The organism is Nocardia sp. FBN12 (assembly GCF_050320175.1).
In the GTDB taxonomy this organism is placed as follows: domain Bacteria; phylum Actinomycetota; class Actinomycetes; order Mycobacteriales; family Mycobacteriaceae; genus Nocardia.
In genome coordinates this window covers 3,751,292-3,807,852 of the sequence record NZ_CP190048.1, presented here as the reverse complement: position 1 = coordinate 3,807,852, position 56,561 = coordinate 3,751,292, and the positions used below count along the sequence as shown (strand labels likewise).

At 68.8% G+C, this 56,561-nt stretch carries 55 protein-coding genes (2 of these 55 running past the window's edge); 29 read left to right on the top strand and 26 right to left on the bottom strand.

The genetic code is table 11. The annotated features are described in order from the left end of the window. From ACQHI0_RS18305 to ACQHI0_RS18280, 6 genes are all read left to right on the top strand, one after another. Nucleotides 1-509: the 3' portion of a biotin transporter BioY gene (locus ACQHI0_RS18305; RefSeq protein ID WP_427903089.1), read on the top strand. The gene continues 94 nt to the left of window position 1, outside the view; only the last 509 of its 603 coding nucleotides appear in the window; its start codon lies off the left edge, out of view; its stop codon occupies nucleotides 507-509. Further along, entirely contained in the window at nucleotides 506-1,186 is a 681-nt protein-coding gene (locus ACQHI0_RS18300) for an energy-coupling factor ABC transporter ATP-binding protein (protein ID WP_427903088.1), read from the top strand. Before ACQHI0_RS18305 ends, ACQHI0_RS18300 begins: the two co-directional genes overlap by 4 nt. Then, a complete protein-coding gene (locus ACQHI0_RS18295) occupies nucleotides 1,183-1,785 on the top strand; it encodes an energy-coupling factor transporter transmembrane component T family protein (protein WP_427903087.1) in 603 nt (200 codons plus the stop codon). Before ACQHI0_RS18300 ends, ACQHI0_RS18295 begins: the two co-directional genes overlap by 4 nt. 54 nt (nucleotides 1,786-1,839) lie before the next feature. Next, nucleotides 1,840-2,430, top strand: a complete 591-nt coding sequence (locus ACQHI0_RS18290; RefSeq protein WP_427903086.1) for a TetR family transcriptional regulator C-terminal domain-containing protein — start codon at nucleotides 1,840-1,842, stop codon at nucleotides 2,428-2,430. Between the two features lie 113 nt (nucleotides 2,431-2,543). Next, entirely contained in the window at nucleotides 2,544-3,284 is a 741-nt protein-coding gene (locus ACQHI0_RS18285; protein ID WP_427903085.1) for an SDR family NAD(P)-dependent oxidoreductase, read from the top strand. A 95-nt stretch (nucleotides 3,285-3,379) separates the two neighbouring features. After that, nucleotides 3,380-3,592, top strand: coding sequence for a tautomerase family protein (locus ACQHI0_RS18280; RefSeq protein ID WP_427903084.1), 213 nt, complete (start codon nucleotides 3,380-3,382; stop codon nucleotides 3,590-3,592). 40 nt (nucleotides 3,593-3,632) lie between these two features. On the opposite strand, the gene ACQHI0_RS18275 is transcribed toward ACQHI0_RS18280, so the two are convergent. The 5 genes from ACQHI0_RS18275 to ACQHI0_RS18255 all read right to left on the bottom strand — a co-directional run bounded on the left by ACQHI0_RS18275 (nucleotide 3,633) and on the right by ACQHI0_RS18255 (nucleotide 10,216). Continuing rightward, a complete protein-coding gene (locus tag ACQHI0_RS18275; RefSeq protein ID WP_427903083.1) occupies nucleotides 3,633-4,190 on the bottom strand; it encodes a hypothetical protein in 558 nt (185 codons plus the stop codon). 136 nt (nucleotides 4,191-4,326) lie between these two features. Next, on the bottom strand, nucleotides 4,327-5,532 hold the full coding sequence (gene speD, locus ACQHI0_RS18270) for an adenosylmethionine decarboxylase (RefSeq protein WP_427903082.1): 1,206 nt from the start codon (nucleotides 5,530-5,532) through the stop codon (nucleotides 4,327-4,329). Nucleotides 5,533-5,539: 7 nt separating this feature from the next. After that, nucleotides 5,540-6,643 (bottom strand): type III PLP-dependent enzyme, encoded by a 1,104-nt coding sequence (locus ACQHI0_RS18265; RefSeq protein WP_427903081.1) that lies wholly within the window; start codon nucleotides 6,641-6,643, stop codon nucleotides 5,540-5,542. A 102-nt stretch (nucleotides 6,644-6,745) separates the two neighbouring features. Then, nucleotides 6,746-9,244, bottom strand: coding sequence for a DEAD/DEAH box helicase (locus ACQHI0_RS18260; RefSeq protein ID WP_427903080.1), 2,499 nt, complete (start codon nucleotides 9,242-9,244; stop codon nucleotides 6,746-6,748). A gap of 27 nt (nucleotides 9,245-9,271) precedes the next feature. Further along, nucleotides 9,272-10,216 (bottom strand): PAC2 family protein, encoded by a 945-nt coding sequence (locus ACQHI0_RS18255; protein WP_427903079.1) that lies wholly within the window; start codon nucleotides 10,214-10,216, stop codon nucleotides 9,272-9,274. 252 nt (nucleotides 10,217-10,468) lie between these two features. On the opposite strand from ACQHI0_RS18255, the gene ACQHI0_RS18250 reads away from it, so the two are divergent. Next, a complete protein-coding gene (locus ACQHI0_RS18250) occupies nucleotides 10,469-11,191 on the top strand; it encodes a sensor domain-containing protein (RefSeq protein ID WP_427903078.1) in 723 nt (240 codons plus the stop codon). Between the two features lie 146 nt (nucleotides 11,192-11,337). After that, on the top strand, nucleotides 11,338-12,504 hold the full coding sequence (locus ACQHI0_RS18245; protein ID WP_427903077.1) for a DUF4192 domain-containing protein: 1,167 nt from the start codon (nucleotides 11,338-11,340) through the stop codon (nucleotides 12,502-12,504). 72 nt (nucleotides 12,505-12,576) lie between these two features. Here the strand turns inward: ACQHI0_RS18245 and galE are convergent, their stop codons facing one another. Together galE and ACQHI0_RS18235 are read right to left on the bottom strand one after the other, a co-directional pair. Then, on the bottom strand, nucleotides 12,577-13,557 hold the full coding sequence (galE, locus tag ACQHI0_RS18240) for a UDP-glucose 4-epimerase GalE (RefSeq protein ID WP_427903076.1): 981 nt from the start codon (nucleotides 13,555-13,557) through the stop codon (nucleotides 12,577-12,579). 3 nt (nucleotides 13,558-13,560) lie between these two features. Then, on the bottom strand, nucleotides 13,561-14,247 hold the full coding sequence (locus tag ACQHI0_RS18235) for an iron dependent repressor, metal binding and dimerization domain protein (protein WP_427909205.1): 687 nt from the start codon (nucleotides 14,245-14,247) through the stop codon (nucleotides 13,561-13,563). 129 nt (nucleotides 14,248-14,376) lie between these two features. Here ACQHI0_RS18235 and ACQHI0_RS18230 point away from each other — a divergent pair, with 129 nt between their 5' ends. Together ACQHI0_RS18230 and ACQHI0_RS18225 are read left to right on the top strand one after the other, a co-directional pair. Beyond that, nucleotides 14,377-15,618 (top strand): acetoin utilization protein AcuC, encoded by a 1,242-nt coding sequence (locus ACQHI0_RS18230; RefSeq protein WP_427903075.1) that lies wholly within the window; start codon nucleotides 14,377-14,379, stop codon nucleotides 15,616-15,618. Further along, nucleotides 15,611-18,613 carry a GNAT family N-acetyltransferase gene (locus ACQHI0_RS18225; protein WP_427903074.1) on the top strand — a complete coding sequence of 1,001 codons (3,003 nt, stop codon included), beginning with the start codon at nucleotides 15,611-15,613 and terminating at the stop codon, nucleotides 18,611-18,613. Before ACQHI0_RS18230 ends, ACQHI0_RS18225 begins: the two co-directional genes overlap by 8 nt. A 225-nt stretch (nucleotides 18,614-18,838) precedes the next feature. Here ACQHI0_RS18225 and ACQHI0_RS18220 read toward each other — a convergent pair whose 3' ends face one another. The 3 genes from ACQHI0_RS18220 to ACQHI0_RS18210 all read right to left on the bottom strand — a co-directional run bounded on the left by ACQHI0_RS18220 (nucleotide 18,839) and on the right by ACQHI0_RS18210 (nucleotide 22,329). After that, entirely contained in the window at nucleotides 18,839-19,807 is a 969-nt protein-coding gene (locus ACQHI0_RS18220; protein ID WP_266291027.1) for a sigma-70 family RNA polymerase sigma factor, read from the bottom strand. A 169-nt stretch (nucleotides 19,808-19,976) separates the two neighbouring features. Beyond that, nucleotides 19,977-21,476, bottom strand: a complete 1,500-nt coding sequence (locus ACQHI0_RS18215; protein WP_427903073.1) for a DUF7059 domain-containing protein — start codon at nucleotides 21,474-21,476, stop codon at nucleotides 19,977-19,979. A 115-nt stretch (nucleotides 21,477-21,591) separates the two neighbouring features. Then, a complete protein-coding gene (locus tag ACQHI0_RS18210; RefSeq protein WP_427903072.1) occupies nucleotides 21,592-22,329 on the bottom strand; it encodes a VOC family protein in 738 nt (245 codons plus the stop codon). A 324-nt stretch (nucleotides 22,330-22,653) separates the two neighbouring features. On the opposite strand from ACQHI0_RS18210, the gene ACQHI0_RS18205 reads away from it, so the two are divergent. Beyond that, the gene (locus tag ACQHI0_RS18205; protein ID WP_427903071.1) at nucleotides 22,654-23,985 is read left to right on the top strand and encodes an MFS transporter; all 1,332 of its coding nucleotides are present in this window, start codon (nucleotides 22,654-22,656) and stop codon (nucleotides 23,983-23,985) included. Nucleotides 23,986-24,060: 75 nt separating this feature from the next. On the opposite strand, the gene ACQHI0_RS18200 is transcribed toward ACQHI0_RS18205, so the two are convergent. Beyond that, nucleotides 24,061-24,417, bottom strand: coding sequence for a DUF3099 domain-containing protein (locus tag ACQHI0_RS18200; protein ID WP_427909204.1), 357 nt, complete (start codon nucleotides 24,415-24,417; stop codon nucleotides 24,061-24,063). 143 nt (nucleotides 24,418-24,560) lie between these two features. Here ACQHI0_RS18200 and ACQHI0_RS18195 point away from each other — a divergent pair, with 143 nt between their 5' ends. Then, nucleotides 24,561-24,800, top strand: coding sequence for a DUF3039 domain-containing protein (locus ACQHI0_RS18195; RefSeq protein ID WP_056815556.1), 240 nt, complete (start codon nucleotides 24,561-24,563; stop codon nucleotides 24,798-24,800). Here ACQHI0_RS18195 and ACQHI0_RS18190 read toward each other — a convergent pair. Further along, on the bottom strand, nucleotides 24,770-25,924 hold the full coding sequence (locus ACQHI0_RS18190; protein WP_427903070.1) for a YihY/virulence factor BrkB family protein: 1,155 nt from the start codon (nucleotides 25,922-25,924) through the stop codon (nucleotides 24,770-24,772). The two genes, ACQHI0_RS18195 and ACQHI0_RS18190, sit on opposite strands and share 31 nt — an antisense overlap. A gap of 236 nt (nucleotides 25,925-26,160) precedes the next feature. On the opposite strand from ACQHI0_RS18190, the gene ACQHI0_RS18185 reads away from it, so the two are divergent. After that, nucleotides 26,161-27,840, top strand: coding sequence for a DEAD/DEAH box helicase (locus ACQHI0_RS18185; RefSeq protein WP_427909203.1), 1,680 nt, complete (start codon nucleotides 26,161-26,163; stop codon nucleotides 27,838-27,840). Nucleotides 27,841-27,864: 24 nt separating this feature from the next. Here the strand turns inward: ACQHI0_RS18185 and ACQHI0_RS18180 are convergent, their stop codons facing one another. Beyond that, nucleotides 27,865-28,467, bottom strand: coding sequence for a TetR/AcrR family transcriptional regulator (locus tag ACQHI0_RS18180; protein WP_427903069.1), 603 nt, complete (start codon nucleotides 28,465-28,467; stop codon nucleotides 27,865-27,867). A gap of 161 nt (nucleotides 28,468-28,628) precedes the next feature. Between ACQHI0_RS18180 and ACQHI0_RS18175 the strand changes: the two genes are divergently transcribed. Then, nucleotides 28,629-29,366, top strand: coding sequence for an SDR family NAD(P)-dependent oxidoreductase (locus ACQHI0_RS18175; RefSeq protein WP_427903068.1), 738 nt, complete (start codon nucleotides 28,629-28,631; stop codon nucleotides 29,364-29,366). Nucleotides 29,367-29,461: 95 nt separating this feature from the next. Here the strand turns inward: ACQHI0_RS18175 and ACQHI0_RS18170 are convergent, their stop codons facing one another. Beyond that, nucleotides 29,462-30,010, bottom strand: a complete 549-nt coding sequence (locus tag ACQHI0_RS18170) for a hypothetical protein (RefSeq protein ID WP_427903067.1) — start codon at nucleotides 30,008-30,010, stop codon at nucleotides 29,462-29,464. After that, entirely contained in the window at nucleotides 30,010-31,812 is a 1,803-nt protein-coding gene (locus tag ACQHI0_RS18165) for a DEAD/DEAH box helicase (RefSeq protein ID WP_427909202.1), read from the bottom strand. The genes ACQHI0_RS18170 and ACQHI0_RS18165 overlap by 1 nt, the downstream gene beginning before the upstream one ends. A gap of 132 nt (nucleotides 31,813-31,944) precedes the next feature. Here ACQHI0_RS18165 and ACQHI0_RS18160 point away from each other — a divergent pair, with 132 nt between their 5' ends. Further along, nucleotides 31,945-32,688, top strand: a complete 744-nt coding sequence (locus ACQHI0_RS18160) for a TetR/AcrR family transcriptional regulator (protein WP_427903066.1) — start codon at nucleotides 31,945-31,947, stop codon at nucleotides 32,686-32,688. Nucleotides 32,689-32,789: 101 nt separating this feature from the next. On the opposite strand, the gene ACQHI0_RS18155 is transcribed toward ACQHI0_RS18160, so the two are convergent. Further along, nucleotides 32,790-32,984 carry a DUF7455 domain-containing protein gene (locus ACQHI0_RS18155; protein WP_266291007.1) on the bottom strand — a complete coding sequence of 65 codons (195 nt, stop codon included), beginning with the start codon at nucleotides 32,982-32,984 and terminating at the stop codon, nucleotides 32,790-32,792. A 404-nt stretch (nucleotides 32,985-33,388) separates the two neighbouring features. On the opposite strand from ACQHI0_RS18155, the gene ACQHI0_RS18150 reads away from it, so the two are divergent. From ACQHI0_RS18150 to ACQHI0_RS18140, 3 genes are read left to right on the top strand one after another with little or no spacing between them, the layout of a single operon-like run. Beyond that, nucleotides 33,389-33,760: a DUF952 domain-containing protein gene (locus ACQHI0_RS18150; protein ID WP_427903065.1), complete on the top strand. Its 372-nt coding sequence runs from the start codon at nucleotides 33,389-33,391 to the stop codon at nucleotides 33,758-33,760. Between the two features lie 37 nt (nucleotides 33,761-33,797). Further along, the gene (locus ACQHI0_RS18145) at nucleotides 33,798-34,280 is read left to right on the top strand and encodes a TrkA C-terminal domain-containing protein (protein WP_266291003.1); all 483 of its coding nucleotides are present in this window, start codon (nucleotides 33,798-33,800) and stop codon (nucleotides 34,278-34,280) included. 6 nt (nucleotides 34,281-34,286) lie between these two features. Next, nucleotides 34,287-35,465, top strand: a complete 1,179-nt coding sequence (locus ACQHI0_RS18140) for a cation:proton antiporter (protein WP_427903064.1) — start codon at nucleotides 34,287-34,289, stop codon at nucleotides 35,463-35,465. Here the strand turns inward: ACQHI0_RS18140 and ACQHI0_RS18135 are convergent, their stop codons facing one another. The 3 genes from ACQHI0_RS18135 to ppgK all read right to left on the bottom strand — a co-directional run bounded on the left by ACQHI0_RS18135 (nucleotide 35,466) and on the right by ppgK (nucleotide 38,974). After that, on the bottom strand, nucleotides 35,466-36,347 hold the full coding sequence (locus ACQHI0_RS18135) for an MHYT domain-containing protein (protein WP_427903063.1): 882 nt from the start codon (nucleotides 36,345-36,347) through the stop codon (nucleotides 35,466-35,468). It lies immediately after the preceding gene. Nucleotides 36,348-36,595: 248 nt separating this feature from the next. Beyond that, the gene (locus ACQHI0_RS18130; protein ID WP_427903062.1) at nucleotides 36,596-37,969 is read right to left on the bottom strand and encodes an RNA polymerase sigma factor; all 1,374 of its coding nucleotides are present in this window, start codon (nucleotides 37,967-37,969) and stop codon (nucleotides 36,596-36,598) included. A gap of 246 nt (nucleotides 37,970-38,215) precedes the next feature. Further along, nucleotides 38,216-38,974 carry a polyphosphate--glucose phosphotransferase gene (ppgK, locus tag ACQHI0_RS18125; RefSeq protein ID WP_427903061.1) on the bottom strand — a complete coding sequence of 253 codons (759 nt, stop codon included), beginning with the start codon at nucleotides 38,972-38,974 and terminating at the stop codon, nucleotides 38,216-38,218. 108 nt (nucleotides 38,975-39,082) lie between these two features. On the opposite strand from ppgK, the gene ACQHI0_RS18120 reads away from it, so the two are divergent. After that, a complete protein-coding gene (locus ACQHI0_RS18120; RefSeq protein ID WP_427903060.1) occupies nucleotides 39,083-39,982 on the top strand; it encodes an inositol monophosphatase family protein in 900 nt (299 codons plus the stop codon). Between the two features lie 118 nt (nucleotides 39,983-40,100). On the opposite strand, the gene cei is transcribed toward ACQHI0_RS18120, so the two are convergent. Next, entirely contained in the window at nucleotides 40,101-40,784 is a 684-nt protein-coding gene (gene cei, locus ACQHI0_RS18115) for an envelope integrity protein Cei (protein ID WP_427903059.1), read from the bottom strand. 375 nt (nucleotides 40,785-41,159) lie between these two features. Between cei and ACQHI0_RS18110 the strand changes: the two genes are divergently transcribed. Continuing rightward, nucleotides 41,160-41,462, top strand: a complete 303-nt coding sequence (locus ACQHI0_RS18110) for a DUF4193 domain-containing protein (protein WP_056811237.1) — start codon at nucleotides 41,160-41,162, stop codon at nucleotides 41,460-41,462. Between the two features lie 76 nt (nucleotides 41,463-41,538). Here the strand turns inward: ACQHI0_RS18110 and ACQHI0_RS18105 are convergent, their stop codons facing one another. Then, nucleotides 41,539-42,075, bottom strand: a complete 537-nt coding sequence (locus tag ACQHI0_RS18105) for a DUF3093 domain-containing protein (RefSeq protein ID WP_427903058.1) — start codon at nucleotides 42,073-42,075, stop codon at nucleotides 41,539-41,541. 72 nt (nucleotides 42,076-42,147) lie between these two features. On the opposite strand from ACQHI0_RS18105, the gene dut reads away from it, so the two are divergent. Both dut and ACQHI0_RS18095 read left to right on the top strand, forming a co-directional pair. Then, nucleotides 42,148-42,618, top strand: a complete 471-nt coding sequence (gene dut / locus ACQHI0_RS18100) for a dUTP diphosphatase (protein WP_427903057.1) — start codon at nucleotides 42,148-42,150, stop codon at nucleotides 42,616-42,618. Nucleotides 42,619-42,623: 5 nt separating this feature from the next. After that, entirely contained in the window at nucleotides 42,624-43,553 is a 930-nt protein-coding gene (locus ACQHI0_RS18095; protein ID WP_427909201.1) for a DUF3710 domain-containing protein, read from the top strand. Nucleotides 43,554-43,671: 118 nt separating this feature from the next. On the opposite strand, the gene ACQHI0_RS18090 is transcribed toward ACQHI0_RS18095, so the two are convergent. Continuing rightward, nucleotides 43,672-44,436 carry an alpha/beta fold hydrolase gene (locus ACQHI0_RS18090; RefSeq protein WP_427903056.1) on the bottom strand — a complete coding sequence of 255 codons (765 nt, stop codon included), beginning with the start codon at nucleotides 44,434-44,436 and terminating at the stop codon, nucleotides 43,672-43,674. Nucleotides 44,437-44,510: 74 nt separating this feature from the next. Here ACQHI0_RS18090 and ACQHI0_RS18085 point away from each other — a divergent pair, with 74 nt between their 5' ends. From ACQHI0_RS18085 to ACQHI0_RS18075, 3 genes are all read left to right on the top strand, one after another. After that, nucleotides 44,511-44,918, top strand: coding sequence for an OB-fold nucleic acid binding domain-containing protein (locus ACQHI0_RS18085; RefSeq protein ID WP_266290985.1), 408 nt, complete (start codon nucleotides 44,511-44,513; stop codon nucleotides 44,916-44,918). A gap of 3 nt (nucleotides 44,919-44,921) precedes the next feature. After that, nucleotides 44,922-45,668, top strand: a complete 747-nt coding sequence (locus ACQHI0_RS18080; protein ID WP_427903055.1) for a DUF3159 domain-containing protein — start codon at nucleotides 44,922-44,924, stop codon at nucleotides 45,666-45,668. A 126-nt stretch (nucleotides 45,669-45,794) separates the two neighbouring features. Beyond that, nucleotides 45,795-46,439 (top strand): sigma-70 family RNA polymerase sigma factor, encoded by a 645-nt coding sequence (locus ACQHI0_RS18075; protein ID WP_427909200.1) that lies wholly within the window; start codon nucleotides 45,795-45,797, stop codon nucleotides 46,437-46,439. A 4-nt stretch (nucleotides 46,440-46,443) separates the two neighbouring features. Here the strand turns inward: ACQHI0_RS18075 and ACQHI0_RS18070 are convergent, their stop codons facing one another. Both ACQHI0_RS18070 and ACQHI0_RS18065 read right to left on the bottom strand, forming a co-directional pair. Next, on the bottom strand, nucleotides 46,444-47,115 hold the full coding sequence (locus ACQHI0_RS18070) for a potassium channel family protein (protein ID WP_427903054.1): 672 nt from the start codon (nucleotides 47,113-47,115) through the stop codon (nucleotides 46,444-46,446). Nucleotides 47,116-47,119: 4 nt separating this feature from the next. Beyond that, nucleotides 47,120-47,785: a potassium channel family protein gene (locus ACQHI0_RS18065; protein WP_427903053.1), complete on the bottom strand. Its 666-nt coding sequence runs from the start codon at nucleotides 47,783-47,785 to the stop codon at nucleotides 47,120-47,122. A 172-nt stretch (nucleotides 47,786-47,957) separates the two neighbouring features. Here ACQHI0_RS18065 and ACQHI0_RS18060 point away from each other — a divergent pair, with 172 nt between their 5' ends. The 3 genes from ACQHI0_RS18060 (at nucleotide 47,958) to hpnE (ending at nucleotide 52,777) form a co-directional block, all read left to right on the top strand. Then, on the top strand, nucleotides 47,958-49,955 hold the full coding sequence (locus ACQHI0_RS18060) for an APC family permease (RefSeq protein WP_427903052.1): 1,998 nt from the start codon (nucleotides 47,958-47,960) through the stop codon (nucleotides 49,953-49,955). Nucleotides 49,956-49,991: 36 nt separating this feature from the next. Next, on the top strand, nucleotides 49,992-51,350 hold the full coding sequence (locus ACQHI0_RS18055) for a class I SAM-dependent RNA methyltransferase (protein WP_427903051.1): 1,359 nt from the start codon (nucleotides 49,992-49,994) through the stop codon (nucleotides 51,348-51,350). Nucleotides 51,351-51,412: 62 nt separating this feature from the next. Beyond that, nucleotides 51,413-52,777: a hydroxysqualene dehydroxylase HpnE gene (gene hpnE / locus ACQHI0_RS18050; protein ID WP_427903050.1), complete on the top strand. Its 1,365-nt coding sequence runs from the start codon at nucleotides 51,413-51,415 to the stop codon at nucleotides 52,775-52,777. Nucleotides 52,778-52,792: 15 nt separating this feature from the next. Here the strand turns inward: hpnE and ACQHI0_RS18045 are convergent, their stop codons facing one another. Together ACQHI0_RS18045 and glsA are read right to left on the bottom strand one after the other, a co-directional pair. Next, nucleotides 52,793-53,464 (bottom strand): SIMPL domain-containing protein, encoded by a 672-nt coding sequence (locus ACQHI0_RS18045; RefSeq protein WP_427903049.1) that lies wholly within the window; start codon nucleotides 53,462-53,464, stop codon nucleotides 52,793-52,795. 73 nt (nucleotides 53,465-53,537) lie between these two features. Then, nucleotides 53,538-55,346, bottom strand: coding sequence for a glutaminase A (gene glsA, locus ACQHI0_RS18040; protein WP_427909199.1), 1,809 nt, complete (start codon nucleotides 55,344-55,346; stop codon nucleotides 53,538-53,540). Between the two features lie 316 nt (nucleotides 55,347-55,662). On the opposite strand from glsA, the gene dxs reads away from it, so the two are divergent. Then, nucleotides 55,663-56,561 carry the start of a 1-deoxy-D-xylulose-5-phosphate synthase gene (dxs, locus tag ACQHI0_RS18035; protein ID WP_427903048.1) on the top strand. It continues 1,000 nt past the right edge of the window, so the window shows 899 of its 1,899 coding nt (coding positions 1-899); it begins with the start codon at nucleotides 55,663-55,665; its stop codon lies off the right edge, out of view.

Sequence of the window (56,561 nt, the reverse complement as noted above, 5' to 3'; positions counted from 1 at the left end):
TCGCCGCCCTCGGCCTGCCCGGTGCGATCACCGTCGGGTTCAGCGGGGTGCCGATCACGCTGCAGACCCTCGGAGTGATCCTCACCGGCGCCATCCTCGGCGCCCGCAAGGGCACGGCCGCGGTGGCGGTGTTCATCGCGCTGACCATGATCGGGCTGCCACTGCTGTCCGGTGGTCGCACCGGGCTCACCGCGCTGGCTTCGCCGACGGCCGGGTACCTGATCGGCTGGATTCCGGCGACGCTGGTCATCGGGCTGCTGACCGCCATGATCCTGCCGAAGTATCCGCTCGTGTTCGGTCTGCTGATCAACGCCCTCGGCGGCATCGTGATCATCTACCTGTTCGGCACCGCGGGACTGCTGGTGCGCACCGATCTCGGCCCGTGGGCGGCCTTGTCGACCAATTTCGCGTTCATACCCGGCGACCTGGCCAAGGTCGTGATCGCCACGGTCGTCGCGAAGGGTGTACATCGCGCGTATCCCGGGCTGATCGGTCCCCGGTCCGCGTGAGCGAGATCGTCGTCAGCGCGGTCGGGCACCGTTTCGGTGAGCGCACCGTGCTGCGCGATATCGACCTGCGGATCACCGAACGCCGGGTCGGATTCATCGGTGCCAACGGGTCCGGCAAATCGACGCTGGCCCGGATGCTCAACGGACTGCTGAAGCCATCCACCGGCACCGTCACCGTCGACGGACTCGACGTCGCCCGCAAGGGTGCGCAGGTGCGGCGCAAGGTGGGCTTCGTATTCACCGACCCCGACACCCAGATCGTGATGCCGACGGTCGCCGAGGACCTCGCGTTCTCCCTGCGCCGCAGCGGCCTGAGCAAGGACGACATCGCGGTCCGCGTGCGGCGGATGCTCGACCGATTCGGCCTCGCCGCGCACACCGACCATCCGGCGCACCTGCTCTCCGGCGGGCAGAAACAGCTACTGGCCATCGGTTCCGCGCTGATTCGCGAGCCCGAGGTGATCGTCGCCGACGAACCGACCACGCTGCTCGATCTGCGCAACGCGCGGCGGGTATCGCAGGCCTTGAACTCCCTCGATCAGCAGGTGATCGTGGTGACCCATCAGCTCGGGCTGCTCGACGGATTCGATCGAGTCGTGGTGCTGGACAACGGTTCCGTCGTGTTCGACGGTCCGCCGGTGGCGGCGATCGACGCATATCGGCAACTGATCGAATGATCGGTCTGTACTGCCCCGGCGACTCGCTGCCGCACCGGATGCCCGCGGGGGTGAAACTGGCGCTGTTGCTGGTCGCGATCCTCGTGATGACGGTGTTCGTGCGCGGTCCGCTCGGTGTGCTGATCGCGGTGGCGCTGGTGGCGGGCTTGTTCGCGCTCGCGCGCATCTCCTGGCGGGTGGCCTTCGCCCAGGTGCGCCCGGTGCTGTGGATGACGGCGATCATCGGGGCGTTTCAGCTGCTCACCACCTCGCCGGGGCGGGCCCTGGTGGTGTGCGGGGTACTGCTCGTATCGGTGGCGCTCGCCGCGCTGGTCACGGTGACCACGCGGGTAACGGCCATGTTGGACGCCTTGACTCGCGCGCTGGGCCCGCTGCGTCGCGTGGGAGTGAACCCGGAGCGGGTGAGTCTGCTTCTCGCGCTGGCCATTCGATGCGTTCCGTTGCTGGCGCAGATCGTCCACGATGTCGGCGAGGCGCGGCGCGCCAGGGGGGTGTCGTGGTCGGCGACCGCACTGGTCACGCCCGTGCTGGTGCGGGCGCTGCGGACCGCCGACGCGATGGGTGAAGCGCTGGCCGCACGCGGTGTCGATGACGACTGAGGTCGCGGACATTCACCTTGCCATTCATAGACGACCGGTCGTATAGTCCTTCGTATGGCACGACCACGGCGCAGTGACGACACGAGGGCGCTTCTCATCGAGGAGGGCGCGGTCGGCCTGCTGTCCAACGGCTATCACGGCACCGGCATCAAGCAGGTGCTCGACAAGGTCGGGGTGCCGAAAGGCTCGTTCTACAACTACTTCGACAGCAAGGAGAGCTTCGCGCAGGCGGTGATCGAGCATCACTCGCAGTGCGTGCGGCGCAATCTCACCGCCGCCTTCGCCGCGGCATCGGACCCGCTCAGTGGCATCCGGGCCTTCTTCGCGACCCTGACCGAAGATTTCGTCGCCGCCGAGTACACCGGTGGCTGCCTGATCGCCAACCTCGGCGGGGAGCTGGAAGGCAGTGAGCTACTGCGGCAGTCGCTGTCGAGCGCGTGGGCGGTCTGGCGCGACGGTATCGCCGGTGCTCTGCGCGAGGCGCAGGCGCAGGGCACCGTGCGCGCCGACATCGACGCCGTTGACCTGGCGGACCTTCTTCTCGAATCCTGGGAGGGTGCGGTCATCAGGATGAAGATCGACCGCACCATCGCACCGCTCGACAAGTGTTTGCGGCGCCTGCTCGACGACTACTTCCGGCCGTAACTCCCGTCGGCGCCCATCTGGTGCCGTGACCATCATCGTCGGCCTTCGGGCCTGCCGTTCTTCGGTCGCCATTCATAGACGACCGGTCGTATATTGCTCGAAAGGATCAGTTCATGTCCACATCGAAGACAGTCGTGGTGACCGGTGGTTCCAGCGGCATCGGGCGTGATGTCGCTCGTGCTCTCGTCGCCCGTGGCGACAACGTAGTTCTCGGCGGGCGCGACGCGGACAAGCTCGCCGAGGTCGCCGCCGAACTCGCCGCACCCGACCAGGTGGCAACCGTGATCGGTGACATCGGCTCGCCCGCCACGGGTTCCGCGTACGTGCGGACCGCACTCGATCGGTTCGATCGGGTCGATGCCCTGGTCAACAGCGCGGGTGTCTTCGGAGCCACGCCGTTCGTCGAGGTCACCGAGGCCGAACTCGATCGCTACCTCGGCGGCAACCTCAAGGGCACCTACTTCACCACCCAGGCCGTCGTCCGGCAGTTGCTCGCCCAAGGGGGCGGCGGCAGTGTCGTCAATATCGGCACGGTCCTCATCGACCATGCCATCACCGGCTTGCCCGCCTCGGCCGCGCTCATCAGCAAGGGTGGCGTGCACGCGCTCACCACCAGCCTCGCGGCCGAACTCGCGCCCGCGAACATCCGGGTGAACGCCGTGGCGCCCGGCATCATCCGCACCCCGCTCTTCGGTGCCGGCGACGAAACCGCCTCGGGCGCACTGGCACTGCTGAACCGGATCGGTGAGGTCGCCGACACCACCGCGGCCGTGCTCTATCTCACCGACGCCGAGTTCGTCACCGGCCACATCCTGCCCGTCGACGGCGGCTTCCGCTCCGGCCGGGCCGCCTGAGTCAGTGAAAAAGGTTCCTGCACAACGTATTCGGGTGCGCAGCGGCTCGTCCTGCGGTCATCCTGGAAGAGCTGCACCCATCGAAAGGACACGCCATGCCGTACGTGAACATCAAAGTCACCGATGAAGGGGTCACCACCGAGCAGAAGGCGCAGCTCATCAAGGGCGTCACCGATCTGCTCTTCGATGTGCTCGGGAAGGACCCCAACCTCACCTTCGTGGTGATCGATGAAGTGCCGCTGACGGATTGGGGTGTGGGCGGGCTGAACGTCGCCGAGTTCCGGGCCAAGCACGCGACGCAGGACTGAAGTGATCGGTGAGCCGGGACAACCGCCCGGCTCACCGAACTCAGGCGAGTCCGTCGAACGGCACCGAGGCGTCGAGTGCGAACCAGCCCATCGGGATTCGCTTGCTCCGCGTCGAGAAGTAGCTCGGTCCCAGCCACAGATCCGGTTCGATCTCGCGCAGTTCGTCGTAGATCCGCCGGGCGGGTCTGCGGGAGCCCACCCGAGGATCGTCGTAGTCGAACAGCACTGCCGGTCGTCCGTCGATCACCGAATCACCCACCGTGGCGACGAAATTCAACGCACGCATGCCGCCCAGCAGGCGGAAGACATTGTGGCCGATCGCCATCTCGTCCACGTGACGAAACGATTTGGCCACCCAGAAGTACGACGGCCGAGCCATCGCCGTTCCGAGTAGTCGCTCGCCCGAACCGGGGAACGAACGCATCGTCACGTCACCGTCGAGCCGCGCGAAGTCGGCCGCCGTCACGTCGGGCGCTCCGGCGAACAGCCCGCGGAATTCGGTGGTTCCCGCCGCGGACAGCGCGTCGAGGCGGGGGCGGTGGTCGGACGGGCGGCGCACCGGCATCAGACCGGGTGCGGACAACGGTGTCGGCTTCATGGGCGGACTCGATTCTGTCGAAACTCGGTCCTCGCATGGTGCCAAGCAACAGTGCCTGCCCGTGCCGGTTTCGCCGACGGAGATGACAGCGGGCCGGGGCGCATCACGCGTCCCGGCCCGCTGGCGGCGCGGTTTACTACTGGCCGCGCAGCGCGTACGGCTCGATCGCGCCGCGCTCCAAGGCCCGCGCGTCGATGGTCTCGGCGCGGTAGGGGAGCAGGGCGAGACGGTCGCGCATGCCGCGGACCGGGTCGTCGATCTTCTCGTTCAGGCCGAACAGGAAGGTCCACTCGTGCTCATCGCTGCCGTAGGGGACCACGGTGGCGAACTGCTCCTGGAAACGGCCCCACGAGCGCTTCAGCGTTTCGTTGCGCCACATCGTCGCGCAACCGGCCTGGGCCGTCAGCACGCCGCCGGGTGCCAGCAGCGCCTTACACCGGGACAGGAACTCCGACTCGTAGAGGCGATTGTGCTGGGCGTCTTCGACGCGCTCGTCGGGCAGATCGATGACGATCACGTCGTAGCGGGTACCCGCTTCCTGGGCCTTGGCCAGGAAGTCCCAGCCGTCGGCGTAGTGCACGTGGATCGGGCCCTCGTGCGCCACCGCGGCGGTGAGCTCGGCGGTGGTGTAGCCGTAGGGCAGGTGCTCGGCGCACAGCTCCACTTCGCGCTGATCGATGTCGACATGGTCGACCAGGGTCGCCCCGGCCGCCACCGACATCTGCGAGGCCACACCCTCACCGGAACCGATGATCAGCACCCGATCGAGCTTCTCCGCCAGCACGAACGCGGGGACCATCATGGCCTCGTGGTAGGTGATCTGGGAGAACTCGGTGGACTGGCGGTCGTCGTCGGAGAACAGGGAGATGCCCTGGTCAGTCCGCGCGATCACCATGTGCTGGAACGGGGTGTTCGTATCGACGATCACCTCGTGCAGATCCCAGATCCGGGTCAGGCCGTCGCCCACCGGTTCGTAGATCTTCTCGGCGCCGTGGCCACGCTGGACCGTCTGCATCCGAACTGTGGTGGGGGACAACTTGTCTCGGAGCAAGTCGACTGCTTTCGTCGCGCCCGCACCGATGCTGCCGCAGGTGAAGACGTCGACGAAGATGTCGCCGGACTCCGGATAGGTGTGAATCGAGGCGTGAGACTCCGCCAACAGCGCGAGGACGGTCACCCCCTGCGGATCGAACTTTTTATGGACGACTTCGCAGATGGTGACGCCCGCCGCGAGCAGAGACTCACGCAACGCCGATTCGAGTCGTTCGAGATCGTCACACAGATCTGTGTCGACGCCACCGAACTCGGCCAGCACGTGCCAGCCGGTGAATTCCGCCGTCATGGCAAACTCACTCTCGCTCAGCGCCCGAGACATGAACGGTCAAGGGCGGAAAACCATTGAAGGACACCGACGAATAACTCGCGGTATAGGCGCCGGTGTGCAGGATCTGAATCCGGTCACCGGCTCGCAACGTGGTCGGCAGAAGGACCTTCGTGCGTTGATACAGTACATCGTCGCCGTCGCAGGTCGGACCCGCGACAACTGCCTCGTCGACCGGATCGCCGTCGCGATCGGTGACGAAACGGTAAGCGATGTACTCGTTCTCGGTCTCGGCCATACCGTTGTATCGGCCGATGTCGAGATACACCCAGCGCCGGCCATCCGGCGCGAAACGCACGCCGACGACCTCGGCGTGGATGGTGCCCGCGTTACCCACCAGCGCACGGCCGGGTTCCACGATCAGGCCGGTGGCCGCGGGCAGGAACTCGGCGGCGGCAGCTCCGATGGCCGCCGCGATCGCGGCGAGCTCGGGGGCGGCGTCGGCGTAGGAGATCGGCAGCCCGCCGCCCACGTTCACGGCGCCGACATGAATGCCCTTGTCCGCCAATGCTTTCACGATCTCACCGGCCTGCTCGATGCCGATCCGCCAGGCGGCGGGGTCGAGCTGCTGGGAGCCGACGTGAAAGTACGGGCCGCCGACCGTCAGGCCCAGATCGCGGGCGCGCACCAGCAGGCGAAGGGCCTCGGCGGGCGCGCAGCCGAACTTGGTGCCGAACGGGGTGCGTGACTCGGGGGCGCTCGACAGGAACCGGCATTCCACCTCGGCGCCGGGGGCGTGGGAGGCGATGCGGTCGAGGTCGTCTTCGGTGTCGAAGGCGTAGCGGCGCACGCCGAGGGCGAAGGCGCGCGCGATGTGGGCGCTCTTCTTGATCGGGTTGCCGTAGCAGAGGCGCTCGGGGGCGACGCCCAGCTCGAGGCACTGGTCGATCTCGCCGATGCTGGCGACGTCGAATTCGGCGCCTTCGTCGTCGAGCAGGGTGATCAGTTCCGCCACCGGCGCTGCCTTGACCGCGTACCGGATCCTGGTGCCGACAGCGACGGCGGCGTCGAGGGTTCGGTAGTTGGCACGTACCCGCTCGGGGTCGATGACAAGGTACGGAGATTCGGGCACGGTGAACTTTCGGTCGGCGGCCGGGAGAGACTATCAGCGGCGCCTACCCAACAACGAATCCGTCAAACATTCGTCATATTCGTCATAGGCAACTGGTATTACTCAGCCTGCGGTGACTGTGACCTCGTCGAACACGACCTCGCCCGCGGCGTCGGATTCCTCGAGGTCCACGATCGCCGTGAGTGCCCAGCCGTGATCGCCCGCCGGGTCGTCGATCACCTGGCGCACGTGCCAGAAACCGGGCCGCTGCTCGATCTGGAACAGCTGTGGGCCGCGCGCGTCGGGACCGGTGCCGATCGTGGCGTACTCGTCGAAATAGGGCGCGAAGTCCTCGGCCCAGTCGGGGCCGGTGCCGAGCTGGTCCAGTTCGTACCAGCGGCGGCGCGACGCCAGCTCCACCCGGCGGAACATGGCGTTGCGCACCATGATCCGGAAGGCGCGTTCGTTGGCGGTGATCGGGCGCACCGTTTCGGCGCCGAACGCGATCTGCTGGGCGTCGTTCTCGGCGCCGGGGTTGGTGAGCTGTTCCCATTCGTCCAGGAGGCTCGAGTCGACCTGACGGATCAGTTCGCCGAGCCATTCGGTGAGGTCGTCGAGGTCTTCGGTGCGGGCGGCGTCGGGCACGGTGCGGCGCAGGGCGCGGTAGGCGTCGGCGAGGTAGCGCAACACCACGCCTTCGGAGCGGGTCAGTTCGTAGTGCGAGATCAGTTCGGCGAAGGTCATCGCGCGCTCGACCATGTCGCGCACCACCGACTTCGGTGACGGCGCGAATTCCGACACCCAGGGGTGACCGGCACGATAGGTCTCGAACATCGGATCGATCAGCTCGGCCAGGGGCTTGGGCCAGGTGACTTCCTCGAGGAGTTCCATGCGCTCCTCGTACTCGATACCGTCGGCCTTCATTTCGTTGACGGCGACGCCACGGGCCTTGTGCTGCTGGGCCATCAGCAGCTGGCGCGGGTCCTCGAGGGTGGCCTCGATCAGCGAGACGACATCGATTGTGTAGGTAGGGCTTTCGCGATCGAGAAGGTCGAACGCGGCCAGCGCGAACGGCGACAGCGGCTGATCGAGCGCGAAATCGCGTTGCAGGTCGACGGTGAGCCGTGCCATCCGGCCCTTCGCATCGGGTTCGGAAAGTTGTTGCACCACACCGGCGTCGCGCAGCGAACGGTAGAGCCGCAGGGCGCGCAGGATGTGTTTGCGTTGCGCGGGACGCGGCTCGTGATTGTCCTCGAGCAGGTGGCGCATGGCGTAGAAGCAGTTGCCGGGGCGGGCGATCACGTTGAGCAGCATCGAGTTGGTCACCGCGAAGCGCGACACCATCGGCTCCGGCGGGGCGGCGATGAGACGGTCGAAGGTCTCCTCGCTCCATGAGACGAAACCCTCGGGCGGCTTGCGGCGCACCACTTTTCGCTGCTTCTTCGGGTCGTCGCCCGCCTTGGCGACGAGGCGGGTGTTCTCCACCTCGTGTTCGGGCGCCTGCACCACCACGGTACCCATGGTGTCGTAGCCCGCGCGGCCCGCGCGCCCGGCGATCTGGTGGAACTCACGGGCTTTGAGCCTGCGGGTGCGCACGCCGTCGTATTTGGTGAGGCCGGTGAGCAGCACGGTGCGAATCGGGACGTTGATGCCGACGCCGAGGGTGTCGGTGCCGCACACCACTTTCAGCAGGCCGTCCTGGGCGAGCTTCTCCACCAGGCGGCGATATTTGGGCAGCATGCCCGCGTGGTGCACGCCGATGCCGTGGCGGATCAGGCGTGACAGGGTCTTGCCGAAGCCAGAGGCGAACCGGAAATCGCCGATGGCGGCGGCGATCGCGTCCTTCTCGGCGCGGGAGGCGAAGTTCACGCTCGTCAGCGCCTGCGCGCGTTCGAGCGCGGCGGCCTGGGTGAAGTGCACGACGTAGACCGGCGCCTGGTGGGTGGTCACCAGCTCTTCGAGGGTTTCGGTGATGGGGGTACGCACGTACGAGAACGTCAGGGGGACAGGACGTTCGGTGCCCGCGACCACCGTGGTCGAACGGCCGGTGCGTGCCTCGAGATCGGTGGCGAAGAAGTCCACCTCGCCCAGCGTCGCCGACATCAGCAGGAACTGGGCGCGGGGGAGCTCGATGATCGGCACCTGCCACGCCCAGCCGCGGTCCGGGTCGGCGTAGAAGTGGAACTCGTCCATCACGATCTGGCCGACCTCGGCCGCCGCGCCCTCGCGTAGGGCCAGGTTCGCCAGGATCTCGGCGGTGGCGCAGATGATCGGGGCGTCGGCGTTGACCGCCGCGTCACCGGTCACCATGCCGACGTTCTCCGCGCCGAACACCTCACACAGCGCGAAGAACTTCTCGCTGACCAAGGCCTTGATCGGCGCGGTGTAGTAGCTGCGCTGTCCGTTGGCCATGGCGAACAGGTGCGCGCCGACCGCCACCAGAGACTTTCCGGAGCCGGTCGGGGTCGCCAGAATGACGTTCGAACCCGACGCCAACTCCATCAGCGCCTCGTCCTGCGCTGGATACAGGGTGGTGCCCTGCTCGGCGGCCCACGCCGCGAACGACTCGTAGAGTGCGTCGGCGTCGGTTCCGGGAATTTCCAGCAGGTCGGTCAGATCCACTCCGACCACCCTAGTGGGTGCGGCGGGTCAGTCCTTACCGCTGCCGGAGGTGTCGTCGTAACCACCTTGCTCGGCCAGGAAGCGCTCGAACTCGGCGCCGAGCTCCTCGCCACTGGGCAGTTCGCCGTCGGCGGCCAACAGGCTGGACTGCTGCTCCTGAGCGGTGACGAAGCTGTCGTACTGGCGTTCCAGCGCCGTGACGACCGTCTCCACCTCCTCGTTGCCCGCGATGTGCTCGGCGACCTGCTCACGCACGCGCGCGGCCGCCTCACCCAGCGCCGAGAGCGGCAGGTCGAGGCCCGCGTTGTCGGCGAAATTCTCCAGCAGCGTCTGCGCGGCCTCGGGGTAATCGGTCTGGGCTAGGTAGTGCGGCACATGCACCGAGAACCCGAGCGATTCGTGGCCGTGCTGTGCCATCCGGTACTCGAGCAGCGACGACGCGCTGCCCGGCACCTGCAACTCGCCCGGCCAGCGCTGGTGCTCGCCGATCAGCGAACGATCCGAGGAGTGCGCGGTGACACCGAGCGGACGGGTGTGCGGAATCGCCATCGGGATCGCCGAAAGGCCGATCGTGCGGCGCACGCCGAGCTGTTCGGCCAGCAGCCGCACCGCGGTGGTGAACTTCTCCCAGCGCAGATCCGGTTCAAGGCCCGAGAGCAGCAGGAACGGGGTGCCCGCGGTGTCGCGCAGCGCCCACAGGTTCAGTTCCGGTTCGGCGTAATCGGCGAAATGATCGGTGTTGAACGTCATCAGCGGGCGCCGGGAACGGTAATCGAGCAGTTCGTCGACGTCGAAGGACGCCACCAGCTCCGATTCGAGGCTCTCGCGCAGGTGAGTGGTCGCCAAGCGCACGGCGTGCCCGGCATCGGTGAACCCTTCGAGGCCGTGCACCAGCACGGGGCCCGCGCCGTCGTCCGCGGACAACTGCGGGGCCGGGAACTCCAGTTCGTACATATGCGACTGGTCATCCATCGCGTTTCTCCTTCCTGCGCGGTCCACCATCGCTCGCGGGGGTGGGGAAGCGGATCTCCATTGTCCCCCACGCGAGCAGTGCCATCACACACGGCCGGGGACGGCTCGTCCTGGTAGACAACATCATGCACGTCGCCTGCATTCCCGTTGGGTGTCGCGACCGGGCTGCTGGCGGCGGTCTACGCGTCGCGCGCGCTCCCACCCGGCGTGGCGTCAGCGGGCCGAACGACGAGGTGGGGCACAGTGGACAGGGTGAACGTGGCGCAGGCGACACCGATCCGCGCGGGTGATCCTGGCCTGCGCCGTTGGTGGCTGGGGTTGGCGGCGGTGTCGTTCGTGCTGACGGGGTGTGGGGACAGCGTCAGCGGGACGCCGGTCGCCGAGAGCGCGGTGTCGGTACGACAGGTCGACGGTGCGCTGGCCGACCTGCTGCCGTCGCCGGCGCGGTTTCCGGCGCGGTACCCGGCGGTGGTGCTGCCCGCGCAGGCCGCATCGGCCGCCGCGGGTGATCTCGACGGCGTGGGGGCAGGCGCCACTGTGCGCCCGGCGGAGTGCACACCGACCGAAATCGAGCCAGGTGGGGAGCCTGCGGCGGTGGCCGTCGGGTCCGACGAGGTGAGCCGTGCGACGCTGACGGTCGAATTGTCGCGCAGTGCCGAGCTGATTTCTCGCTTGCGCGAGCAGCTCAGCAGATGCGGGCAGATCCACGTTTCCCGGGCAGGGGCGGGCTCGACCGTCACCACCGTGCTCGACCAAGTCGTGCCGCCAGGGGCCGACGACGCGATAGCGTTGCGGCGCACCGTGGTTCCCGATGTCGGCGGGGCCGGGCTGACCCAGACTATGCAGACCTCGATCGGGCAGATCGGCGACGTACGGATCACCGTGACATCGATGACTTTCGGTGTGGGGCAACCGGATACGGCCGCCGTCGACGAAATGTTCGCGACAACCGTTGCCTCCGTGCGCGGTAGCTGAAGCCTCTACCACGAGGCGGTGACAGATTCGTTCGCGGCGCATCGCCGGGACCGGGATTACTCCACAGCTTCGGCGCTACTCACAGGGCGGATGAAAGTCCAGGTCGCCGCACCGGTGGTGCGGTAGGCAACGGGCACGGTGGAGCCATGACGCCTTCGACGAACTCCACCCGCCGGGCCAAGCGCACCGGACCGTTTCCCCGCGCGCTCGGCTGCGCCGAATCCACGCCCCGCTACCCAGGCGGGCTGCCGCGCCCACCGCTGCGGGTCGACGAACCCGGCGAACTGATCGCGGCCCTGCCCGCGATGCTCGGCTTCGTCCCGGAACGATCCCTCGTCGTCGCCGTGCTGCACGAGGTGGCGGGCGGGGCCGCCGAGGCGATCGAGGCGGTAGTGCGTTTCGACCTCGATGTGACCACCGACATGCGGCTTCTCGACCAGTTCATCGCCTGCCTCGGCTCGATCTGCCTGCGCGAAGAGGCCACCGGGGTACTCGCCGTCTTCGTCGAGGACCGCGCCGAGTTCGAGGGTGAGGAAGTCTTGCGTGCGGCGGATCTGGTCGCGGTGCTGGCCGATGACGGCATCGATGTTCGCGGTGCCTGGTCGGTGCCCGCGATCGCGGCAGGCGAGCGCTATCGCAGCGTGTTCGGCACGTTCGGGACCGGCCTTGTCGCCGATCCTTCGTCCTCGATCGTCGCGGTCTCACATGTCCTGGACGGCAAACAGATCCGCGGTTCCCGCCACGAGATGACCGCGCTGATGATTCCCGATGACCTGCTGAGCGCGCGGGTGCGTGCCCAGCTCGCGGAGGCGGACGCGCGATACCGGGGTGGGCTCACGGCGGCGACGCGCGCCGGCACCGTGTCGGCCTACCAGCGACGGGCACTGGAATGGGTGCTGTGGCAGATCGCCGACACGGCCTCCGGTGCCCCGCGTGCCGAACGCGAACTCGCGCGGTTGGCCGCGACCCTGCGCGACCGGCCGATCCGCGACGCCATGTACGGGCTGGCGCTGGGCGACCACGCCGAAGCAGCCGAGTTGCTGTGGGCCCAGCTGGCCAGGGCGACGCCGGGGCGCGATCGCGCCGAGGCCGCGGCCCTGCTCGGCTTCAGCGCCTACCTGCGCGGTGACGGGCCGTTCGCCGGCGTGGCGATCGCCGCCGCGGTGGAGGCCGACGCCGAGCATTCGATGGCGGTGCTGCTGGAGACCTCGCTGCAGACCGGTTTGCGGCCTGAACGGCTACGTAAACTCGCACACTGCGGTCACCGGATCGCAGCCGACCTCGGGGTCGATATCGGCCCGATCGCCCTGTGAGACAGGCGATCCGGCGGCCGCTGTCGACGTGCGGCGGCCGCCGTTGATTGATTCAGCGGGTGCTGGTGTGATTCAGCGGGTGCTGTGGGCTTTCGTGCCGAGCGAACGCAGGAAATCCCAGGCGTCGGAGACGATCTCGTCGAGGTCGTTGTGCTCGGGGCGCCAGCCCAGTTCGGCGACCGCGCGATCACTGGAGGCGATCAGCACAGCCGGATCGCCCGCGCGGCGCGGCGCGTCGATCGTCTCGATCGGCAGACCGGTGACCCGCTCACACGCCGAGATCACTTCGCGCACCGAGAAACCCGTGCCCGAACCGAGGTTGCAGATCCGGTGCGTGCCCGGCTGCGACGACGACAGCGCGAGCAGGTGTGCCTGCGCCAGATCGCGGATGTGGATGTAGTCACGCACACACGTACCGTCCGCCGTCGGCCAGTCGGTGCCGTACACCGAAATGGCCTTGCGGTGACCCAGCGCCACCTGCAACACGAGGGGAATCAGATGCGTTTCCACGACCCGGTTCTCGCCGAGCCCGGCATACGCGCCCGCCACATTGAAATAGCGCAGGCTGGTCGCGGCCAGGTCGTGCGCCGCCGCGTAGGAGGTGATGGCGTGATCGATGGCCAGCTTGCTCGCACCGTAGGGGTTGGTGGGGCGAGTGGGCGAGGCCTCGGTGATCGGGACCTGCTCGGGCTCGCCGTACACCGCGGCGGTGGAGGAGAACACCAGGCGCGGCGTGCCGGTCTCGCGGATCGCCTCGAGCAGCGTCAGCGTCTTCACCACATTGCCGTGCCAGTACTTCTCCGGTTGCTCCACCGACTCACCGACCAGCGACTGCGCCGCGAAATGCAGGACGCCGTCGAAGGATTCGGCGCGCAGCAGGTCGGGCGCCGCCACGGCGATGTCGCCGTCGACGAATCGGGCGCCGGCGGGGACGCCGTCGGCGTTACCGGTCGAGAGGTCGTCGACGACGACCACCTCGTGGCCCTCTTCGAGCAGCACTGCGGCGCAGACGCCGCCCACGTAGCCGGCGCCGCCGGTGACAAGAAGTTTCACGTATCAGACCAGCCTCACCTGGACGGCATGCGCCATCTCTTCGGACAGTTCGAAACCGCTGTGGCCCGGCACCGTGATCAGCACCGCACCCGGCTTGGTCTCCACGGTAACGCGGGCATCGGGCACCACGCCCGCCTCACGCAACCGACCGATGACCTCCGGGTCGGTCTGGATGTGCTCGGCCAGTCTGCGCACGACCACCGCGTGCAGCGCGCCGTTGGGCAGATCGGAGAGCCGGATCAGCTTCTCCTCGGCGGCGGGCGCGTCGGCGAGGCCGAGTTCGTCCAGACCGGGAATGGGGTTGCCGTAGGGCGAGGTGGTCGGGTGGTTGAGCACCTCGATCAGGCGTCGTTCCACCTCCTCGCTCATCACGTGCTCCCAGCGACACGCCTCGGCGTGCACGTTCTCCCAGTCCAAACCGATGATGTCGACCAGCAACCGCTCGGCGAGCCGGTGCTTGCGCATCACCGACACGGCCATGGACCTGCCTTTGTCGGTGAGCTCGAGATGGCGGTCGCCGGCGACGAGCAACAGGCCGTCGCGCTCCATCCGCGCGACCGTCTGGCTCACCGTCGGACCACTCTGCTCGAGGCGTTCGGCGATCCGCGCCCGCAAGGGCACCACGCCCTCTTCCTCGAGGTCGTAGATGGTACGGAGATACATCTCCGTGGTGTCGACCAGATCCTTCACCTGATACCCCTTCGTCTGCACGAATTCTACCCACGCGCGAACGCCGGTCCGCCCGTCGGACCAGCGGCCCTATTTCTACTGCATGTCAACGCCACACGGGGGCTGCTGCTTCCGGCTAGCGTGGCGAGCATGGTCACGTCGCCGCGCAGCGAACCCGCAGGGACCGTCGTGTGGACCGAGCGATTCCTCGGCTACACCTGGAGTCCGGAGCATCCGATGAAGCCGGCGCGCCTGCGGTACACCATGTCACTGGCCGAAAGCTTAGGTGTTCTCGATGGTGTCGAGCCGCTGGCACCCGATGCGGCGACCGAGGCCGACCTGATGCGGGTCCACAGCAGCTCCTACATCGAGGCGGTGCGCCGGGCAGGGCAGGGGCCGCCGACGGCCGAGGACGCCGTCTACGGGCTCGGAACCGCCGACAATCCGGTGTTTCCGCGCATGCACGAGGCGGCGTCGGTGATCGTCGGCGGCACCCTCGCCGCCGCACGGGAGATCGCGGCGGGCCGGACCCGGCGGGCGGTGAGCATCGGCGGTGGAATGCACCACGCCATGCCGGATTCGGCGGCGGGGTTCTGCGTCTACAACGATGCCGCGATCGCCATCTCCTGGCTGCTCGACCACGGCTTCGACCGCATCGCCTATCTCGATGTCGACGTCCATCACGGCGACGGCGTGCAGCGCGCGTTCTACGCCGATCCCCGTGTGCTCACCGTATCGATGCATCAGCATCCGGCGACGTTGTGGCCCAATACCGGCTGGCCGGAGGAGACCGGCGTCGGGGCGGCCGAAGGCACCTCGATCAACCTGCCGCTGCTGCCGGGCACGCGGGATGCGCAGTGGCTGAGAGGGTTTCACGCGGTGGTGCCCGGTGCGGTGGCCGCGTTCCGGCCGCAGATCATCATCAGCCAATGCGGTGTCGACACCCACCGCGAAGATCCACTGGCCGACCTGGAACTCACCGTCGACGGCCAGCGGGCGGCCTTCCTGGCGATGCGCGACCTGGCCGACGAGTACGCCGAGGGACGGTGGCTGGCCGTCGGCGGCGGGGGATACGGCGTGGTGCGGGTGGTACCGCGAGCCTGGACTCATCTGCTCGCCGCGGCACTCGACCGGCCCCTGGCCCCCGAAACGCCGGTGCCCGCCGACTGGATCGAACAGGTGCGTGCGTCCGCGCCGCGCGTACAACCACCGACCACGATGGGCGACGGCGGCGACACCGACTACCGCGCCTGGGACGGACCAGGCGGCACACCGGAGATCGGCGTCGCGGGCCAGATCCGCGCGCAGCGCGCGGTCGACACCGCCATCACGGCCACCCGGCGGGCGAGTTTCGGCCTGCTCGGACTCGACCCGGAGGACCCCCGTGACTGAGCCACTGCTGCCCGATACCGCCGACACACCGGCGAATCCGCCTGCGCCACCCCAGCATTGGTACGGCGATGTACTCGCCGCCGACGGTGGTGTCGTCCGGGTGCGCCCGATCATGCCCGCCGATGCCGACGCACTCGCTGCCTTTCACACCGGCCTGTCCGACCGCACCCGGTATCTGCGCTATTTCGGTCCGTACCCGCAGATCTCGCCGAAGGACATGTACCGCACCACCCACGTCGACTACCGCGATCGGGTCGGACTCGTGGCGGTGCTCGGCCCCGCCATCATCGGCGTGGCCCGCTACGAACTGCTCGCCCGGCAGGGCCCACGCGCGGCCGAGGTGGCCTTCGTGGTCGCCGACGAGCATCAGGGGCGCGGGCTCGGCTCGGTGCTGCTCGAGCACCTGGCCGGGGCCGCCGCCGAGAACGAGGTGGTCGCGTTCGTCGCCGAGGTGCTGGCCGAGAACGAGGCCATGATCACGGTCTTCCGTGAGGCGGGTTATCAACTGCAGCGCAGCCGCGACGGTTCCGAAGTGCACCTCGAATTCGCCATCGACCCCACCGAGGCGTTGCGCACCGTGCGGGACGCGCGCGAGGCGGCCTCAGAGGCGCGCAGCGTCGGCAACCTGCTCGCGCCCAGTTCGGTCGCGGTGATCGGTGCGTCGCCGGAACAGACGCGCGTCGGCGGTGCCGTGCTGGCGAACCTGCTCGCCGGCGGTTTCAGCGGGCCGGTGTTCCCGGTGAATCTGCACCGGCGTTCGGTGCGTGGCGTGCGCGCGTACGCCACGGTGCGCGAGATTCCCGACGAGGTGGACCTGGCGGTGGTGGCGGTGCCGCCCGCCGCGATCGGGGCCGTTCTCGACGATTGCATGGCCAAAGGCGTCAAGGGTCTGGTCGTGCTGACCGCGGGCTTCGGCGAGACCGGGGCAGCCGGGTTGGCCGCCGAACACGACCTGGTCGCCGCGGCACGCGGGCACGGTATGCGGGTGGTCGGCCCCAGCGCGCTCGGCATCGCCAACACCGACCCGGCTGTCGGCCTCAACGCGACCCTGGCCCCCGTGCTTCCCCAGCGCGGAAGGATCGGCTTCTTCTGCCAGTCCGGTCCCCTCGGCGCGGCGATTCTCGGCGAGGCCGCGGCCCGCAACCTGGGCCTGTCGACGTTCGTCTCGGCGGGCAACCGAGCCGATGTGTCCGGCAACGACCTGCTCCAGTACTGGGACACCGCTGCCGACACCGAAGTGATCCTGCTGTATCTGGAGAGCTTCGGTAACCCGCGCAAGTTCTCCCGGCTGGCACGCCGCGTCGCCCGCGGCAAACCGATCGTCGCGGTGAGCAGTGGCCGTCTCGCGGCAGGTGCCGACATGGACCGCACTGTGGTCCGTGATCTCTTCGGTCAGGCCGGAATCATCCAGGTCGACTCCATCTCCGAACTGTTCGATTGCGCTGCCCTGCTGGCCTGTCAGCCGCTGCCGAAGGGGCCAAGGGTCGCGGTGGTCGGCAACAGTGCCGCGCTGAACTGGCTGGCCATCGACGCCGCCCGCAGCGAAGGGCTCAGAGTGCATCGGCCCGTCACCGCCGTCGACCGGGGTCCCGGTGCCCGCCCGACCGAGCACGGAGCGCAAGGTGCCCGGCCGACGGATGCGCAGAGTGACGGGCCGGACGGGTGGGGCGCGGACAGCGCCCAGCCGACCGAGCGGGATTCCGGTCGTGCAGATCGTGTTGGCCGGCGGGCCGGACGGGGTGGGGTGGGGTGGGGACCAGATCGCGTCGGCCGGACCTCGTGGGGCGTGCGTAGTGCCCGGCGGGCAGACCGTGGTGCGGACGCTGCCGAGCCCGTCGAGCGGGATCTGGACACCGCTGGGCCCATCGAGCCGGGTGTGGACAGCCCGGTCGTGGACGGGCCGGTCGACCTCGGACCGGAGGCGACGCCGGCCGACTTCAGGGAAGCGGTGCTCGCCGCGCTGCGCAGCGACGAGGTCGACGCGGTGATCGTGGTGGTCGCCCCGCCTGTTCCGGTACCGATGGAGGGTTTCGGGGACGCGCTGCGGGCGGCCGCCGCGGCGGCGCCGGGCAAGCCGGTGCTCACCACGTTTGTCGCGGAATCGGGGATTCCGCGCCAGCTGGCGGTGCGGACCACCGCGGGGGCGCCGGCGCGTGGATCCATCCCGTCCTACCCGGACCCGGAGCGGGCCGCGCGTGCGCTGGCCAGGGTCGATCGATACGCGCGCTGGCGTGACCGGCCGATCTCCCCGGTGGTTCGCCCGCAGGGGATCGACACCGCGGCCGCCGAGGAATTGGTGGCGGGCTGGCTGGCGGAATCGGGCGGGCGGTGGCTCACCGACGAGGAGGCGGCGCGGCTGCTGGGGTGCTACGGCATCGACGTGGTGGAGTTCCGGGCGGTGCGCGACGCCGAGCAGGCTGTTGCCGCCGCCGCGGAGCTCGGATATCCGGTCGCGGCCAAGGCCACAGGGGAGCTGTGGCGGCGCAGACCGGATCTGATCGGCGTTCGCCTGGATCTGTGGGGACCGGACGCCGTCCGCCAGGCCTACACGGATCTGGTGGAGATCTGCGGAGATCCGCTGTTGCACGTGCAGAAAATGGCGACCAAGGGTGTCGGTTGCGTCCTGCGGGTCACCGACGACCCCTCGTTCGGATCGGTTATCCAATTCGGCCTGTCCGGCATGATCATCGACCTGCTCGGCGACCGCGCCTACCGTGCACTCCCGCTGACCGAGGAGGAGGCGACCGCGCTCATCGACGCACCGCGCGCGGCACCCCTGCTGTCGGAAGGACCAGGCCGGACAGGTGTCGACAAAGCTGCCTTGGCCGAACTGGCCCAACGCATTTCGGCACTGTTCGACGACATCCCCCAGATGCGCGAACTGTCCTGCGACCCCGTCCTCGCCGCCCCGGCATCGGCCGAGATCATCTACGCACGAGCCCGCATCGGCCCCGAACCCAGCCGCTTCGACACAGGCCCGCGCCGCTTGGCCTGAAGCGGTACCGACCGACCCGCCCAGCGGCGTGGCCTCGGCTTGTGCCGGGCACTGACGTGCCGACCTGCACGACCGGTGATCGGCCGATCGAGGTGACTGCGAGATGGTGCGTGCGGCCGGTGGAACGAACAACGCCGACCGGCTCGCGACCCGGAGGGGGAGGGATGCGCGGTCGCCGGTCGGCGTTTGGGCAGACGACCCCGCGGGGCCGTCGAGTTCGGAGGATCAGCTGGCGTAGGCGCGCAGCCGGTCGGCGCGGTCGCCCTTGCGCAGCTTGGACATGACCTCGCGCTCGATCTGGCGGACCCGCTCACGGGACAGGCCGAACAGCTTGCCGATCTGGTCGAGGGTGCGCGGCTGGCCGTCGTCGAGGCCGAAGCGCAGGCGGATGACCTGCTGCTCGCGCTCGTCGAGGGTGGCGAGGACGCTGCGCACGTCGTGGTGCAGCAGGCCCGCGATCACGGCGCTCTCGGCGGAGGTGGCCTCGGAGTCCTCGATGAAGTCGCCGAGCGGGGCCTCCTCGTCGTTGCCGACGGGCATGTCCAGGCTCACCGGGTCGCGGCTGTGGTCGAGCAGATCGGCGATCTTGCCCTCCGGGATGCCCGATTCGTTGGCGAGTTCGGCGTCGGTGGCCTCACGGCCCAGCTGCTGGTGCAGTTCACGCTTGATCCTGGCGAGCTTGTTCACCTGTTCGACCAGGTGCACGGGCAGCCGGATGGTGCGGCTCTGATCGGCCATGCCGCGGGTGATGGCCTGCCGGATCCACCAGGTGGCGTACGTGGAGAACTTGAAGCCCTTGGCGTAGTCGAACTTCTCCATCGCGCGGATGAGTCCGAGGTTGCCCTCCTGGATGAGGTCGAGCAGTGGCATGCCACGGCCGGTGTAGCGCTTGGCCAGGGAGACGACCAGGCGCAGGTTGGCCTCGAGCAGGTGCGAGCGGGCGGCATTGCCCTCGCGGACCAGGATCAGCAGATCACGCTTGCGAGCCGGCGATAACCGCTTACCGGTATCGAGCAGGTTCTGGGCGTACAGGCCCGCCTCGATGCGCTTGGCCAATTCGACCTCGTCGGCCGCCGTGAGCAGTGCCGTGCGTCCGATTCCGTTGAGGTACACGCGTACCAGATCGGCTGCGGGGCTCTGGGCGTCGATATCGGCCTCGCTGGGGCGCAAGCGAGTGGTGGCGGGGCTTGTCATGACTTGCCTCCTGTCGGTGGTGTCTTACTCCGATCAACGGACCCGACTTAGAGAAAGTTCCCGATCCCGCGGTCGATAAACCGCTCTGAGCTGCTGGTTCCCACCCCAACGGCTGAGAAGTTCCTGAGAAGAGGGCCGTGGTCGGAACTCACCCCTACCGACGGGAGCCTCAGACGGGCCGCACGAGTCCGTGGCGGACGAGTCCGGCGACCACACCGAGTGCCTGTGCGGCGAATTCCGGCGTGACCTGCTCGGCTCCGTCGGCGAGCGCGAGTAGTTCGATCAGTTCGTACAACGGCAGCCCGTCGGGCCGCATTCCCGCGACCAGGGCGACCGTCGTCTCATCGACTTCGTGCTGCCAGCGCGGTCCGTCGCCGCGATGCAGCCGGGCCACCTGCTCGGTCCAGCCGAACTCGCCGGGCAGGAACACCCGTTCCAGTGCGGTCGCCGGGCTCGGCGCGAAACGGGATGTCCACGCGAGGTTTTCGTCGGTGGCCACCGCGCGCAGCCACGCCGATCGCGCGAAGTAGCCGGCCACTTCCGTGCCGAGGGGGTCGTCGAAACCGTGGGTGAGGTCCTCGGCGAGGAGTTCGGTGGGGCCGTCGATCGCCCGCAGATAGACGAACCCGAAACCCACGCCCTCGACGTCGGCGGCCTCGAAAGCGTCGAGCCACCGCGCCGCCTGCTCCTGGGCGGCCGGATCACGGGGGTCGAGGCCCGCGTCGCGCAGCCAGGTGCCGACATAGAGGGCGGGATCGGCGACATCGCGCTGCACGATCCACGCGTCGACGCCGTGCGCGGGCAACCAGCTCGACACACGGTGGCGCCAGTCCTCGCCGTCCACGTGCACCCAGGCGGCGAGCATGGCCGCGGTGCCGCCGGGGGCAAGCAGCTCGGGCGCCTGCCCGATGACCAGTTCGCTGGCGCCGTCAAGGGCGAGCCCGGAGTCGCGGTAGGTGTGTTCGATGCGACCCGGGCCAACCACGAACGGCGGATTGGCCACGACCTGATCGAAACGCCGCCCGGCCACCGGCTCGAACCAGGACCCCTCGACGAGCTCGATGTCGAGTTCGTTGAGCGCGGCCGTGGCCCGCGCGAGCCACAGGGCCCGTGCGTTGACGTCGGTCGCGGTGACCCGGCCCGCGTAACCGGCCGCGTGTACGGCTTGCACGCCGCAGCCGGTGCCCAGATCCAGCACGGTGCCGACAGGTTCTGTCGGCGTCGCGCGCAGCAAGGACAGTGACGCGTGCCCGACGCCGAGGACGTGGTCGGCGGTGAGCGTGCGCCGCCGCATCGAATCGTCGAGATCGGACAGGATCCACCGCGTACCCGCGCCGGCATCGAGCGGTCGCAGATCCAGCGCCGCCCTGACCTCGTCACCCTCGCGCGTGAGCAGCCCAGCCGCCACCGCCGCGTCGATGCGCACCGGCGCCAGCGCGGCCGCGACCGCACGCTCCGGCAACACGTCGCCCAGTAGCAACAACCGCACCAGCGTGCCGAGCTCACCTGCCGCTCGCGCGGCCCGGCGCACCGGCACCGGCTCCGAACGGCTCAGTGCCGCATGCACATCCGGCCCCAACGCCTCCACCAGCGTGTCGGCGTCGTACCCGACCCGGATCAGCGCGGTGCGCAAGTCCGGGCACAGCGCGGTGAGCAGGGAGTCGGTCATCGTCGGGTTCGTAGGCACCCGCTCACTCTGCCAGGACCGCGAGTGCGGAGATCGACCAGCTGCGCTGCGTGTCGCCGAGCGCAGCGCCGTGGATCGCTGCCCGGGCAGCGGTGGCTCAGCCGGTGTAGGGGTCTCTCGCTGTCACGCAGTACAGGGCGTTTCCGGGGTCGCGCAGGACGATCCAGTGTTCGGCGTCGGTGACCCGGGTGGCGCCGAGGGATTCGTGCCAGGCGGCAGCGGCGGCGATGTTCGAGGCGGCGAAGTCGGCGTGGGCGCCTGCGGGGCGGGGGTCGTCGAGGCGTTGGAGCAGGAAGTGCAGTGGCTGATCGGGGCCACGCAGGCGGGCGTATTCCGGACGGCTGCTCGGCCCGGGTGTCCACTCGGTGAGCGCTTGCCAGAAGGCGGTGTCGGCATCGATGTCGGCGGGGGCGAGGTCGAGGCAGATCTGGTCGAGGCGGGTGACCGTGCCGTCGGGCGCGGTGGTGACCGTGACCGGTGCCGGGTGCGGGCGCGCCTGCTCGGCCGCGGGAGTGAAGCAGAACGTCTGTCCCGCAGGCGATTCCATAATCGTGTACGCAGCAGGCTCGGCGACGACGCGGGCGCCGAGTCCGGTCGCGGTCGCTACCGCCGCGGGGATGTCGTCGACGTCCAGGTCGAGATGGATGCCACCGTCATCGCAGACCGCTTGCATCTTGATCCACGCGGGACCGCTCGCGGGCAGCAGCGTGACGAACTCATCGTTGTCGCCGCGCGGCGCCGACACGGTGGAGTCGGTGACCGTCGCCCAGAACCGCGCGCAGGCGGCGAATGTATCGACGGGACGGTCGAGAAAGGCCCAGGTCCAGCGAATCATGCTGTCTCCCTTCCGATATGGGGCACCGGCGAGCTGTCAGCCGGATACGCCCGCCCTGCAGGACAGCGCGGGTGGTCCTGTCCGAACGGTAGGCGGCCCGGGTGCCGCTGTCGACAGCCTTGTCGGCGCGGTACGTGGGGCTCCGCCGTCACGGTGCTTCGTGCGCAGCGCTTTCGATGGTCGGTGACACGCGTCGGTCCGACCCCGTAGTCGGCCTCACCGCACAGGACGCGGTGCTCCTGAAGGCGATCGCTGGCAGGATGTTGACGAAACATGTCACACCGGCCACTCGTTCGTCCGGCATCGATCCGGCACGCTAGCCGAGTGACCGATTTACGTGCGTCTCTGCCGCCCACCGGCGACGACCCGGCCGACAACCTCACTCCCGCACCGGCATCGGTCACCGACGACCGTCGTCGGCTTCATCCCGCGTGGATCGTGGCGGGTGTCGGCTTCGTGGCCCTGCTCGGCGCGGCCGCCTTCCGCTCGGTCCCCAGCGTCCTGATTGATCCGCTGCACACCGAATTCGGTTGGTCACACGCCACGATCTCCACCGCCATCTCGCTGAATATGCTGCTCTACGGCCTGATCTCGCCGTTCGCCGCTGCGCTGATGGACCGATTCGGCATCCGCAAGGTGGTGTGTTCGGCGCTGGTGCTGATCGCCGCGGGCAGCGGGCTGACGGTGTTCATGACCCAGGCGTGGCAGCTGGTGGCCACGTGGGGACTGCTGGTGGGTGTCGGCGTCGGGTCGATGTCCATGCCGTTCGTCGCGACCATCACCGGTCGCTGGTTCGTCCAGAGTCGTGGCCTGGTCACCGGAGTGCTCACCGCGGCGGGCGCCACCGGCCAGCTGGTGTTCCTGCCGCTGGTGTCGATGCTGGCCACCGAGCACGGCTGGCGGCTGCCGTCCTTGATCGTGGCGGCGGTGGCGCTGTCGGTGGTGCCGCTGGTCTGGCTGTTCGTGCGCGACTACCCCAGCGATGTCGGTGTGCGCGCCTACGGGGCGCCCGCCGGTTCGGACGCGGGCGCGCGAGTCCCGATCGCGGGCGGTGCCAACCGGGCGTTGAAGGTGCTGGCCTCCGCCGCGCGCCGACCCGGATTCTGGCTACTGGCGGGCGGTTTCGCGATCTGTGGTGCTTCGACGAACGGCTTGGTCGGCACCCATTTCGTCACCGCGGCGCACGACCACGGCATGCCGCCGACCACCGCGGCCGGACTCCTCGCGCTGGTGGGGATCTTCGATGTGGCGGGCACCATCGCCTCCGGCTGGCTCTCCGACCGCGTCGATCCGCGCTACCTGCTGCTCGGCTACTACTCGCTGCGTGGGCTCTCGCTACTGATCCTGCCCTCGCTGCTCGGCCCGCACACCGAGCCGAGCATGTGGGTGTTCATCGTGTTCTACGGCCTGGACTGGATCGCGACCGTCCCGCCGACCGTGTTGCTGTGCCGCGAACTCTTCGGCGCCGACGGCCCGATCGCGTTCGGCTGGGTCTTCGCCGCCCACCAGGTCGGCGCCGCCATCGCCGCCACCGGCGCCGGCTTCATCCGCGACCTGCAGGGTTCCTACGACCTCGCCTGGTATCTGGCAGGTGCCCTCTGCGGCATCGCCGCCGTCATGTCGATGCTGGTCCGCAGACCGAAAGTCACCGTGTGAACGAATCCCGCCGGTTCTCGGCCGCCTTGATCCGGACCGCGTGAAGGGTGCGACAGCACCCGCGGCGCCGACTGCCTACTCGAGCGTCTTGTGCTGCCCGGATTCCAGCGCGATCTGGTTCGCGCGGCCGTCCCAGCGGCTGGGTTCGTCCTTGGTGCGCGGCGGCCGGTCGTTGGCGATCAGCACCGCGATCCACGGCAGCGGCACCGAGGCGGCGATGATCAGGATCGAGAGCAGCGGGTTCTCGAACGCGCTGTAGGCGATCGCGGCCAGGATCAGGCAGGGGATCCGGAAGGCCATGATGAACGTGTAGCGGCGCACCCTGGCGCGATGCTGGTCGTCGAGCGAGGGCGCGGCCTCGGTGATCAGCACCGCGTGTTCGGCGGCGGCGGGCCGGAAGAACCCACGCGAGGGCGTGGGCTCGGCGGGCATGGTCACGTCCGGGTCCGGCTTCGGTTCGTCGGCGCTGGAGGCATCGCCGTAGGACTGCATACCGCAAGTCTTCCACCCGGCGTCGTCGAGCGCACACGCGGCTGGTCAGCGGACCGGGCGGGGGATGCGGCATCATGGAAGGCGTGAGTACAGACACTCTGGTACGCCCGGAAACCACGACCGACGAGACGACCAGCGACGACACCCCCAAATTCTTCCATTACGTGAAGAAGGACCGGATCGCCGAGAGTGCCGTGATGGGCACGATGGTCGTCGCCCTGTGCGGCGAGGTCTTCCCGGTGACGCGTTCGGCCAAGCCCGGCTCGCCCGTGTGCCCGGACTGCAAGAAGGTCTACGAGGGCTTGCGCAAAGACGGCGACTGAGCCGATCGCTCGGTAGGTGACGCCGGTGTCTCGGGTGAGGCCCCGGCGATGTCGTCGTGCTCGTCGTCGTCACCGCGCACCTGGCTGGTGATCCAATCTTTGACCTGCTCGATCCGGGTGGCTCGGGCGGGCCAGAACTCCTGCACGGCGGCGTTGAACTCCGCACCGAGGATCACCGCGAAGCCGAGAAAGTACGTGAACAGCAGGAACGCGATAGGGGTGGCCAGCGCGCCGTAACTCACCCCGGTCTCGGAGATCCAGGACAGATACCGGCGCAGCAGGTCGCTGGCCGCCAGGAAGAACACCCCGGCCACCAGCGCGCCGCCGAAGAGCCGATGCCACGGCAGCGATTTGTGCAGGGCCAGCTTGTAGAGCGTGGTCAGCCCGACGATCAGCAGCACACCGACGATCGGGTAGTAGAACCCATCGATCAGCCGCAAGCCGGGCTCGCGCCACGCGTCGGGCAGTACCCGCCCGATCCGGGTCGGTCCCAGCGCGATCACCGGCAGGATCAGCACCGCGGCCACCAGGAACTGCACGTACAGCAACAGCGCGAAGATCCGCTGCCAGATCGGATGCCGGGCATCCTGCTGCCCGTGCGCCGCCACGATGGCGTCGACGAAGGTGGCCATCGCCGAGGATCCGGCCCACAGCGACAGCACGAAGCCCACCGACACCACCGCGCCGCGACCCTTGCCGAGCACGTCGTCGACCGTCGGTTCGATCAGATCGGAGACCACCGACGGGCTGAAGAACTCGCGGCTGAACGCGATGATCTTGCTCTCGACGATCTGCAGGGTGTCGGGCCCGAACAACCCGCCCACATAGCCGAGGCTGCCGAGCAGGCCGAGCAGCAGCGGTGCCAGCGACAGGGTCTGCCAGAACGCCGCGGCCGCGGACTTGTCGAAGATCGAGTTGTCCCAGCACTTCACCGCGACCCGGGCCACCAGTCGCCATGCCGTCGACAGCCACCGGGCCCACCACGGTCGATCGCTGTGACGTTGCGGGGCGGCGTGCGCACCGCTGGTGGGGCAGGCGGGCGCGTCGCCGGGCGCGAGCGCCTGCGGTTGGTGCGTCGCGTCGGCAGCCGGGACCTGGTCGTTGCTCATCTCGTGGTCAAGCATCCCCCACGACGGTGGTCGGCGTGGTGCGGGCTGGGCATCGTGTCGGCGGGTAACAGGTAAATGGCCGGTGACCACGGGTGCGGCTGTGATGCCTGTCGCCCACCCCGCGTCGGTTTGGCGACACGCCGCATCGGGCGGCTAGGGTCGTCTGCGTGACTGGGTCGGGTGGCGCCGCTACGGCGAAGCAAGCGGGGACACCGGGCGAGACTGCCGCGGGAGGTGCCCCGTCGGGTTCCTTGCGCGCCTGGCAGCGTCGCGCGTTGACGAAGTACCTGGCCACCAAGCCGCGCGACTTCCTCGCGGTCGCGACGCCCGGCGCCGGTAAGACCACCTTCGCGCTGCGGGTTGCCGCGGAGTTGCTGGCCGATCGGACGGTGGACCAGATAACCGTCGTCGCCCCGACCGAACACCTCAAGCACCAGTGGTCCGCCGCGGCCGCGCGCACCGGCATCCAGCTCGACTCGCGCTTCTCCAATTCCACCGGCGCGACCTCCGGCGATTATCACGGCGTCGTGGTGACCTATGCGCAGGTTGCCGCCCACCCCACTCGGCACCGGGTGCGTACCGAGAACCGGCGCACGCTGGTGATTCTCGACGAGATCCACCACGCGGGTGACGCCAAGACCTGGGGCGAGGCCACCGAGGAGGCGTTCGGCGACGCGACGCGCCGGCTCGCGCTGACCGGAACCCCGTTCCGCAGTGACGATTCGAAGATCCCGTTCGTCACCTACGAGCCCGACGAAGGTGGATTCCCGCGCTCGCGCGCCGACCACTCCTACGGCTACGCCGACGCCCTCGCCGACGGCGTCGTGCGTCCGGTGGTGTTCCTGGCCTACTCCGGTGACGCGCACTGGCGCGACAGCGCGGGCGAGGAACACACCGCCCGCCTCGGCGAGCCGCTCAGCGCCGAGCACACCGCACGGGCCTGGCGCACGGCTCTCGACCCGGCGGGCGACTGGATCTCGGCGGTGTTGCGCGCGGCGGACATGCGGCTGCGTCAGCTGCGCGCCTCCGGCATGCCCGACGCGGGCGGGCTGGTGATCGCCACCGACCAGGAACGGGCCCGCGACTACGCCGAACTGCTCGAACACATCTGTGGTGAGCGGCCAACGGTGGTGCTGTCCGACGACCCCCAGTCCTCGCAGCGGATCGGTGAGTTCGGCAAGGGCACCCAGCCGTGGATGGTGGCGGTGCGCATGGTGTCCGAAGGTGTCGACGTGCCGCGCCTCGCCGTGGGCGTCTACGCCACCAGCGCGTCGACCCCGTTGTACTTCGCGCAGGCCATCGGCCGTTTCGTGCGTGCCCGCAAACCGGGCGAGACCGCGAGCGTGTTCCTGCCGTCGGTGCCGGTGCTGCTGGATCTGGCCGCCCAGCTCGAATTGCAGCGCGATCACGTCATCGGCAAGCCGCATCGCGAGAAGGACGGCCTCGACGACGAGCTCCTGATGGACGCGAACAAGGCCAAGGACGAGCCCGGCGAGGACGAGAAATCCTTCGTGGCACTGGCCGCCGACGCCGAACTCGACCAGGTGATCTACGACGGCTCCTCCTTCGGCACCGCCACCATCGCGGGCAGCGACGAGGAAGCCGACTACCTGGGCATCCCCGGTCTGCTCGACGCCGACCAGATGCGCGCGCTGCTGCGCGACCGGCAGACCCGCCAGCTCGCCGACCGCAGCGCCGCCCAGGAGTCCGCCCCGCAGGTCGCGCCCGTCGCCGAGCGCGTCGCCACCTCCGACAAGCTGGGCGAGCTGCGCCGCGAACTCAACAGCCTCGTCGCGATGCACCACCACCGCACCGGCAAGCCGCACGGCGTGATCCACGGCGAGCTGCGCCGCGAGTGTGGTGGTCCGCCAACGGCCTTGGCGAGTGTCGACCAGTTGGGCGAACGTATCGCCGCCCTGCGCCGACTCTGAGAGATCCGACCGAAGCTGCGTCGCCTAGCGTGTCGCGGCGGCGAGTGTCTGCATGGCACTGTCGACGGCGGCACTCAGCTCGTCGGGGCTGACGCCGTCTCTGGCCTGGATCGACAGCCCGTACAGCACAGTGCTGTACAGCATTGCGAGCGACGCTGTTTCGGTGCCGGGCGCGAGGTCGCCCTCGACGACGCCACGGTCGAGGCGGTCGCGGATGTCGGCGGTGGTGCGGCGGCGGGCTTCGGCCAGGAATTCGCGGACCGACGCGGTGCGGGTGGCGTAGGTCGCGCCCGCGAGCACCACCATGCAGCCGTTCGGCACGCCGGGATCGGTGTAGGTGGCGATATTGTCGCGCAGCATGGCCTCGACCGCGGCGTAGGCGGTGGGTTGCTCGCGTAGCGCCCTGGCCGTGTGTGAACCCTCGCTGCGGCCGTAGAGCTCGACGGCGGCGCGGAACAGGGCCTCCTTGTCGCCGAACGCGGCGTAGAGGCTGGGGGAGTTGATGCCCATGGCGGTGGTGAGATCGCTCATCGAGGCGCTGTCGTAGCCGAGTTCCCAGAACACTTCCATCGCGCGGCGCAGGGCGATGTCACGGTCGAAACCGCGTGGGCGGCCGCGTTCTGCCATCGGGAAACCTTTCTGTGCCGATCGGTAAATATACCGCGTGTGCCGATGGTCGCGGCAGCCGCCGACCAATTCTGTACCGATCGTTAAGAAACTCTTGACGGAGTGCCGCGCATGCGCTCGTCTATTTATGTATCGACCACTACAAAATTGGAGCGAGCCTGATGACGAGCAGCAACACCGTGGCCATGGTGACCGGCGCGAGCCGCGGGATCGGCGCGGCCATCGCCCGCGCGCTGGCCGCCGCGGGCACCGATGTGGCGTTCACCTATCAGCGCGACGAGGTCGCCGCCAAGGCGGTCGCGTCCGAGATCGAGGCGCTGGGCAGGCGGGCGCTGCCGATCATGGCCGACAGCGCCGACGCCGCGCAGGTCGTCGCCGCCGTGGAACGGACCGCGCGGGAACTGGGCGGTCTCGATGTGCTCGTGAACAATGCGGGCATCTTCCCGGCCAAGCCCTACGAGGAGTTCACCCTCGACGAGATCGACCGCGCGCTGAACATCCACGCCCGCGCCGCCTTCGTCGCTGGCCAGGCCGCCCTGCCGTATCTCGGTGACGGTGGCCGGATCATCTCCATCGGCTCCAACCTGTCCGAACGCGCGCTCTTCGGCGGACTGTCGCTGTACAACCTGAGCAAGTCGGCTCTCAATGGTTTCACCAAAGCCCTTGCGCGCGAACTGGGTCCGCGCGGCATCACCGTCAACCTCGTCCAGCCCGGCCCGACCGACACCGACATGAACCCCGCCGACAGCGGGCACGCCCCGACCCAACGAGAGTTCAACGCGCTGGGCCGTTTCGGTGCCGCCGCCGATGTGGCCGATCTGGTCGCCTTCCTCGCGGGCCCGTCGGGCCGGTCGATCACCGGCGCGATCCTCACCGTCGACGGCGGTACCAACGCCTGAGCGGCGGGCGCATCACGATCTCTGTGCACCTGCCGGCTTCGGCACGGCAGGTCTCGCGGATGTCCCTTGCGCAGCACATCTCGTCGGCCGGTCGACTAGTGGACGGCGTCGAAGAAGTCGGCCGGGTCGAGGGTGTGCAGGGGAGTCCAGCGTTGCTCCGGCGCGGGCGCATCGGATTCGGCGGTCGTGTCGAAGTACCCCTGCAATTCCAGTGCGACGCGCGGGTTCTCGTCGACCCTGCGCGCGATCGTGTACAGCGTCGCGAACACGTGCACGCAGCGCGCGGTCCGCGCCGAGCAGGAGCAATCGGTGCTCACCAGGGTCGGCGCGGGGGAGTGCCCGGCGTCGAGCAGTGCCCGGTGCATCTCGTCGGTGAACACGGTCGGGTCGGTGATCGTCTGACCGATCGCGGTCACCGCCGCCCGGGACAGCGGTGCCACCTCGACGTGCGCGATCGAGGCCTGGCCGCCGCGATGCAGGTGCGCGCGCACAGTTCGGCCCTCGATCTCGAGGCGCGCACCGTCGTTGCGGGCGATGCTGCGGGCTCGGGGCAGCAGGGGTTCCGGGCGGGTCTGGCGCAGCGGTTCGGCCAGGCGCACCCAGTCCATGCCCCATGGGGTGTAACCGAATTCGTTGTCGGGCATCAGTTCCCTCGCTTCCGGCGCAGGATGTCGACGAGGGCGTCGTCGTCGAGGCGGGCCAGTTCGGCGATGCCCGCGGCATCGGACAGATCAGTCAGGGCGGACTTTCGGGTGTGCATCGCCGCGATGTGTTCCTCCACCGTGGTGGCGCTGGTCAAGGTGGTGACGGTGACAGTGCGGGTCTGCCCGATCCGGTGCGCCCGATCCGATGCCTGCGCCTCCACGGCCGGATTCCACCAGCGATCGAAGTGGATCACATCGGCCGCGCGGGTGAGGGTGAGGCCGGTGCCCGCGGCGCGCAGGCTCAGGATCAGCACCGGCGGGCCGTCTGGCGCCTGGAACCGGGTGACGAGGTCGCCGCGCTGGGTGGCGTCGAGCCCGCCGTGGAAGAACGGCGCCTCGATCCCGAACTGTTCGGTCAGGTGCCGCGCCAGCAGGTCGCCGGTCTTGCGGTACTGGGTGAAGATCAGCGTGGGATCACCGGTGTCGAGGTTGGTGGCCACGATGTCGGTGCAGAGGTCGAGTTTGCCGGAGCGGCCCGCGATGTCGTCGAGGTCACCCGAGACCAGTCCGGGGTGATTGCACACCTGCTTGAGGTGGGTCAGCGCGGCCAGCACGCGTCCCTGTCGTTGCAGGCCGGAACCGAAGCCCTCGTCGAGGGCCTCGGCGAGCACCGTGTCGTACACCCGCTCCTGCTCGGCGGTCAGATCGCACAGCAGATCACTGTGGATCTTCGCGGGCAGCGACGCCGCCACCTGAAGTTTCTTGCGCCCCAGGACAACCGGCTCCACCGCGTCGCGCAGCCGGGCCGCCGCCGTGGCCGAACCCTCTTCGATCGGCCGGACGAACCGGCGCCGGAACTGCGTGCGATGCGCGAACAGTCGCGGCACGGTGAGATTGAGCAGTGCGAACAGTTCGTCGAGGTGGTTCTCCACCGGCGTTCCGGTCAGCGCGACCTTCGCGTCGGTGGTCAACGCGCGCGCCGCCTTCGACACCTGGGTGCGCGGATTCTTCAGCGCCTGCGCCTCGTCGAACACCACGGTCGCCCACTGCTCACCGGTCAGCGCCGCCCCGTGCAGCCGCAACGTCGGGTACCCGGTGACGACCACAGTCCCGGCCCCCGCGGACACCGCGCCGCCACGCCACGACACCGCTTTCAACCCCGGCGCGAACCGTTCGATCTCGTGCACCCAGTTGCCCACCAGCGAGGTCGGACACACCACCAGCTGTGGCCCGTCCGCGCGCCCCTGCAGGAACCCGATCGTCTGCACGGTCTTCCCGAGACCCATCTCGTCGGCCAGCACCGCCCCGCCGTACGCGGCAACGGTCTCGCGCAACCACCCCACCCCACGCACCTGATAGGGCCGCAGGGTGGCGTCGACAACCCCCGCGAGCTCCCCATCGAGCGCCCGCGTCTCGCGCAACACCCGCGCCGCCCGCTCGGCCGACACGATCGCGGTCCCGACCGCATCCGGCACGGCATGCGCGGCGACAGGCAGTGGTCCAGTCGCCGCGCCGGGCGATTCGACCTGCCCGCTCCGGCGGCTCGACCGCTGACGCGCGCCGATATCGCCGGGCGTCGGCTGAGCGGCCAGCAGGGCCCGCCAGGCGAGGCCTGACGGAGCGAGATCGTCGATCGTGAGGTCCGCGAGTTCGGCGGCTGTCACCACGGCGGTCGCTATCTCGACGGGCTCGATCGCGCCACGCTCGCCGACGGGCAGCGCGAGGGCGAGCTGTTCCGGATCGCCGATTCCCGTCGGCGCGGGGCCGGCGTCGTGCCCGGTCCACGTCCACAGCGCGAACAGGTGACGGTCGGGCAGGTAGGTGGCCTGAATGGCGAGCAGAACGTTCTCCTGACGATCGAGGCGGCGGGCAAACGAATAACGTACACTGTACCGAGTTTGTTCCCGAGTGCCAGAAAGAAGGCAGGGGTACCCGTGCCGACCGACGACAAGACCGCGCACGCCACCCAGATCCTCGAACTGCTGTGGCGCCACTCGCTCCCGGCCAAACCGGGCACGCGCGGCCCGAAACCGGGCCTCACCGTCGACGACGTGGTCGCGGCGGGCATCACCCTCGCCGACCGGGACGGCATCGACAAGCTGACGATCCGCGCGGTCGCCACGGAACTCGGCCTGCGCGCGATGAGCCTCTACACCTATGTCCCCAGCAAGGACGCACTGATCGTGCTCATGGTCGACGCCGTCGCCGCGGACATCCCGATTCCGGCCGACCTGCCCGTCCGGGAACGCATGATCGCCATCGCCACCCAGATCAGGACCGAACTGATCGAACATCCCTGGCTGCTCGAAGTCTCCCCGTGGCGCCAGGTCCTCGGTCCGGCCAGGATGCGCCGCTACGAACGTCAACTGACCGCCATCGAGGGCGTCGGCCTGAGCGATCTGGCCATGGATCGCGCGATCGCCGTGCTCACCGACTTCGCGACCGGCAACGCCCGCCTCGCCGTCGCCGCCGCGGGCGCCGCCGCTCAACTGAGCGACGCGGACTGGTGGGCGGTGAACGGTCCGTTGCTCGCCCAGGTGATGCCCGCCGGCGAATTCCCCCTGGCCGGCCGGGTCGGCACCGTGGTCGGCGAGCACTACCAGGCCCCCGCTGACCCGGACGGCGCCTTCGACTACGGCGTGGCCACCCTCGTCGACGGTCTCCTCGCCGACGCCTGAGGGCGCGACCCGGATACGACAACAGCGGGCGACCTTGTCCAGGTCGCCCGCTGCCGGGATTTTCTGTTGTCAGATGTGGTTGTTTCGGACGCGAGGAGTAGTCAGATCGCGGGCGCTGCGTCGGTGTCTATGACGGCTTCGAGTTCGCGCAAACGGTCCATGTGTTCATTCGCGTGGTGCTGGCAGAAGAGCAACTCGCCACCCGCGGGAAGAACTGCACGCACTCGGGCAGCCGCCCCGCAACGATCGCAACGATCAACTGCGGTCAGTGGGGTGCTGGTCAGGGTTCCTGGCATGACTCCTCCGTCCCGGCTCCCGGCACTGCGTGGCCGTTCGCCTAGGTGTGGGCCCCGTGGTCACTCCACGAGGCTCGCATCCGCTACTTCCCAGCAGTGGTACGACTACTCTGTCAGACGTTCGGGGTTCAGGCTTTGTTCCCGGAAGTGAATCTTTGTGTTTTCGATAACAGACCTGCGGTTTCGCTGAAAGCGAACACCCGCCGGCCGGCATTCTCGAGCACCTACCGATCACCCGCGAAGCGCTGATGCCACCTCCCACTCGATCCTGATACTCACCGATACGTCGCTCGCTGCGGTGTTGCTCGTTACGCACGGGGCGCAACCACCGAACCGGGCCGAACATCATCGAGTTGTGACAGGGTCTTGACCGTCCGAACCTGTTGTCTACCCGGAGATTACCCGTGACATCCGACACTCACACGCTTGTTCACCTGTGTTCTTCCCAAGAATGGGAAGACGCGCGCCGCGCGGGCGAACGCAGGCCGCCGTCGCTGGCCGACGCCGGCTTCGTGCACCTGTCCACCCCGGAGCAGGTCCACCTGCCCGCCAACCGGCTCTTCGCCGGGCGCGTCGACCTGGTCGTGCTGTGGCTGGGCCCGACGGCGTTCACCGGTGCGGTGAAGTGGGAGCCGGGCGTGCCGAGCGATCCGTCGTCGATGCTGTTCCCGCACCTCTACGCCCCGCTGCCGGTCGCCGCGGTGCTGGCCGCGCAGCCGTACCTGCCCGGTCCTGACGGCGTGTTCACCACACCGCGCCGGGAGGGAGTGGCGTAGACCACAATCGGCTCCGCGCGCGGCTACTGTTGATGAGGTGAACGTCGACGTCACAGCGCTACCGGGCATCGGAGTGCGTAAGGATTTCGAAGTCAGGTCGGGCCGGCGCGTCGGAGTGGTCGCCCACCGCGACGGCGACATCGACCTGATCGTGTCCAAACCCGACGACCCCGACGCGATCGCCGCCCAGGTGCCGCTGTCCACCGACGAGGCGTCGGTGCTGGCGAACCTGCTCGGCGCGCCGCAACTGGTCGCCAAACTCAACGACGACCACCGAGACCTGCCGGGTATCACCACCCGCCAGCTCGGCATCGTCGACGAATCACCCTATGCGGGACGCACCCTCGGCGAGACCGGTATGCGCACCCGCACCAAGACCTCGATCGTCGCGGTGATGCGCGCCGGTCAGCTGCACCCCTCACCCGGCCCGGACTTCACCTTCACCGAGGGCGATCTGCTCGTGGTCGTCGGCACCCCGGACGGCCTCGACGCGGCCGCGAAGATTCTCGTGCACGGCTGAGACGCCGTGACCTCGCAGGCCTTGGCGCTGCTCGAGCTCGGCGTGATCTTGTTCGCACTGGGGATCTGCGGGCGAGTGGCAGGCCGGTTCGGGATGTCGCCGATTCCGCTGTACCTGCTGGGCGGACTGGCCTTCGGGCGCGGCGGGTTCATCGAGCTCGACGTCGCCACCGAGTTCGGGCACATGGCGAGCGAGATCGGCGTCGTGCTGCTGCTGTTGCTGCTCGGGCTCGAGTACACCGCCCCCGAGCTGATGACCGGGCTGCGTCGCTCCTGGGGGGCCGGGGTGCTCGACCTGGTGGCCAACGCGCTCCCCGGTGTCGCGGTCGCGCTGATCCTGGGCTGGGGCGTGCTCGGCGCCGTGGTGCTGGGCGGGGTCACCTACATCTCGTCGTCCGGGATCGTGGCCAAGGTGCTCGACGATCTGGGCCGCCTCGGTAACCGCGAGACCCCGGTGGTGCTGTCGATCCTGGTGTTCGAAGACCTCGCGATGGCGGTGTACCTACCGATCCTGACCATGATGCTGGCGGGGTTGAGTCTGCTGAGCGGGCTGATCTCGCTGGCCATCGCGCTGGCGACGGTCACGGTGGTGCTCGTGGTCGCGCTGCGTTTCGGGCGGGTCGTCACGGCGGTGCTCGACAGTGCCGATCGTGAAGTGTTCCTGTTGCAACTGCTCGGCGCCGCCCTGCTGGTGGCAGGCGCGGCCTCGGCGCTCAACGTCTCGGCCGCGGTCGGCGCGTTCCTGCTCGGTATCGCCATCTCGGGCTCCACCGCGCACGAAGCCGCGAAACTCCTGGAACCGCTGCGTGATCTGTTCGCCGCGATCTTCTTCGTCGCGTTCGGCCTGTCGATCGACCCGACCGCGATCCCCCCGGTGTTCGGGTGGGCGGTCGCGCTGGCGGTGGTGACCACCGGCACGAAGGTCGCGGTCGGCTGGTGGGCGGCGAGTCGCCAGGGCATCCGGCGGATGGGTCGCGCGCGAGCGGGCGCGGCGCTGGTGGCGCGCGGCGAATTCTCCATCGTCATCGCCAGTTTGGCGGTCGCCTACGGCAAAGCCGACGCGAAACTCGCCGCGCTCGCGTCGGCCTATGTCCTGCTGATGGCGATCCTCGGGCCGATCGCGGCGCGGGTCGTCGAGCCGGTCGTCGAATTCGTCAGGCGCCGTTCGGGTGTCGCGACGACCTGATCAGTCCACGACCCGGCGCGGCCAGGCGCCCGCACCGTCGTAACTCAGTTCCTCCGTGCGGTACTCGTGCTGCACGGGCGGCGCGACCGGCGGTAGGGGCTCGGCCGGTCGCGGTCGCGGACGATGCCGCGAGGTCAGCCACATGCGCGGCAGCGCCTCCTCGTTCTCGATCTCGGTCAGGCTCACGCTGATCAACACGAGCATGGTGACGATGCTGCTCACCCCGATCAGCGGTGCCAGCAGTTCCATCGCATCGGCACCGGACGCGGGCGCGATCTGATGTCCGCTGTGCGCGTGCATCGCCGCCATCCCGGTGTAGTGCATGCCGCACACGGCCACGCCCATGATCAGCGCCGCGCCCACGGTGGCGAGAAAACCCTTGACGCGCAACGTGAACCACAGCGCCACGACCGACGCCACCACCGCGATCACCATCGACAGTGTCACGATCGCCGGGTCGTATCGCACGATCGCGCTGGAGCGCATCGCGTACATGCCGGTGTAGTGCATGGTCCCGACACCGAGGCCGGTGATCACGCCACCGGAGAGCAGCGAGCGCAGGGTCGGCTGCGGCTTGTTCACCATGAACAGCCCGATCCCGACCACCACCATCGCCGTGATCGCGCTGAACAGCGTCAACGGGATGTCGTAGCGAATATCGGCGCCGCGGATGGTGAAGCCGAGCATGGCGATGAAATGCATGACCCAGATACCGGTTCCGCCGATCGCGACCGCGGCACCGATGAGCCAGCCGACGCGTCCCTCGGTGGCGTTACGGCCGCGCGCCGCGCACTGCAGCCCGAGCAGACATCCGGTGACAGACATGAAATACGCGAGAACAGGGGTGATCCAGCCGTAGCTGAAGTGATAGATGTCGAGCACGCGTGCAGAACCCTCAATGCCGATACCGCAGACTTGAGGCGGTAGAACGAAAAACTGGATGTGACAATACGGTGAAGATCGCCAATCCGGGTCCTCCGCAGTGCAATTCGACAGTGTGGGGTTGATCACGAAACGATTACCCCGGCGTACTGATGGATAAAGCAGACCGCTGGGAATGTAGTTGCCGAAACGACAACGAGGCCCGTACCACCGAATCGGGTGGTACGGGCCTCGTTGTCGAGTAACCGCTAGTCGAGGTAGTCGCGCAGAACCTGCGAACGGCTCGGGTGGCGCAGCTTGCTCATCGTCTTCGACTCGATCTGGCGGATGCGCTCACGCGTGACGCCGTAGACCTGGCCGATCTCGTCGAGGGTGCGCGGCTGACCGTCGGTGAGGCCGAAGCGCAACCGCACCACGCCCGCCTCACGCTCGGACAGCGTCTCCAGCACCGACTGCAGCTGATCCTGCAGCAGGGTGAAGCTCACCGCGTCGACCGCGACGACCGCCTCGGAATCCTCGATGAAGTCACCGAGCTGGCTGTCGCCCTCGTCGCCGATGGTCTGGTCCAGGGAGATGGGCTCACGCGCGTACTGCTGGATCTCCAGCACCTTCTCCGGCGTGATGTCCATTTCCTTGGCGAGCTCCTCCGGCGTGGGCTCGCGGCCCAGGTCCTGGAGCAGCTCGCGCTGGATGCGGCCGAGCTTGTTGATCACTTCGACCATGTGCACCGGGATACGGATGGTGCGGGCCTGGTCGGCCATGGCGCGGGTGATGGCCTGACGGATCCACCACGTGGCGTAGGTCGAGAACTTGTAACCCTTGGTGTAGTCGAACTTCTCGACCGCGCGGATCAGACCCAGGTTGCCTTCCTGGATGAGGTCCAGGAACGCCATGCCGCGGCCGGTGTAGCGCTTGGCCAGCGAGACGACCAGTCGCAGGTTGGCCTCGAGCAGGTGGTTCTTGGCCCGGTTGCCGTCGCGCACGATCCAGTTGAAATCGCGGCGCGTGGTGACCGAGAGCTTCTCGCCCGCCTCGGCGAACTCGCGCATCTTCTCCGCGGCGAACAGGCCGGCCTCGATCCGCTTGGCGAGTTCGACCTCCTCCTCCGCGTTGAGCAGCGCGACCTTGCCGATCTGCTTGAGGTAGGCGCGCACCGAGTCGGCGGAGGCGGTGAGTTCGGCGTCCTTGCGTGCTTGGCGCAGCGCTTCGGACTCCTCCTCGTCCCAGACGAAATCGCCGGATGCCTTGTCCTTCTCGGACGGCTCCGCGGTCTCGGCGACCTCGGCGGTCTCCTCGGCGACGTCTTCGACGACGACTTCCTCGCCGACGAGTTCGTCCTCGGCGACTTCGAGATCACCGAGATCGTCGACCTCGACCGACTCGTCGTCGAGCTGCTCTTCACCGCCCTCGCCCGAGGTCGCCTTCTTCGCGGCGGTCTTCTTGGCCGGAGCCTTCTTGGCGGCAGCCTTCTTCGCCGGCGCCTTCTTGGCTACGGCCTTCTTCGCCGGGGCCTTTTTGGCGGCGGCCTTTTTAGCCGGCGCCTTCTTGGCCGGATTCGCGGCGTCGTCGGCATCGGCGTCGGAGGCCGAGTCGGCGGTCTGACGGGTATTCGTGGCTACCACGTACGCCCTTTCGTGACGGTCTCGTGCGGCGTCACGCCAGAGTGGTTTTCCGGCGGAGCGGTCGGTCGGGTTGCACCGGCGATGCGTCGGCCGGGGGAAGTCGGCGCTCGTTCACCGACCTTCTCGCGACCGGCCGCGGCCGGAAGGTTTCACCGGCTCACCGCCGGACGTGTTCCATTGTAACGATCCAACCAGGGTACTCATGGCACGATGCCACCCAGGCGTTGCGTCACCCGCCGCGCGGGGCTACGGCGCGATGCCCGCATCGATGGCCATCGCCGCGCCGACGATACCCGCGGTGTTCTTCAATACGGCCGGAATCACGGGAGTTCGGTTGGTGAGCAAGGGAATCCACTGTTCGTGATCACGGCTGATCCCGCCACCCGCCACGATCACCTGCGGCCAGAACAGATCCTCCATGTGACGCAACACGCGACTCACCCGCTGTGCCCAATCCGGGTAGGTGAGGTCCTCGTTGTCCTTGACCGAGGCCGCGGCCAGATCCTCGGCGTCGACGCCGTCGATCTTGAGATGGCCGAGCTCGGAGTTGGGTACCAGCACGCCGTTGTAGAGCAGCGCGGAGCCGATGCCGGTGCCGAAGGTGAGCAGCAGCGTCAGCCCGTTGAGGTCGCGCGCGGTGCCGTAGGAGTCCTCGGCAAGGCCCGCGGCGTCGGCGTCGTTGAGCACCGTGACCGACCGCCCGCCGAGCGCCTTCGCGAACAACGCGCGGGCGTCGGTGCCGATCCAGGCCTGGTCGATGTTGGCCGCGGTTCTGGCGTGACCGTCGAGCACCACGCACGGCATCGTGATGCCGACCGGACCCTCCCAGCCTGCCTGTGTCACCAGTTCGGTCACCGCCGCGGCGACGGCGGCGGGCGTTGACGGCTGCGGCGTCGCGATCTTGATGCGGTCGTGGGTGAGCAGACCGGTGGCCAGATCGACCTCGGCGCCCTTCACTCCGCTACCGCCGATATCGATCCCGAATGCGTGCCCCCGAGTGGACATGGTTCAACCCCTTGCTGACGCGGTCGATGTGTCTGACAGACACCACGGAGCAGAGTAGCGGTAGTCACCCCTCGAGCGAGGCGCCACGACATGTGATGCGATGGGTACGTGCCCGAATACACCGAGCCCGAGAACGCAACCGCCCCCATCACATCCGCCGATTACGAGCAATTGCGGCGCCTGGCCGTCGAGCTCGCCGAGGCGGCCGCCGCGCATGTTCGTGCCCGCAGGCCCGAGGTGTTCGCCGCCGACGGACCGCTCGAGGGTGCCGTGGCCACCAAGGGGCACGTCACCGATCCGGTCACCATCGTCGACACCGAATCCGAACAGTTGATCCGTGGGCTGCTCGCCGAGCGCAGGCCCGCCGACGCCATCCTGGGCGAGGAGGGTGGCGGCGATGTCGGCGCCACCACCCCTGGCACCGTCACCTGGGTCGTCGACCCGATCGACGGCACGGTGAATTTCCTCTACGGGCTGCCCGGCTACGCCGTGTCGGTGGGCGCGGTGATCGATGGCAAGCCGGTGGCGGGCGCCGTGGTCGACGTGGCCGCCGCGACCACCTACAGCGCCGCACTGGGCGCTGGTTCCCACGCTGTGCGCCCGGACGGCACCCGCGTGCCACTGCGCTGCAGCAGCGAGGACGCGCTCTCGGTGGCCCTGGTAGCCACCGGTTTCGCCTACGGCAGCGCGCGCCGGGCCCGGCAGGCCGAGCTGCTCACCGAGATCCTTCCGCGGATCCGCGACATCCGCCGCCTCGGCGCCGCCGCCATGGATCTGTGCCACGTCGCCGCGGGCAGGCTGGAGGCGTACTACGAGCACGGCCTCAACGCGTGGGACTGGGCCGCGGGCGCCCTCATCGCCGCCGAAGCGGGCGCGGTCGTCCACGTCCCGCCGGTCACCGTCGGCGGCGCCGCGGGCGAACTGACGGTCGTCGCGGCCCCCGGCATCGCCAAGGACCTCAACGACCTACTCGACCGCGTCGGCGCGCCGACAGCCTTGCCGGACTGAGATTCCAGGTTTCGGCCGCCTTGATCTGGACTGACCAGAGGGTGCGACGAAGGAGTGCCCGCCGGGAGGGAAGATCAAGGGAACAGGCCGAAAACCCGCGGCGCCGGCCGCCGATAGCTCAGCACTTCACTTCGCGCGCGGCGTCGAGGAGTTCCGGGTCGATCGAGGACGAGCTGGCGCCGGGGGCCAGGTTCTTCAGCGACCGGAGCACCGCCTCGGCGTCGGCGCCGGGGCGAAGGGATTCGCCGAACGCTTGCCCGAGGACCAGGTCGACGGTGTCGTCGGTGCGCGGATCCTCGATCAGCTCGGCGCACGGCGCGACCAGCTGGACCGAGGCGGCGGCCGGCCGGCCGTTCACGCCGAAGCGGATCTGCCCGGTGCAGGTGAGGTCGCCGCTGACATAGACCGGATCGTTACCGACCTGTGTCCCCGGCGCGCCGGCGAAGCCGAGGTCGGCCAGTGCCGAGGCGATGTTGCCCGCCTGTCCGCTCTTGCCGTTGGCGTTGAACACCCGCACCTTGGACTCCGACAGGGCCGCCGGGTCGACCTCTTCGAGCCGCGTCGGACCCACCCGGGTGCCCAGCGCCGCGGGTTGCGCCGCGTTGGTGGCCGTCGGCGTGCTCGGCGCGTTGCACGCCATCGGTTCGTTGCTGTCGTCACGGGTTCGGAACGCCGTGATCCAGACGAACAGGCTCACCAGAGCCAGCACGAGGACGAGCGCGAGCCAGAGCTCGGGCCGCCGCCGCGGAAAGGGTTTGCCGTCGCGATCAGTCGCGCTGCCTTCGGTGATCAGTGAAACCACGCGCTCACTCTACGAGTCTCGCGGCCGTGCGCGAGTCGGGGAGGTCTCGGCGAGTTTCCCAGCAGGTGACGATTCGCCGTCGGTTTCGGCACGGCGCGGGTTTGATTGCGACTTTCTCCCGTTCGTCCGCTATTGTCTGGCCGCCCAGATCGAATATTTACCGGTGAAACGGTGGTCGGTCGCGGGAACAACAAGGGCATGTCCTGCGTTTACCGAACGCTGTCGGAGTTGATCGCCAGACGATCGAACCTGATAGACGACCGGTGCACGTGTGAGGTGCACCACCGGCGGGGCGGTACGAACGCCGGACCCCTGCGGGGTTACGGCAATCGACTGATCCGGGATATACGGAGTAAGGACTGAGGGGAAGACGACATGGCAACCGACTATGACGCACCGCGGCGCACCGAATCCGACGAGGTGTCGGAGGATTCGCTCGAGGAGCTGAAGGCCCGCCGCAACGAGGCGCAGTCCGCCGTCGTGGACATCGACGAATCCGATACAGCGGAATCGTTCGAGCTTCCCGGCGCGGACCTGTCCGACGAGGTACTCAGCGTTCGGGTGGTCCCGAAGCAGGCGGACGAGTTCACCTGCTCGAGCTGTTTCCTCGTGCATCATCGCAGCCGACTGGCCACCGAAAAGGGTGGACAGCTCATCTGCATGGACTGCGCGCTCTAGAAGCAGGGCAGTGCGCAGCGCCCTGTAGCAGCGGGGACTGCGCGAACTGATCCGGGAAGGGATCAGCGAGGAAGGGTCAGCCCGCGCTCGGGAGTCCGAGCGCGGCCAAGACCCGGTCCGGCCTACGCGTACTGACCAACCAGTACGGCGTCGGGTCGTCCGGGTCGTCCAGAACCAGCAATGCCATCGGGCGGATCCAGGCCCGGTGCTGCACATAGGCGGCGGGGTCGAGTTGTCGGCCCAGCGCCGCACTCTTGGCCGTCGGCGCGACGGCCGCGGCGCGCGCGACGAAGCTCACCGGCAGGTGGGCGCGGTCGACGCGCAGTTCCGCCGTACCGTCGTCGGCCACCGTGACATCCAGGCGATGCCTGCTCATCCACAACAGAATCCAGACCGGGACCGGCGCCAGCAACACATACGGCAGCCAGGCCCGCAACCCCGGCGCGCCCATGTGGATCTCGGCCGCCAGTAGTCCCGCGATCGCGAAGCCGACCGGCCACCACCACAGCGGCACCCAGAGCCGTTCGGAGTAGGGCGACGGACCCTGCGCGCTCGGCGCGCGATGGTCGGTGTCTGCGGTATCGGTCGTCGAGGAATGGGGCTGGTCGGGCACCCCTCAACACTAGGTCACCGCGCCAGGGTCGCGACGAGAAGGTCCGGGGTCGAGCGCGTAGTCTCGACCGATGTGAACGCACTTGCACCGATTCCGCTGCGGCGGCTCGATCCCGGCCTCCCTGTGCCGACGCGTGCCCATCCGGGTGACGCGGGCGTCGACCTCTGTACCACCGAGGATGTGATCATCGAACCGGGCGAGCGGGTGCTGGTCGGCACCGGGATCGCGATCGCGCTGCCGATGGGCACGGTCGGCTTGATCCACCCCCGGTCCGGCTTGGCCGCGAAGGCCGGCCTGTCGGTGGTCAACACGCCGGGCACGGTCGACGCGGGCTACCGCGGTGAGATCAAGGTGTGCCTGATCAACCACGACCCGCGCACCGCCATCGAGTTGCGTCGCGGTGACCGCATCGCGCAGTTGCTGGTGCAGCGGGTCGAGTTGGTCGATTTCGCCGAGGTCGACGATCTCGACGACACCGCCCGCGGCACCGGCGGGTACGGGTCGAGCGGCGGGCATGCCAGCCTGGCCGGCAAGGAGGCGTGATGGGTCTGTTCGGTAAGAAGAAGCGCGCGCGTGACGACGACGCCGACTACGTCGAATACGACGAGGTGGCCTACGACGAGGCGGACTACGACCTGGACGCCGACTCCGACGAGTACGACACCGACGAGTTCGTGCGCCCCGACTTCGCCCGCCTCGATTTCGACGACGCCCCGACCGACGAGCGCATCTACGGGAACTTCGACCACGCACCGGATGCCCTCGCCGGTCCGTACGACATCAGCGAGGTGTCCGACGAGATGATCGCGCGGCGCCTCGATCTGGGATCGGTGGTGATCCCGGTGCCGGAGGGTGGGCAGTTGCAGGTGGAAATGAGCCCGGACGGCACGCCGCAGGCGGTGCACCTGGCCATCCAGTTCGCCGCGTCGCCGGGCGTCGCGCCCGTGCAGGGCAGGCTCACCGTGGCCGCGTACGCGGCACCGAAGTCGGCCGGGCAGTGGCGCACGGTCGCCGCCGATCTGGCCGAATCGCTGCGCGGCGACGGTGCGCGGGTCGCCGTGGAGAAGGGTCCCTGGGGTCGCGAGGTCAAGGCGCTCACCGACGGCGCCGATCTGCGTTTCATCGGTGTCGACGGTCCGCGCTGGATGATCCGGCTGGTCGCCGCAGGCCCGTCGGGGGCGGTGGACGAGCGCAGCCCGCTGATCACCGCGGCCCGCGCGGTGCTGGCCGACGCCGTGGTTCGCCGCGGCACCGACCCGCTCCCGGTGCGTGACCCGCTCCCGGTGGTCCTGCCCCAAGAGCTGGCCGAACAGCTGGCCGCCGCCCACCAGCAGCAGGTCCAGGCCCATCAGGACGCGCTTGAGGCCCAAGCGGCCGCGGCCGCCGCCCCGCCTCCGTCGGCCCTCCCACCGAAACTGCCGGACGAGCCACGCCGCGGCGCCGACGGTTCGGCAATGCAGCAACTGGGCCTCAACTGAAACTAGGCCTGAACTGAACGGTCCCGCCTCTCCGCGACTTTGCCGGTCGTGGGGAGGCGGGTTCAGTTGGTGACCGGGCCTGCGGTCGGGGTGGTTCTGGTGTCGGTTGCCCGGCGAGTTACCCGTGTACTCGCGAGATCAGTTGTCCTGCAGGGTTTTCCGTTGCCGGTGCGGTCGTCGCTAGCAACGCGCTCAACTCTGTGAAACCGGCGTGTCCGAGTATCGCCGGGTCGGCGCCCAGCTCGGCGAGCGTTACCCGGTGTAGTCGGGCCGACGGCAATGTTGCCGCCCATTCCTCCGCGACAGCGATCGGGTGCACCGGGTCGTCACTCGCGCCGACCACCGCGACCGGCACTTCGTTGCCGGCCAATTCCTCCGGCGACGGCCACGCGTAGGCGGCGGCCTCGTCCAGCGCCGCGGGCAGGTGTGGCCACTGGCCGCGCCACGACTGGGTGAGCGCGTCGGCGAGCCACCGCGGACTCGATGCCCGCATCCGCTCGATCACCGCGTCCAGCCCGTCGGCACGCAGTTGCCCGGCGGTAACCGAGGCGCTCAATGCCGCTGGGCAGGTGGCGGTTTCGGCGCCCGTCCAGGCGGGTAATGCTGTAACGACACCGACAACCGCGGTGCGGTGCTCGGCTGCCCAGTCGAGTGCGATCGCGGCGCCGAGGGAGATGCCCGCGGCCAGGACCGGACCGCGTGCCGCGGCAGCGTCCAAAGCCGCGATACAGCTCCCGATCACGGCCTGCGGGTCCGGTTCGACAGCGTGGAACGTGAGTCCGCGCGCGTGGGCGGCAGGCCCGAACGCGCGGGCCGCGAAATCGGCGTCGGAGCCGGTTCCCGGCAGGGCGACCACGGTGACCTGGGGTGGGGTGCGCAACACCGACCGAGCGTAGCGGCCGGGCGTTTGCCCATCTACAGTGGCGGTGTACGGCCAACTAGCGGGAGAAGCGTGCCATGTCGTCATCCACGGGCGGACACAAGTCGGGATCGGGCCCGGATTCAGGATATTTTCGACGACTCGGCCGCCGCCTCACCGCCGATATCGACCAGCTCGACGCCGAGGAATTGGCGGAGACGGCCGATGCCTCCGGTGCCCGGCGGGCCAAGGATTGCTGTCGCGGTGAGGAGGCGACCATTCTGGGCAGGCTCCGCAGTGTCGAGGCGTGTCCGAAGGCGGCCGGTGCCAGCGTGCAGGCCGAGTTCTTCGACGGCACCGACGCCATCACCCTGGTGTGGATCGGGCGCAGGCGCATTCCCGGTATCGAACCGGGCAGGCGCATCCTGGTCCGTGGCCGCGTGGGTGACCGCGACGGCCGCAAGGTGATCTTCAACCCCTACTACGAATTGCGCGGGAACAGCTGACGTATGCCCTCCAGCGACGAGTACCGCACTGCCGCGGACCCCGAAGCCACCGTGGCGTTGCCCGTGGTCACCGATGAGACGGTGGACCCGGAAGTCGACGCCGAGGTCGGCAAGGCCGAACAGACCTTGCTCGAGCAGCTCGGCGGCTTCAGCGGCCTGATCTACTCCACCCTGCCCGTGTTGGTGTTCGTTCCGGTGAACTCCTTCACCAATCTCACCGTAGCCATCTGGGCCGCCCTCGGTGTCGCCGCCGCCATCCTGATCTGGCGACTCGTGCAGCGCAGCCCGATTCAGCCCGCGATCTCCGGCTTCCTCGGCGTCGGCCTGTGCGCGCTCATCGCCCAGCGGGTGGGGGAGGCCAAAGGCTTCTTCCTGTTCGGCATCTACACCAGCCTGGTGTACGCGGGCGTGTTCGCGCTGTCGATCCTGTTGCGCCGCCCACTCGTCGGGGTGATCTGGGGCGCGCTCAACGGCCACGGTCACCGCTGGCGTACCGACAAGCGCATCCGCAAGCTCTACGACCTGGCCACCGTGGTGTGGGTGGTCGTCTTCGGCGCCCGCTACCTGGTGCAGTCGCAGCTCTACGACACCGACCACACCACCTGGCTGGCCGTGGCCCGCATCGGCATGGGCTGGCCGCTCACCGCGGTCGCCCTTGTGGTCACCGTGTGGGCGGTCCGCAAGGCCGGGCACCTGCCCGCCGAAAAGACCGACAAGTCCGGTGCCGGAACGGAATCCGTGCCCGCGTAAGGGTGGGTAGCGCGCCGCCGGAGGTGGGGAAGTACCCACCCTGGGGTGTCTGGTCGCGGCCGCTCGTTCGTCGCACGATCAATGCGTAGGAAATACGCGAAGATCGTGAAAGGGACGGCGACCATGATGGCAACCGAGCACCGAGACGAGCGACCGGCCGCCGCACCCCGACGCGACACCGCCAAGACCCCGGCGCCCGTGCTGTCGGAGAGCAAGCGCATCGGCGCCGAACTCGACGCGCTGGTCGGCCCGGCCGCCCGCGGTGATCGCGACGCCGTCGCCGAGATCCTGCGCCTGGTGCACCCGCTGGTCCGCCGGTACTGCGCGGCCCGCATGGGCGCCACCGGCCACCTCACCGTCACCGCCGACGACGTCACCCAGGAAGTGCTGATCGCCATCGTGAACGCGATCCCGCGCTACCGCGATCAGGGCAAGTCGTTCCTGGCGTTCGTCTACGGCATCGCCGCCAACAAGGTCTCCGACGCGTTCCGCCGCGGCAAGCACACCGCGTACCCGACGGCCGAGGTGCCCGACACCGCGAGCACGTCGGCGGGCCCGGAGGAATGGGCGCTGGCCTTCGAACGCCGCGCCGCCACCCTCGAATTGATGAAGGTCCTCGCCCCGAATCACCGTGAGGTGCTGATGATGCGGATCGTGCTCGGCTGGAGCGCGGCGCAGACCGCCGAGGCCATCGGCACCAGCCCCGGAGTGGTCCGGGTGATGCAGCACCGCGCGCTCAACAAGCTGCGCGCGGAACTGAAAGTGGCGTAAGGACTCAGGGCTTCACGCCGTGGGTGGCCAGGGTGAGCCGCAGGTCCTCTTCGGCCTCCACCGAGGTGACGAACAGCAGTTCGTCCTCACCCTCGAACGGATCGTCGGGCTGCGGCACGATCACCCGGCCGCCGCGCAGGATCGTCACCAGCGCGGTATCGCGCGGCATCTTCAACGTTCGCACCGGTTTGCCCGCCAGCTGGGTGTCGGCGGGCAGGGTGATCTCGACCAGGTTGGCCTGCCCCTGCCGCAGCGTCATCAGCCGCACCAGATCGCCGACCGACACGGCCTCCTCGACGAGCGAGGCGAGCAGGCGCGGCGTCGACACGGCGACATCGACGCCCCACGCCTCGTTGAACAGCCATTCGTTGCGCGGATCATTCACCCGCGCCACCACCCGGCGTACGCCGAACTCGGTCTTGGCGAGCAGCGCGTGCACCAGATTCGCCTTGTCGTCGCCGGTGGCGGCGATCACCACCTCGTAGGTCTCGAGATCGGCGTTCTCCAGCAGCGACAGCTCGCAGGCGTCGGCGTGCACCCAGACGGCGTCGGGGATGGCGGCCGGGTCGATGTGATCGAGCTGGCGTTCGAGCAGCATCACCCGGTGTCCGCCGCGCAGTAGTTCCCTGGCGATCGAGCGCCCGACCGCACCCGCGCCGGCGATGGCGACCTTCATGTGTTCAGTCCTCGCTCAGTGGGGCCTTGGCGGCCAAGGCGATCGCCTCGCCGACCGTGCCGGACGTGGCCGCGACGTAGACGACGTCGTCGGCCTGGACGATCGTCTTGGAATCGGGGAGCAGGCCCTGGCCGAAGCGCAGGATGAACGCGACGCGCACCTGCAGATCGCGTTCCAGGTCGCGCACCGTACGGCCGGACCAGTCCTCGTGCAGGGTCAGCTGGGTCACCGCGACCGCGCCGGTGGGGTCGCGCCAGGTGGTGGTCGAGTTGTCGCCGATCAGGGTGCGCAGGAACCGGTCGGTGGTCCACGGGACGGTCGCGATAGTCGGGATGCCGAGCCGTTCGTACACCTCGGCGCGCTTGGCGTCGTAGATGCGAGCGACGACACGTTCGACGCCGAACATCTCCCTGGCCACCCGGGCCGAGATGATGTTGGAGTTGTCACCGGAACTCACCGCGGCGAACGCGTCGGCGCGTTCGATCCCGGCGCGGGTCAGCACATCACGGTCGAACCCGACGCCGATCACCTCCTGCCCGGTGAACCCCTCGCCGAGGCGGCGGAACGCGCTGGGATCGCGGTCGATGACCGTGACCTCGTGACCCACCCGGGTCAGCGCACGCGCCAGCGACGAGCCGACTCGCCCGCACCCCATGATCACTACGTACACCGTGCACCCTCGTTCCTGGCCTACCCGTGGCGTCCGGCAAGGACCGTACCCGCCGGATGCTCCCATCGCCCATTTTCCCCGCGCCGACGCGGGACAAACAATCTGCGACATCGCCGTGACGCCCGTGAGCGTGCGTGCGAAGGTACTGGTGAACTCCTCTATGCTCAGCCCGGTGTCCAAGTTGACGACAGCAGCCAAACGTCTGCTGCTGGGCAGGCCGTTCCGTAGCGATACGCTCGGCCACACGCTGCTGCCCAAGCGTATCGCTCTACCCGTGTTCGCCTCCGATGCGATGTCATCGGTCGCCTACGCGCCGGAGGAAATCTTCCTGGTGCTGTCGGCCGCGGGCATCTCCGCCTATGTATACGCGCCTTGGGTCGGCTTGGCTGTCGCGTTCGTGATGGCGGTGGTCGTCGCCAGCTACCGGCAGAACGTGCACGCGTACCCGTCCGGTGGCGGTGATTACGAGGTAGCGACGAAGAACCTCGGCCCCAACGCGGGATTGACGGTCGGCAGCGCGCTGCTGGTCGACTATGTGCTCACCGTGGCGGTCTCGATCTCCTCGGCGGCGTCGAACATCGGTTCGGCCATACCGTTCGTCGCTACGCACAAGGTGTTGTTCGCGGTGGTCGCGATCGTGATCCTGACCGCGATCAACCTGCGCGGCGTGCGTGAATCCGGTACCGCCTTCGCGATTCCGACCTACGCGTTCATCGTCGGAATGGGCGCGATGCTGGTCTGGGGGCTGTTCCGCACCTATGTGCTCGGTGACGACATCCAGGCCGAGTCCGCCGGTTTCGGGCTCAATGCCGAGGACGAGCACCTCTACGGCCTGGCCTTCGCCTTCCTGATCGCGCGCGCCTTCTCCTCCGGCTGTGCGGCGCTCACCGGTGTCGAGGCCATCAGCAACGGTGTGCCCGCGTTCCGTAAACCCAAGTCGCGCAATGCCGCGACCACCCTGCTGCTGCTGGGTTCGATCGCGATCGTGCTGCTGATGGGCATCATCATCCTGGCCCAGAAGATCCGTGTCGTGTACGCCCACGACCCCGCGAACCTGGTCGGCGCGCCCGCCGACTACCACCAGAAGACGCTGATCGCGCAGATCGCCGAAGCGGTGTTCCATGGCTTCCCGATCGGCTTCTTCTTCGTCACCATCGTCACCGCGCTGATCCTCGTGCTGGCCGCCAATACCGCGTTCAACGGTTTCCCCGTACTCGGTTCGATCCTGGCGCAGGACCGCTACCTGCCCCGCCAGCTGCACACCCGCGGCGACCGGTTGGCCTTCTCCAACGGCATCCTGTTCCTGTCGGGCGCGGCGATCGCGTTCGTGGTGATCTTCGACGCCGAGGTGTCCAAGCTCATCCAGCTCTACATCGTCGGTGTGTTCGTGTCGTTCGTGCTGAGCCAGACCGGCATGCTGCGGCACTGGACGCGCCTGTTGCGCACCGAGACCGACCCGGCACAGCGCAGGCAGATGAAACGGTCGCGGGCGATCAACGCGGTCGGTCTCGCCGCGACCGGCACCGTGCTCGTGATCGTGCTGGTCACCAAGTTCTTCGCCGGTGCCTGGATCGCGATCATGGTGATGGTGGCGATCTTCGTCGTGATGAAGATGATCCACCGGCACTACGACTCGGTCTCGCGCGAACTCGACGAATCCGACTGGGACGGGGTGCTGCCCAGTCGCACCCACTCCCTGGTGCTGGTCTCCAAACTGCACCTGCCGACCCGTCGCGCGCTGGCCTACGCCCGCGCGACCCGCCCGGACACCCTCGAAGCGGTGACGGTCAACGTCGACGACGCCGACACCCGCAAGCTGGTGCGCGAGTGGGAGAACAGCGAGATCAACGTCCCGCTGAAGGTGATCGAATCGCCCTACCGCGAGATCACCAAGCCCGTGCTCGAATACGTCAAGCGGGTGCGCAAGAACGCACCGCGCGACGTGGTCACCGTGTTCATCCCCGAATACGTGGTCGGACACTGGTGGGAGCAGGTGCTGCACAACCAGTCCGCGCTGCGGTTGAAGGGCAGGCTGTTGTTCGAGCCGGGTGTGATGGTGACGAGCGTGCCGTGGCAGCTCAGCTCCTCCACCAGGGCCAAGCAGGCGGTCGAAGGGAACGCGCCGGGTTCGGTGCGCCGAGGTTTCGAACGACCAGGCACTCGCGAATGAGCGGGGCGCCGGTCGAGGGTGAGAGTGGGTGTGACCGTGAGTGATTGGAGCGGACAGGAATTCGAGGTGCGGCTCGGGGCGCCGGGGCACGGTGGTTTCATCGTCGGGCGCCACGAGGGCCGGGTCGTGTTCGTGCGGCACGGGCTGCCCGGTGAGCTGGTGCGGGCGCGGGTGACCGAGGACCGTGGTGGGTCGTTCTGCCGGGCAGATGCCGTCGAGATCATCGAGGCGTCACCGGATCGGGTGCCCGCGACGTGTCCGGTGTCGGGGCCGGGTGGGGCGGGCTGCTGTGATTTCTCCTTCGCCGCACCCGAGGCGCAGCGCGCGCTCAAGGCCACGGTGGTGTCGGAGCAGTTGCGGCGATTGGCCAAGATCGAGCCGGAGGTGACGGTCGAACCGATCGCCGGGGATTCCGGCGAGGTCACCGGCGGGTGGCGCACGCGGGTGCGGTTGGTCGTCGACGCGGCGGGACGGGCGGGGGTGCACCGTCACCGCAGTACCGAGGTGATCACGGATCTGCGGTGTCCGCAGCCTGTCGCCGGGGCTCTCGACGGTGTCGCGGATCGGTTGTGGACGCCGGGCGCGGATCTCGTTGTCGCGGTGGACGGCGACGGCGTGCGCCATATCGTCGAATTGGCCGAGACGCCTGCCGCCGGACCGTCCGGACGCCCCGAGACGCCGCGTGGGGCCAGTCGCGGTCGTGGGCAGCGCCCGGGTCGTCGTCGTGAGTCGGCGCCGCCCGTGGGGGATGAGCGTGGGGCGATTCGGGACCGGGCGGCTTCGCGGAAGTCGGCGATGAACGCGCCTCGGGAGGAGTGCGTGGTCGAGGGCTCCGGACGGGTCGTCGAGTATGTGGCGGGGCGTCGGTGGGAACTGTCGGCGACGGGGTTCTGGCAGGCGCATCATGGTGCGGCGCAATGCTATTCGGATCTGATCGCGGAGTGGTCGGGCCTGGCTCCCGGTGGTTCCGGCTGGGATCTCTACGCCGGTGTCGGCGTGTTCGCGGCGCGGATGGCTGAGCAGACGGGTCAGACCGGGGCGGTGACCGGTGTCGAATCCGCTCGCTCGGCGGTTGCCGACGGCGTGGCGGTCCTGGGCGACCTGCCCTGGTTGGATCTGCGGGCCGACCGCGTCGAGCGCTGGGCTCGCAGTGCTTCCGGCACACCGGATGTCGTTGTCCTCGACCCGCCGCGTGCGGGAGCGGGCAAGGACGTCGTCGCCGCGGTGACCGACGCGGATCCTCGCCGGATCGTTCACATCGGTTGCGATCCAGCGGCTTTCGGCCGTGACCTGGGGTTGTATCTGGACGCGGGATATCACCTGGCGGAGTTGCGGGCGTTCGACGCGTTCCCGGGCACGCATCATGTCGAGTGCGTGGCGCTGCTCGACCGCTGAGTGTTCGGTAGTCCCGGACGATTTCGGCGATAGAAAGAGAGAATTCGCGCTACATTGCCTCAATGGTGGATGTGAACGACTCGCGCCGTTTCGTTGTCATCGGGGGTGGGCTGGCCGGGCTGGCTGCCGCCGTGTGGCTGGCGGAGGCCGGTAAACAGGTGACTCTGCTGGAGCGGCGCGGTCGGCTCGGCGGTCGCACCCAGGCGATGCGGGTTGCCGAGGTGGACGACCTGCCCGACAACGGCCAGCACGTGGTGGCCAGCGGGTACCGCAGTCTGTGGCGGTATCTGGATAGCGTGGGTACCCGGCAGCACGTGGAGTTTCCGGGCGCCGGGAGTCTGCGCTGGCCGGGTGGTCGCGCGGTCATGTTGCACACCAAGGGTTTCGGCGCCCTGCGCACACTGATGGGTGCCCATCCCGACGCGGGACCACTGGAGCGGCTACGCGCGCTGCGTTCCTCGCTGATGCTGGTCCGGCAGGCACTGTGGCAGCCGGACTACCTCGCCGACATCACCACCGACGAGTGGTTCCGGCGCCTGGCGATGCCGGCGAAAGCTCGGGAGGCCCTGTGGGATTGGCTCGCACTCGGCATCGCCGCCGAGCCGGTGGACAAGGAGTCGGCGAAGGTGTTCGCCGACGTGCTGGCCACCGGGGTCCGGATCGGGCTGCGGGACCGGACGGGCGTGACCATCGGTTATCCCACCGTGGACCTGGACACGCTCTACATCACCGGCGCGGAGCGGGTCTTCGAGCGCCACGGGGTCGACGTGCGCTATCGGGCGGTGGCCCGCAAGATCGTGATCGTCGACGGTAAGGCGACCGGGGTGCAGCTGGCGGACGGCTCGGTGGTCGAGGCCGACGCGGTGATCTGCGCCGTGCCGAACTCCGCTGTCGGCGGGCTCCTCGACGACCTGCCCGAACACGCCGAAATCTACGCTGCCGCGGACAAACTCGGCTTCACTCCGATCGTGAGCACGAACCTGTATCTCGACCGGCCGCTGAAGACCAAGTCGGCCATGGAGGCGCTGATCGGCGGCGGCGGTGTGATCGATCAGGTCTTCGACCGGCAGCGCATGCACCAGCGCACGCCCGACGGTACCTGGCTGTACTGCCTGACCACCAGTGGCGCGTACGAGCAGATCCACAAGAGCAACAGCGAGATCGTCGCCGAGCAGATGGATCTCATCCGCCGCTACTACCCGGAAGCCGCCGATGCTCAGGTCGTGACCGGCCATGTGGTGAAGATGCCGAAGGCGACCTTCTCCCAGGTTCTCGGCACCGACAACCTGCGCCCCGGCCAGCGCACCTCGGTCCCGAACCTGATGCTGGCAGGCGACTGGACCCGCACCGACTGGTGCGCGACGATGGAAAGCGCCGTCCAGAGCGCCGAGCGTGCCGTCGAAGCGCTTCTCGCGCAGCCCGGATAGCCCCGGCCGGCGGCGTCAGTCGAGGGCCCAGGTCACGCGGACGCTCGCGCCGACCTCGGTTTCGCCGGGGACCATGGGCACAGGGGAGCTGGCGCGGGCCATCAGCATCGGGGACGAGTCCATCTCGGCGCTGATGTCGTAGGCGCGCGAGGTCGGGGGAGAGGTGTCCTCGGTGATCTGGAGGACAGCGCCCAGGGTGACACCGGCGCGGGCCGCGTACTGCTCGGCTTTCGCTTTCGCGTCGTCGAAGGCCGCGTCGCGGGCCTGTTCGAGGAGCGGGGCCGGGTCGGCGATGCCTCGGGTCAGGCCACCGAGGCGTACATCGTCGCCGCCCGCGTTCACCGCGGCCGCGACGGTTTCGGCGGGGTCGGTGCCGGTACCCTCGCGCAGCGACACGCTGAGCCCGGTGGACGCCAGGTATCCGGCGATCTCGTTGCGGCCGTTGTCGGTGTACACGGTCTCGGTGCGCACGCTCAACCCGCTGGTCGCCATGTCCGCGTCACTGACCCCGGCCGCCCGCAGCGCCGCGACGACCGCGCTCACCCGGCCGCCCGCACGTCCGTAGGCGGCCACGACGGTGTCGGCCCGCGATTCCACCGACAAGGTCAACCGGATCAGATCGGGGACCGCGCGTACCACTCCGCGCCCGAAGGTGGTGGTGCTCGCCTGCCAGGACTTCTTGCTCACCGCGGTACTCCTGTCGGTCGAAGGCTGCTGTGCTGCTCAACGTCTCGCATCCTGGCCGAGTTCCGTCGCGCGGTCAGTAGTTCTCCGAGTTCGCGGATATGGTTCGTACAGCGGAGTCCATTTGCGCGTACGCCCCGGCGGCGAGTCGTTGCAGCAGCGCGAGTTTCAATCGCGGGTGCTGCTCGGCGAGCTCGTCGAACACGGTGGGGCTCATCACCGCCACCCGCACCCCGGTCTCGGCGACGACATCGTTGACGAACTTCTCCCCGATCAACATCGGGATCTCGCCGAACGACATCCCCGATGACAATGTCACCAACCGATGCACCCGCCCGTCGGTCCCGGGGAACGTCATCCGCACCCGTCCGTCGAGTATCAGGTACAGCCCGGATCGTGGCTCACCGCGCTCGGCGATCACCTCGCCCCTGGCGAAGGTCCTGGCGACGAAATCCGCGCACAGCCGGTTCCGGTCGGCCTCCTCCAGCCCGACCAGCAGCGGATGGTCGTCGAGCGCAATGGACGTGCGCGCGGACGTTCCCGGCGGCCGGTGCCGGTCGAGCACGATGTCCTCGCACCATTCGGTGGCCGTGTCCCGGTCGATGAACACCCGCCCGCGCGGATCGTCGGGATCCAGGCTCGACACCTCGTGCCCGAGCGTGGCGTCGGGATCGACCAGCGCCACCCGGCTGCCCCGGCGCACCAGCTCGGCCTGCAACTGGTCGAGCATGCCGCGCGCTACCTGACTCACCTCACCCACCCGGCGCAGGTCGATCACCAGCGCGTCGAGTTCGTCGGCCTTGCCCTCGATCGCCCGCACCGCCCGCTCGGCACCGGCGAACAACAGGTCGCCGTGCAGTTCGTAGACCCGCGCGCGATCGCCGTGTGAGGCCAACACCGCGGCGTCGGAGGGCGTGCGGCGCAATCGTGACGGCAGCTGCGCGACCGTGTAGTCGGCCCGGATCGCCGTGCGCGCCGATCGGGTCACGTGACAGAAGTGCAGTTCGAGCCGCTTCGACAGCTCCCGGCACGCGGCGACCCCGCGCACACTGTTGCCCTGACCGTCGAGTCGCGGCGAGTACACCGAGATCCCGAGCTGACCCGGCAGCACCGCGATGATCCCGCCGCCGACCCCGCTCTTGGCGGGCAGCCCGACCGTGGTCACCCAGTCGCCCGCCGCGTTGTACATGCCGCAGGTGGTCATCACGCTGAGCACCCGCTCGGTCAGCGAGGTCGACAGCGCCCGTTCCCGCGTCCGCGGATTGACCCCGTTGTCGGCCAGCGTGGCCGCCATCACGGCCAGGTCGGCGCAGGTGACCTCGAGCGAGCACTGCCGGAAGTACCGATCGACCACGTCGTCGGGTTCGACGTCGAGGATGCCGACCGAGCGCAGCATGTACCCGATGGCGCGATTGCGATACCCGGTGCGCGCCTCGGATTCGTAGACCGCCTGGTTCATCGTCAACTCGCGCCCGGCGAAGCGGGAGTAGCAGCGACGCACCCGCTCGAACTTGTCCGCGCTGTCGCGGCCGTTCACCAGTGAGGCCGCGGTGATCGCCCCGGAGTTGATCATCGGATTGCTCGGGCGCTGGGTGTCGGGTTCGAGGCTGATCTCGTTGAACGGCTCGCCCGAGGGCTCCACATCGATGTGCGCGGCCACCCCGTCGAGCCCGCGATCGGCCAGCGCGAGCGCGTAGGTGAACGGCTTGGAGATCGACTGGATGGTGAACCCGATCTCGGTGTCGCCTACCTGGTAGACCAGCCCGTCGGCGGTCGCCAGGCACAGCCCGAACGAGTCCGGCGCGACGGCGGCCAGTTCGGGAATGTAGTCGGCGGGTGCGCCGGAGGTGTCGTCGCGACAGACCGCGTACACCTCGTCGAGCATCCCCGCCACCACACCGGGGTCGATCGTGCGCGTCGCGCCGTGCGGTCGGGTCACAGCGTCACTGTAGGTCGGTAAGCAGGCGGGCCGGTCCGCCGACGCGCGGGAGATTGTCCTCACAGCAGGCGACGCAGTGAGGTAAGCCTTGGTCGAAGTGGTTTTCCGCTCGCGCGTCCTGTTCAGCGGGCATGCGGCGGTATCGTCGTCGCGAACGTGAACCTCGCCGGGCCCACGCTGGGAAGGGCCCGCGAGCCGGTGCCCGTCACGCGGGCAAATACACTGGGCGGATCACAATGTAGTCCGGAGGGAGCGAGTTCAGGTGGGAGTGCTGTCGCGGGTGGATTCACCCGAAGATCTGCGCCGGCTGAGCGTGCCGCAACTGCGCGAACTGGCGGGCGAGATCCGCGAGTTCCTGGTGCGCAAGGTCGCCGCCACCGGAGGCCATCTCGGCCCCAATCTCGGGGTGGTCGAGCTGACCATCGCCTTACACCGGATTTTCGATTCGCCGGCCGACCCGTTGATCTTCGACACCGGCCACCAGGCCTACGTGCACAAGATCCTCACCGGCCGCAAGGATCGCTTCGACTCGCTGCGCAGCCGCGACGGACTTTCGGGCTACCCGAGCCGCGCCGAGAGCGAACACGACTGGGTCGAGTCCTCGCACGCCTCCGCCGCGCTGTCCTATGTCGACGGCCTGGCGAAGGCATTCGCGCTCACCGACCAGAACCGCACTCCGGTCGCGATCGTCGGCGACGGCGCGCTCACCGGCGGCATGTGCTGGGAAGCGCTCAACAACATCGCGGGCGCGCCCGATCGTCCGGTGGTGGTGGTGGTCAACGACAACGGCCGCTCCTATGCCCCCACGATCGGTGGACTTGCCGACCGGTTGACCGCGCTGCGCACCCAGCCCGCCTACGAGCATGCCCTCGACGCCGGGAAACGCATTCTGAAAAGCATTCCCGCCGTAGGGGATTCGGCGTACTCGATGGTCCACGCGCTCAAGGCCGGGATCAAAGACGCGGTGAGCCCGCAGGAACTGTTCTCCGATCTGGGCATGAAGTACGTCGGACCGGTCGACGGCCACGATCTCGTCGCGCTCGAGGCCGCGATGCGGCGCGCCAAGGACTTCGGCGGTCCCGTTGTCGTGCACGTGGTCACCCGCAAGGGCAACGGCTACGAGCACGCCGAGAACCACGTCGCCGACCAGATGCACGCCTG

Bases quoted from the DNA above. Each gene is read 5' to 3' on its own strand.
- ACQHI0_RS18295 (WP_427903087.1), top strand. From the start codon at position 1,183: ATGATCGGTCTGTACTGCCCCGGCGACTCGCTGCCGCACCGGATGCCC.
- ACQHI0_RS18290 (WP_427903086.1), top strand. From the start codon at position 1,840: ATGGCACGACCACGGCGCAGTGACGACACGAGGGCGCTTCTCATCGAG.
- ACQHI0_RS18285 (WP_427903085.1), top strand. From the start codon at position 2,544: ATGTCCACATCGAAGACAGTCGTGGTGACCGGTGGTTCCAGCGGCATC.
- ACQHI0_RS18280 (WP_427903084.1), top strand. From the start codon at position 3,380: ATGCCGTACGTGAACATCAAAGTCACCGATGAAGGGGTCACCACCGAG.
- ACQHI0_RS18275 (WP_427903083.1), bottom strand. From the start codon at position 4,190: ATGAAGCCGACACCGTTGTCCGCACCCGGTCTGATGCCGGTGCGCCGC.
- speD (WP_427903082.1), bottom strand. From the start codon at position 5,532: ATGACGGCGGAATTCACCGGCTGGCACGTGCTGGCCGAGTTCGGTGGC.
- ACQHI0_RS18255 (WP_427903079.1), bottom strand. From the start codon at position 10,216: ATGGATGACCAGTCGCATATGTACGAACTGGAGTTCCCGGCCCCGCAG.
- ACQHI0_RS18245 (WP_427903077.1), top strand. From the start codon at position 11,338: ATGACGCCTTCGACGAACTCCACCCGCCGGGCCAAGCGCACCGGACCG.
- ACQHI0_RS18230 (WP_427903075.1), top strand. From the start codon at position 14,377: ATGGTCACGTCGCCGCGCAGCGAACCCGCAGGGACCGTCGTGTGGACC.
- ACQHI0_RS18220 (WP_266291027.1), bottom strand. From the start codon at position 19,807: ATGACAAGCCCCGCCACCACTCGCTTGCGCCCCAGCGAGGCCGATATC.
- ACQHI0_RS18215 (WP_427903073.1), bottom strand. From the start codon at position 21,476: ATGACCGACTCCCTGCTCACCGCGCTGTGCCCGGACTTGCGCACCGCG.
- ACQHI0_RS18210 (WP_427903072.1), bottom strand. From the start codon at position 22,329: ATGATTCGCTGGACCTGGGCCTTTCTCGACCGTCCCGTCGATACATTC.
- ACQHI0_RS18200 (WP_427909204.1), bottom strand. From the start codon at position 24,417: ATGCCCGCCGAGCCCACGCCCTCGCGTGGGTTCTTCCGGCCCGCCGCC.
- ACQHI0_RS18190 (WP_427903070.1), bottom strand. From the start codon at position 25,924: ATGCTTGACCACGAGATGAGCAACGACCAGGTCCCGGCTGCCGACGCG.
- ACQHI0_RS18180 (WP_427903069.1), bottom strand. From the start codon at position 28,467: ATGGCAGAACGCGGCCGCCCACGCGGTTTCGACCGTGACATCGCCCTG.
- ACQHI0_RS18175 (WP_427903068.1), top strand. From the start codon at position 28,629: ATGACGAGCAGCAACACCGTGGCCATGGTGACCGGCGCGAGCCGCGGG.
- ACQHI0_RS18170 (WP_427903067.1), bottom strand. From the start codon at position 30,010: ATGCCCGACAACGAATTCGGTTACACCCCATGGGGCATGGACTGGGTG.
- ACQHI0_RS18155 (WP_266291007.1), bottom strand. From the start codon at position 32,984: ATGCCAGGAACCCTGACCAGCACCCCACTGACCGCAGTTGATCGTTGC.
- ppgK (WP_427903061.1), bottom strand. From the start codon at position 38,974: ATGTCCACTCGGGGGCACGCATTCGGGATCGATATCGGCGGTAGCGGA.
- ACQHI0_RS18110 (WP_056811237.1), top strand. From the start codon at position 41,160: ATGGCAACCGACTATGACGCACCGCGGCGCACCGAATCCGACGAGGTG.
- ACQHI0_RS18085 (WP_266290985.1), top strand. From the start codon at position 44,511: ATGTCGTCATCCACGGGCGGACACAAGTCGGGATCGGGCCCGGATTCA.
- ACQHI0_RS18080 (WP_427903055.1), top strand. From the start codon at position 44,922: ATGCCCTCCAGCGACGAGTACCGCACTGCCGCGGACCCCGAAGCCACC.
- ACQHI0_RS18075 (WP_427909200.1), top strand. From the start codon at position 45,795: ATGGCAACCGAGCACCGAGACGAGCGACCGGCCGCCGCACCCCGACGC.
- ACQHI0_RS18070 (WP_427903054.1), bottom strand. From the start codon at position 47,115: ATGAAGGTCGCCATCGCCGGCGCGGGTGCGGTCGGGCGCTCGATCGCC.
- hpnE (WP_427903050.1), top strand. From the start codon at position 51,413: ATGGTGGATGTGAACGACTCGCGCCGTTTCGTTGTCATCGGGGGTGGG.
- glsA (WP_427909199.1), bottom strand. From the start codon at position 55,346: ATGCTCGACGAGGTGTACGCGGTCTGTCGCGACGACACCTCCGGCGCA.